Annotated in this window: 59 protein-coding genes, 1 other RNA gene and 1 pseudogene (1 of these 61 running past the window's edge); 33 read left to right on the top strand and 28 right to left on the bottom strand. The window is 48.3% G+C overall.

Going from position 1 to position 56,839, the window contains the following annotated elements; translation table 11 throughout:
• The 4 genes in view from R5268_RS02595 to R5268_RS02580 are tightly spaced (at most 28 nt apart) and all read left to right on the top strand, a layout consistent with a single transcriptional unit that may run on beyond the window.
• A protein-coding gene (locus tag R5268_RS02595; protein WP_410795816.1) for a fimbrial biogenesis usher protein crosses the window boundary here: on the top strand, positions 1-1,513 show its 3' portion. It extends 1,121 nt beyond the left edge of the window; 1,513 of the gene's 2,634 nt are visible here — the last part of the coding sequence; the start codon falls outside the window, past its left edge; its stop codon occupies positions 1,511-1,513.
• Positions 1,514-1,541: 28 nt separating this feature from the next.
• Positions 1,542-2,540, top strand: coding sequence for a fimbrial protein (locus tag R5268_RS02590; RefSeq protein WP_107678279.1), 999 nt, complete (start codon positions 1,542-1,544; stop codon positions 2,538-2,540).
• A 17-nt stretch (positions 2,541-2,557) separates the two neighbouring features.
• Positions 2,558-3,118, top strand: coding sequence for a fimbrial protein (locus tag R5268_RS02585; RefSeq protein ID WP_230059144.1), 561 nt, complete (start codon positions 2,558-2,560; stop codon positions 3,116-3,118).
• Between the two features lie 25 nt (positions 3,119-3,143).
• Positions 3,144-3,920 (top strand): outer membrane protein, encoded by a 777-nt coding sequence (locus R5268_RS02580; RefSeq protein WP_317418734.1) that lies wholly within the window; start codon positions 3,144-3,146, stop codon positions 3,918-3,920.
• Between the two features lie 59 nt (positions 3,921-3,979).
• Here R5268_RS02580 and sfmF read toward each other — a convergent pair whose 3' ends face one another.
• The 6 genes from sfmF to R5268_RS02550 all read right to left on the bottom strand — a co-directional run bounded on the left by sfmF (position 3,980) and on the right by R5268_RS02550 (position 9,999).
• Complete coding sequence (sfmF, locus tag R5268_RS02575; RefSeq protein ID WP_218455309.1) at positions 3,980-4,513, bottom strand: fimbria assembly protein; 534 nt, start codon at positions 4,511-4,513, stop codon at positions 3,980-3,982.
• Positions 4,514-4,524: 11 nt separating this feature from the next.
• Positions 4,525-5,526, bottom strand: a complete 1,002-nt coding sequence (locus tag R5268_RS02570) for a fimbrial protein (RefSeq protein WP_317418735.1) — start codon at positions 5,524-5,526, stop codon at positions 4,525-4,527.
• A 7-nt stretch (positions 5,527-5,533) separates the two neighbouring features.
• Positions 5,534-8,122, bottom strand: a complete 2,589-nt coding sequence (gene fimD / locus R5268_RS02565) for an outer membrane usher protein FimD (RefSeq protein WP_317418736.1) — start codon at positions 8,120-8,122, stop codon at positions 5,534-5,536.
• 43 nt (positions 8,123-8,165) lie between these two features.
• The gene (locus R5268_RS02560; protein WP_317418783.1) at positions 8,166-8,813 is read right to left on the bottom strand and encodes a fimbria/pilus periplasmic chaperone; all 648 of its coding nucleotides are present in this window, start codon (positions 8,811-8,813) and stop codon (positions 8,166-8,168) included.
• A 254-nt stretch (positions 8,814-9,067) separates the two neighbouring features.
• Positions 9,068-9,616 (bottom strand): type 1 fimbrial major subunit FimA, encoded by a 549-nt coding sequence (fimA, locus tag R5268_RS02555; RefSeq protein ID WP_107678285.1) that lies wholly within the window; start codon positions 9,614-9,616, stop codon positions 9,068-9,070.
• A 146-nt stretch (positions 9,617-9,762) separates the two neighbouring features.
• Positions 9,763-9,999, bottom strand: a complete 237-nt coding sequence (locus tag R5268_RS02550) for a helix-turn-helix domain-containing protein (protein WP_052926134.1) — start codon at positions 9,997-9,999, stop codon at positions 9,763-9,765.
• Positions 10,000-11,035: 1,036 nt separating this feature from the next.
• Here R5268_RS02550 and R5268_RS02545 point away from each other — a divergent pair.
• Positions 11,036-11,353 (top strand): thioredoxin family protein, encoded by a 318-nt coding sequence (locus tag R5268_RS02545; protein WP_218455311.1) that lies wholly within the window; start codon positions 11,036-11,038, stop codon positions 11,351-11,353.
• Here R5268_RS02545 and R5268_RS02540 read toward each other — a convergent pair.
• A complete protein-coding gene (locus R5268_RS02540; RefSeq protein WP_317418738.1) occupies positions 11,348-12,262 on the bottom strand; it encodes an effector binding domain-containing protein in 915 nt (304 codons plus the stop codon). The two genes, R5268_RS02545 and R5268_RS02540, sit on opposite strands and share 6 nt — an antisense overlap.
• A gap of 345 nt (positions 12,263-12,607) precedes the next feature.
• On the opposite strand from R5268_RS02540, the gene R5268_RS02535 reads away from it, so the two are divergent.
• Entirely contained in the window at positions 12,608-14,167 is a 1,560-nt protein-coding gene (locus R5268_RS02535) for a methyl-accepting chemotaxis protein (protein WP_317418739.1), read from the top strand.
• Between the two features lie 6 nt (positions 14,168-14,173).
• On the opposite strand, the gene R5268_RS02530 is transcribed toward R5268_RS02535, so the two are convergent.
• Positions 14,174-14,542: a MerR family transcriptional regulator gene (locus R5268_RS02530; protein WP_218455313.1), complete on the bottom strand. Its 369-nt coding sequence runs from the start codon at positions 14,540-14,542 to the stop codon at positions 14,174-14,176.
• A 71-nt stretch (positions 14,543-14,613) separates the two neighbouring features.
• Between R5268_RS02530 and R5268_RS02525 the strand changes: the two genes are divergently transcribed.
• From R5268_RS02525 to R5268_RS02500, 6 genes are all read left to right on the top strand, one after another.
• Positions 14,614-15,402 carry an SDR family NAD(P)-dependent oxidoreductase gene (locus tag R5268_RS02525; RefSeq protein ID WP_317418740.1) on the top strand — a complete coding sequence of 263 codons (789 nt, stop codon included), beginning with the start codon at positions 14,614-14,616 and terminating at the stop codon, positions 15,400-15,402.
• Between the two features lie 87 nt (positions 15,403-15,489).
• Positions 15,490-16,023, top strand: a complete 534-nt coding sequence (locus R5268_RS02520) for a GNAT family N-acetyltransferase (protein WP_317418741.1) — start codon at positions 15,490-15,492, stop codon at positions 16,021-16,023.
• A gap of 114 nt (positions 16,024-16,137) precedes the next feature.
• Positions 16,138-18,312, top strand: a complete 2,175-nt coding sequence (gene speC / locus R5268_RS02515) for an ornithine decarboxylase (protein WP_317418742.1) — start codon at positions 16,138-16,140, stop codon at positions 18,310-18,312.
• Positions 18,309-18,869 carry a hypothetical protein gene (locus R5268_RS02510; protein ID WP_046892611.1) on the top strand — a complete coding sequence of 187 codons (561 nt, stop codon included), beginning with the start codon at positions 18,309-18,311 and terminating at the stop codon, positions 18,867-18,869. Before speC ends, R5268_RS02510 begins: the two co-directional genes overlap by 4 nt.
• Before the next feature lie 107 nt (positions 18,870-18,976).
• Positions 18,977-19,996 carry a nitrilase family protein gene (locus R5268_RS02505; protein ID WP_317418743.1) on the top strand — a complete coding sequence of 340 codons (1,020 nt, stop codon included), beginning with the start codon at positions 18,977-18,979 and terminating at the stop codon, positions 19,994-19,996.
• Positions 19,997-20,056: 60 nt separating this feature from the next.
• Positions 20,057-20,974, top strand: coding sequence for a LysR family transcriptional regulator (locus R5268_RS02500; RefSeq protein ID WP_317418744.1), 918 nt, complete (start codon positions 20,057-20,059; stop codon positions 20,972-20,974).
• A gap of 36 nt (positions 20,975-21,010) precedes the next feature.
• Here the strand turns inward: R5268_RS02500 and R5268_RS02495 are convergent, their stop codons facing one another.
• Complete coding sequence (locus R5268_RS02495; protein WP_317418746.1) at positions 21,011-21,913, bottom strand: LysR substrate-binding domain-containing protein; 903 nt, start codon at positions 21,911-21,913, stop codon at positions 21,011-21,013.
• Between the two features lie 98 nt (positions 21,914-22,011).
• Here R5268_RS02495 and R5268_RS02490 point away from each other — a divergent pair, with 98 nt between their 5' ends.
• Positions 22,012-22,926, top strand: a complete 915-nt coding sequence (locus tag R5268_RS02490; RefSeq protein WP_218455319.1) for a DMT family transporter — start codon at positions 22,012-22,014, stop codon at positions 22,924-22,926.
• A gap of 18 nt (positions 22,927-22,944) precedes the next feature.
• Here R5268_RS02490 and R5268_RS02485 read toward each other — a convergent pair whose 3' ends face one another.
• On the bottom strand, positions 22,945-23,481 hold the full coding sequence (locus R5268_RS02485) for a DMT family transporter (RefSeq protein ID WP_317418784.1): 537 nt from the start codon (positions 23,479-23,481) through the stop codon (positions 22,945-22,947).
• A gap of 91 nt (positions 23,482-23,572) precedes the next feature.
• Between R5268_RS02485 and R5268_RS02480 the strand changes: the two genes are divergently transcribed.
• Positions 23,573-24,469 carry a LysR family transcriptional regulator gene (locus tag R5268_RS02480; protein WP_235557045.1) on the top strand — a complete coding sequence of 299 codons (897 nt, stop codon included), beginning with the start codon at positions 23,573-23,575 and terminating at the stop codon, positions 24,467-24,469.
• A gap of 8 nt (positions 24,470-24,477) precedes the next feature.
• On the opposite strand, the gene R5268_RS02475 is transcribed toward R5268_RS02480, so the two are convergent.
• On the bottom strand, positions 24,478-24,921 hold the full coding sequence (locus R5268_RS02475) for a hypothetical protein (RefSeq protein ID WP_054423563.1): 444 nt from the start codon (positions 24,919-24,921) through the stop codon (positions 24,478-24,480).
• Positions 24,922-25,165: 244 nt separating this feature from the next.
• On the opposite strand from R5268_RS02475, the gene R5268_RS02470 reads away from it, so the two are divergent.
• On the top strand, positions 25,166-25,510 hold the full coding sequence (locus R5268_RS02470; RefSeq protein ID WP_107678299.1) for a DMT family protein: 345 nt from the start codon (positions 25,166-25,168) through the stop codon (positions 25,508-25,510).
• A 131-nt stretch (positions 25,511-25,641) separates the two neighbouring features.
• Complete coding sequence (locus R5268_RS02465) at positions 25,642-26,073, top strand: carboxymuconolactone decarboxylase family protein (protein WP_166707381.1); 432 nt, start codon at positions 25,642-25,644, stop codon at positions 26,071-26,073.
• 28 nt (positions 26,074-26,101) lie between these two features.
• On the opposite strand, the gene R5268_RS02460 is transcribed toward R5268_RS02465, so the two are convergent.
• Positions 26,102-26,548 carry a VOC family protein gene (locus tag R5268_RS02460; protein ID WP_230059128.1) on the bottom strand — a complete coding sequence of 149 codons (447 nt, stop codon included), beginning with the start codon at positions 26,546-26,548 and terminating at the stop codon, positions 26,102-26,104.
• Positions 26,549-26,583: 35 nt separating this feature from the next.
• Entirely contained in the window at positions 26,584-27,015 is a 432-nt protein-coding gene (locus R5268_RS02455; protein WP_317418747.1) for a VOC family protein, read from the bottom strand.
• A gap of 326 nt (positions 27,016-27,341) precedes the next feature.
• Here R5268_RS02455 and R5268_RS02450 point away from each other — a divergent pair, with 326 nt between their 5' ends.
• The 6 genes from R5268_RS02450 (at position 27,342) to R5268_RS02425 (ending at position 34,131) form a co-directional block, all read left to right on the top strand.
• A complete protein-coding gene (locus R5268_RS02450; RefSeq protein ID WP_052927245.1) occupies positions 27,342-28,499 on the top strand; it encodes a double-cubane-cluster-containing anaerobic reductase in 1,158 nt (385 codons plus the stop codon).
• Between the two features lie 9 nt (positions 28,500-28,508).
• The gene (locus R5268_RS02445) at positions 28,509-29,312 is read left to right on the top strand and encodes an acyl-CoA dehydratase activase (protein ID WP_046892603.1); all 804 of its coding nucleotides are present in this window, start codon (positions 28,509-28,511) and stop codon (positions 29,310-29,312) included.
• Positions 29,309-29,551: a putative Se/S carrier-like protein gene (locus R5268_RS02440; protein WP_218455322.1), complete on the top strand. Its 243-nt coding sequence runs from the start codon at positions 29,309-29,311 to the stop codon at positions 29,549-29,551. Before R5268_RS02445 ends, R5268_RS02440 begins: the two co-directional genes overlap by 4 nt.
• Before the next feature lie 119 nt (positions 29,552-29,670).
• Positions 29,671-33,225, top strand: a complete 3,555-nt coding sequence (nifJ, locus tag R5268_RS02435) for a pyruvate:ferredoxin (flavodoxin) oxidoreductase (protein ID WP_317418785.1) — start codon at positions 29,671-29,673, stop codon at positions 33,223-33,225.
• Between the two features lie 8 nt (positions 33,226-33,233).
• A complete protein-coding gene (locus R5268_RS02430) occupies positions 33,234-33,686 on the top strand; it encodes a GNAT family N-acetyltransferase (protein WP_317418748.1) in 453 nt (150 codons plus the stop codon).
• 154 nt (positions 33,687-33,840) lie between these two features.
• The gene (locus R5268_RS02425) at positions 33,841-34,131 is read left to right on the top strand and encodes a DUF5339 domain-containing protein (RefSeq protein ID WP_046892599.1); all 291 of its coding nucleotides are present in this window, start codon (positions 33,841-33,843) and stop codon (positions 34,129-34,131) included.
• Positions 34,132-34,181: 50 nt separating this feature from the next.
• Here R5268_RS02425 and R5268_RS02420 read toward each other — a convergent pair whose 3' ends face one another.
• Entirely contained in the window at positions 34,182-34,844 is a 663-nt protein-coding gene (locus R5268_RS02420; protein WP_054426224.1) for an HAD family hydrolase, read from the bottom strand.
• A 161-nt stretch (positions 34,845-35,005) separates the two neighbouring features.
• Here R5268_RS02420 and R5268_RS02415 point away from each other — a divergent pair, with 161 nt between their 5' ends.
• From R5268_RS02415 to R5268_RS02405, 3 genes are read left to right on the top strand one after another with little or no spacing between them, the layout of a single operon-like run.
• Positions 35,006-35,497, top strand: a complete 492-nt coding sequence (locus tag R5268_RS02415) for a DUF523 domain-containing protein (RefSeq protein ID WP_317418749.1) — start codon at positions 35,006-35,008, stop codon at positions 35,495-35,497.
• Positions 35,494-35,850, top strand: coding sequence for a glyoxalase/bleomycin resistance/dioxygenase family protein (locus R5268_RS02410; RefSeq protein ID WP_218410659.1), 357 nt, complete (start codon positions 35,494-35,496; stop codon positions 35,848-35,850). Before R5268_RS02415 ends, R5268_RS02410 begins: the two co-directional genes overlap by 4 nt.
• Before the next feature lie 23 nt (positions 35,851-35,873).
• The gene (locus R5268_RS02405) at positions 35,874-36,611 is read left to right on the top strand and encodes a phosphatase (RefSeq protein WP_218455596.1); all 738 of its coding nucleotides are present in this window, start codon (positions 35,874-35,876) and stop codon (positions 36,609-36,611) included.
• 208 nt (positions 36,612-36,819) lie between these two features.
• Here the strand turns inward: R5268_RS02405 and R5268_RS02400 are convergent, their stop codons facing one another.
• The 6 genes from R5268_RS02400 to R5268_RS02375 form a co-directional block, all read right to left on the bottom strand.
• The gene (locus R5268_RS02400) at positions 36,820-37,599 is read right to left on the bottom strand and encodes a creatininase family protein (RefSeq protein WP_052927252.1); all 780 of its coding nucleotides are present in this window, start codon (positions 37,597-37,599) and stop codon (positions 36,820-36,822) included.
• Positions 37,599-39,005 carry a purine-cytosine permease family protein gene (locus R5268_RS02395; protein WP_046892595.1) on the bottom strand — a complete coding sequence of 469 codons (1,407 nt, stop codon included), beginning with the start codon at positions 39,003-39,005 and terminating at the stop codon, positions 37,599-37,601. The genes R5268_RS02400 and R5268_RS02395 overlap by 1 nt, the downstream gene beginning before the upstream one ends.
• A gap of 278 nt (positions 39,006-39,283) precedes the next feature.
• Entirely contained in the window at positions 39,284-40,096 is an 813-nt protein-coding gene (locus tag R5268_RS02390) for a DUF2145 domain-containing protein (RefSeq protein WP_317418750.1), read from the bottom strand.
• Position 40,097: 1 nt separating this feature from the next.
• The gene (locus tag R5268_RS02385; protein ID WP_317418751.1) at positions 40,098-40,538 is read right to left on the bottom strand and encodes an STM0539 family protein; all 441 of its coding nucleotides are present in this window, start codon (positions 40,536-40,538) and stop codon (positions 40,098-40,100) included.
• 15 nt (positions 40,539-40,553) lie between these two features.
• A complete protein-coding gene (locus R5268_RS02380; RefSeq protein ID WP_107678307.1) occupies positions 40,554-41,063 on the bottom strand; it encodes a DUF2569 domain-containing protein in 510 nt (169 codons plus the stop codon).
• A gap of 36 nt (positions 41,064-41,099) precedes the next feature.
• Positions 41,100-41,603, bottom strand: coding sequence for a GNAT family N-acetyltransferase (locus R5268_RS02375; protein ID WP_107678450.1), 504 nt, complete (start codon positions 41,601-41,603; stop codon positions 41,100-41,102).
• Positions 41,604-41,960: 357 nt separating this feature from the next.
• Between R5268_RS02375 and R5268_RS02370 the strand changes: the two genes are divergently transcribed.
• From R5268_RS02370 to R5268_RS02350, 5 genes are all read left to right on the top strand, one after another.
• On the top strand, positions 41,961-42,488 hold the full coding sequence (locus R5268_RS02370) for a histidine phosphatase family protein (protein ID WP_317418752.1): 528 nt from the start codon (positions 41,961-41,963) through the stop codon (positions 42,486-42,488).
• Between the two features lie 866 nt (positions 42,489-43,354).
• The gene (locus R5268_RS02365; RefSeq protein WP_107678309.1) at positions 43,355-43,873 is read left to right on the top strand and encodes a fimbrial protein; all 519 of its coding nucleotides are present in this window, start codon (positions 43,355-43,357) and stop codon (positions 43,871-43,873) included.
• A 59-nt stretch (positions 43,874-43,932) separates the two neighbouring features.
• On the top strand, positions 43,933-44,607 hold the full coding sequence (locus R5268_RS02360; protein WP_218455326.1) for a molecular chaperone: 675 nt from the start codon (positions 43,933-43,935) through the stop codon (positions 44,605-44,607).
• A 51-nt stretch (positions 44,608-44,658) separates the two neighbouring features.
• A complete protein-coding gene (locus tag R5268_RS02355) occupies positions 44,659-47,223 on the top strand; it encodes a fimbria/pilus outer membrane usher protein (RefSeq protein ID WP_317418753.1) in 2,565 nt (854 codons plus the stop codon).
• A 102-nt stretch (positions 47,224-47,325) separates the two neighbouring features.
• Positions 47,326-48,225, top strand: a complete 900-nt coding sequence (locus tag R5268_RS02350) for a fimbrial protein (RefSeq protein ID WP_317418754.1) — start codon at positions 47,326-47,328, stop codon at positions 48,223-48,225.
• A 59-nt stretch (positions 48,226-48,284) separates the two neighbouring features.
• Here the strand turns inward: R5268_RS02350 and R5268_RS02345 are convergent, their stop codons facing one another.
• A complete protein-coding gene (locus R5268_RS02345) occupies positions 48,285-48,584 on the bottom strand; it encodes an RnfH family protein (RefSeq protein WP_054426206.1) in 300 nt (99 codons plus the stop codon).
• Positions 48,577-49,011 carry a type II toxin-antitoxin system RatA family toxin gene (locus R5268_RS02340; protein ID WP_166707396.1) on the bottom strand — a complete coding sequence of 145 codons (435 nt, stop codon included), beginning with the start codon at positions 49,009-49,011 and terminating at the stop codon, positions 48,577-48,579. Before R5268_RS02340 ends, R5268_RS02345 begins: the two co-directional genes overlap by 8 nt.
• Positions 49,012-49,311: 300 nt before the next feature.
• Here R5268_RS02340 and smpB point away from each other — a divergent pair, with 300 nt between their 5' ends.
• The 3 genes from smpB to cbrC all read left to right on the top strand — a co-directional run bounded on the left by smpB (position 49,312) and on the right by cbrC (position 51,001).
• Positions 49,312-49,794, top strand: coding sequence for an SsrA-binding protein SmpB (smpB, locus tag R5268_RS02335; RefSeq protein WP_025153347.1), 483 nt, complete (start codon positions 49,312-49,314; stop codon positions 49,792-49,794).
• Positions 49,795-49,842: 48 nt separating this feature from the next.
• Positions 49,843-50,206: a transfer-messenger RNA gene (ssrA, locus tag R5268_RS02330) on the top strand.
• Between the two features lie 207 nt (positions 50,207-50,413).
• A complete protein-coding gene (cbrC, locus tag R5268_RS02325) occupies positions 50,414-51,001 on the top strand; it encodes a PF03691 family colicin E2 tolerance protein CbrC (protein ID WP_317418755.1) in 588 nt (195 codons plus the stop codon).
• Positions 51,002-51,235: 234 nt separating this feature from the next.
• Here cbrC and R5268_RS02320 read toward each other — a convergent pair whose 3' ends face one another.
• The 6 genes and pseudogenes from R5268_RS02320 to R5268_RS02300 all read right to left on the bottom strand — a co-directional run bounded on the left by R5268_RS02320 (position 51,236) and on the right by R5268_RS02300 (position 56,595).
• A complete protein-coding gene (locus tag R5268_RS02320) occupies positions 51,236-51,589 on the bottom strand; it encodes a nucleotide pyrophosphohydrolase (RefSeq protein ID WP_317418756.1) in 354 nt (117 codons plus the stop codon).
• Positions 51,570-52,424, bottom strand: coding sequence for an HNH endonuclease (locus tag R5268_RS02315; protein ID WP_247715656.1), 855 nt, complete (start codon positions 52,422-52,424; stop codon positions 51,570-51,572). Before R5268_RS02315 ends, R5268_RS02320 begins: the two co-directional genes overlap by 20 nt.
• A 235-nt stretch (positions 52,425-52,659) precedes the next feature.
• Entirely contained in the window at positions 52,660-53,658 is a 999-nt protein-coding gene (locus tag R5268_RS02310) for a DUF6896 domain-containing protein (RefSeq protein WP_317418757.1), read from the bottom strand.
• A gap of 70 nt (positions 53,659-53,728) precedes the next feature.
• Positions 53,729-54,847 (bottom strand): FtsK/SpoIIIE domain-containing protein, encoded by a 1,119-nt coding sequence (locus R5268_RS02305; protein WP_317418758.1) that lies wholly within the window; start codon positions 54,845-54,847, stop codon positions 53,729-53,731.
• Positions 54,848-54,850: 3 nt separating this feature from the next.
• Positions 54,851-55,093: pseudogene (locus R5268_RS19420) on the bottom strand (DNA translocase FtsK); the annotation flags it as partial.
• Positions 55,094-55,323: 230 nt separating this feature from the next.
• Complete coding sequence (locus tag R5268_RS02300; protein ID WP_182104964.1) at positions 55,324-56,595, bottom strand: MFS transporter; 1,272 nt, start codon at positions 56,593-56,595, stop codon at positions 55,324-55,326.
• Between the last annotated feature and the right edge of the window lie 244 nt (positions 56,596-56,839).

The following is a 56,839-nucleotide window of genomic DNA, read 5'->3' as shown; positions in this document are numbered from 1 at the left end:
TGAAGTAACTGCCGGGGAATTCCGTTCCGGTTCATCAATGCAAAACAGTCCGGATTTCTGGCAGGGAACGATCAGCCACGGTTTATCCGAAGGTGTGACCGTTTATGGCGGAACACAGTTATCTGATAATTACCGGGCTTTCTCTGCGGGTGCCGGGAAAAACCTGGGGGAATGGGGGGCAATTTCAGCGGATATTACCCAGGCAAACAGCCGGTTACCGAATGGTGAGCATAAACAGGGACAGTCCGTCCGCTTTTTATATGCCAAATCGCTGAACGAATTGGGAACAAACTTTCAGCTGATGGGGTACCGTTATTCTACCAAAGGTTATTATACATTAAGTGAAACCAGCTACAGGCAGATGAGCGGATATAATATCAGAACCCAGGATGGTGCTGAATATAAAGATGCTGAGATTATTGATTATCATAATCTCTATTATACCAAACAGGGGCAGTATCAGGTTAATATCAGTCAGCAGTTTGACGGTTACGGATCAGTTTATATTACCGGCAGCCACCAGACATACTGGGGAACAAATGAAACGGATCAGTCACTTCAGTTTGGTTATAACGGTAACTGGGAAGATATAACCTATGGTGTTAACTGGTCACAAAATAAATCTGCCGGGTTATCGGATAAAGATAAACGGATAGCATTTAATGTTTCAGTGCCATTAAGCCGCTGGTTTGGCAGCGGGGATGCTGCAGATATTACCGGTTCCCGGAATAATGTCTATTCCACCTATACGCTGACAAGAGATGATAATAACAAAGTCTCTCAGCAGCTGGGTATTTCAGGCACATTACTTGAGGACAATAATCTTAATTATAACATTCAGCAGGGATATGCGAATAAAGGTGAGAGCGCATCCGGCAGTGCGTCTGTAAATTATCAGGGCGGCTATGGTGAGGCGGGAGCCGGTTATAACTACGGAAAGAACTGGCAGCAGGTGACTTATACCGTTCGTGGTGGTGTTCTGGCACATCAGAATGGTATTACCTTAAGTCAGCCGCTCGGACAGACCAATATATTAGTTGAAGCACCGGGTGTTAAGGATACGTCTGTTGAAAATGAAACCGGTGTTTTCACCGACTGGCGCGGCTATGCCGTTATTCCGAATGCCACCGCTTACCGGAATAACCGTGTTGCACTGGATATCACCACATTGCCGGATAATGCAGAACTGGATAATGCTGTTGATTATGTGGTTCCGGTTCAGGGCGCTATTGTGAAAGCGAATTTCAAATCCCGTATTGGTCTGAAAGCCATGGTGACGTTGTTGCAGAAAAACGGAAAAGCTGTGCCGTTCGGGGCGATTGTTACTGATGAGTATACCGGTAAAGCCAATATTGTCGGTGACGATGGTGTCGCATTTATGTCAGGTCTGCCGGAAACAGGAAAACTGAATATTGTCTGGGGAAATGGTGCAGATTCACAATGTACGGCTGAATATCGTTTAGCGGCCGGAAGTAATACCCCGATCAGCAATATCAGTGCCCGCTGTTTATAACATTAATCTGGTAAAGTGAGTTTTAATTATGCGTAAAATAATGTTATCAGGTTTACTTCTGTTTTGTGCAAACAGCTATGCGGTAACCTGTACTTCAGGATGTAATGATGTCTATCTTAAAATAGAACAAAATCTGGCATCAGGTGACAATAATGCCGGTGCTCAGATAAACAGTAATGCCATAACCACACCGGCATTAGGAATGAAAGCAATGCATAATGGTAATATTATGCAATGGGCTAAATTTAATGGTGATCCGATTCCGGTACCTCCGTTTTATTCCGCCAACTGGCAGTTTAAAAAGGTGGATGATTATATTTCGGTAGCATTATCCCGTGACAGTCCCTGTATCGGTAATACCGGTACAATTTATGTACCGTTTAATGCCAGAGCCTATGGTCCGGGTTGTGTCCCTATAGTTCAGCAGACTGGCGAGACGATGTCACTCAATCCCCGTGACTGGCAGAGCAGGCTTCGCATAGACAGAAAAATTGTCAGTGGTACCTATTCAAAAAATATCCTGATTGGCCAGTTTGGCTTTTGTCAGCCGGATAACTGTGCCTCGGCACAGGTAGTACAGAATGTCTATTTATCGCTGAATATTACCGTTCCGCAGACATGCTCAATTAATGCCGGACAAACCGTAATGGTGGATTTTGGTAATGTGTCAACCGGCGCATTTAAAGCGGCGGGTGCAAGGGCTCAGGGTGTAAATCCGAAAGAAAGTACCTTATCGGTGACCTGCGATAATATTGCTGCCGGAACAAACCTGAATATGCGTTTGCAGGCTAATAACGTCGCCGGAAATATTGTGATTTCCAACAACAGTGATGTCGGGTTTATTGTTACTGACAGCAGTGATAAAGAACTGACACCAAATAATCTGTCGAGTTTTATTCCCTTTTATCTTGACGGAAATACACGGGCGAATGCACGTATCCGGGTGTATCCGGCCAGTGTTACAGGTGTCAGACCTGATGAAGGCCCGGTAACATCACAGGCTTATTTGCGGATTGATTTCCCGTAATTCTCCGGAGGATACTGATGATGAAAAGTACAAATAATAATTTTTCCGGAGCCGGGCGCAGAAAAGGAATTCTCGCTGTTTTACTGGCGGCCATATTCAGTCCTGCCGCTGTTTCGGATATCGGCAGTATTAACTTAATTATGAAAGCCAATCTGGTTTCCAATGCCTGCACCATTACGCCGGGCACAATGAATCAGACAGTTGACCTGGGAACGTGGGCAGTAAAGCAATTTCAGGAAACGCCGCGGGGCGTGCCGCCAAAGCGGTTTACGATAAACCTGATTGATTGCGGGCCTTTGGCAGCAGGGGTAAAAGTGACATTTTCAGGTACGGCGGATTCTGTAAATAATACGCTGTTTAAACTTGATGCCGGCAGTACAGCCACAAATCTCGGGATTTCTATTCTTGACAGAAATAAGAATACTGTAAAACCCAATACAGAAACCATTGTGTATCCGCTTTATCCGGATGCAACAAATATTCCGCTGGAATTTTATGCGCAATATGTTGCCACCGGTAACCCGGTCGGTGCAGGCACTGCAAATTCTCAGGCAACCTTTACGCTGGAATATCTCTGATATTTAATTTTCAGGAATAATATAAATGATAAAGAGTAAATTACTGACAGGCGGTCTGCTGGTTCTGGCTTCCGCACACGCATTTTCCGCATCACAGCCGGGTTTTTATATTTCAGCCAAAGCCGGGGCCGGGTTATTAAAAACAACGGATAATTCATTACAGGGTTCCGGTATGACGGCGGGGGCTCTGTCCTATAATATTGAAAAAGAAAATCTGAAAAATATAACGGAGACGGTTTTTTCTCCGGGGATCGCGGCAGGGTATCAGTTCACCGGTGATACTTATCAGCCTGTCCGTGTTGAACTCGCATTTCAGCATTACGGGAAGCAGGATGATAATATGTCTTTTTCACCGTCTGTTTCCGGCTACTGGCATAATCAGAAAAATAATACCTTTCCGCTGCCGTCAGAGTCTTCGCTGTATATGAAAACGAAAGCGGATACGCTGATGGTGAATGTGTATTATGACATTCCGGTCAATAATGAGATCAGTGCTTATCTGATGGCCGGTGCCGGTGCGGCATTTATCCGCAATGAGGTTTCCTGGGATACTAATGTGGCAGGGCAGGCACTCAGTGCCGGGGCATCAAAAAGTGTGACTAATCTGGCCTGGTCTGCGGGGGCGGGAATTTCGTGGAATATTAATGACAATATTTCACTGGATACCGGTTATTCATATACGGATGCAGGATCGGCGGAAAACAGAATTACGGCACATAACGGTCTTAATACCGCAACAGGGTATACCAATACAGATGTGAAATTACATTTGTTGTACGCCGGTATCCGGTATCATTTTTAATCCGTTGTCCGTCTCTGCGGTTGTTTTGCAGAGACGGAACCCCGGGGAATATATTCTGATTAGTCGTAGGTAATCATAAAAGTGGCATCCGCATCGGCAATACCGGGTGTCGGGCGGTCAGCGGTGGCGATATAATTGGCATAAAATTGCGCCTGACCGTTACCGTTAATATCCATGGCGATTTTCGGACTTTTGGTCTCCATGGGAAGCCGCTTTTTCTGACTGTCGAGGATTTCCACCGCCACAGATCCCGCCGCACTTGCACCTTCATTTATGGCCAGCAATGAGCTGTCCGTTTTATCTTTCTTACCGCTGAAAACAAAAGTGACAGCAGAAGAGGGCGGGCAGTTCTGCAACTGAAAACTGAACGGCATTGATTGTGTTTTATCTCCGGCGGCACGGAAATTCTTCAGTGCCCAGCGCCCCAGCTCAACTTTTTTATTTGCCTGAGAGACTTCAACCCCGCAGCTGTAAGCCACAATTTCACCGGACAGCTCAATATTCACCCGGCCAAGTTCATAGGCAGCGGCGGAATGGATCAGCAGCCAGCCGGACAGCAGGGGAAACAGAGCCTGTGTTATTCTTTTTTTCATTGCCGTGCCTGTTATTCGTAGTCTACGCGTAAATATCCGCGGGATTGGAAAACACCTTCTTTCGGTTTATTTCCTGTCACACTGACAGGCCAGGCGGTAATTGCGGTACGGGCCGATCCGGCGCCATCGAGTTGGAACGGAATAACACTGCCGATATTATTCGGCGTTAATGCGTTGCCGTCTTTATCACCAACCATAAAACCGACATCCGGGTTATCAGAGACAATCATATTGCCGCTGACTTTTTCGGCTTCGATACGCAGTGTCAGATAAGCTTTGGCTTCTACGTTGGTACACTGTATTGCGATATTTTCGAGTTTTTTATTCACCGTGGCAGGTTTATTACCGGCGCCGGCCTGGCTGAATAACTGTGAGCCGATTTTACCGAAGTTAATGACCACAATATCATTAACGCCGACTTTGCATTGCTGCGGCACATTAATCACGCCGCTGTAGCTGATGGTATAAACCGGTGTGCTTAACGGGTCGTTATTCGCCGTGGTGACATATACGGTAAACAGCGTCTTTTTCGGGATCACCACCTGGTCAACAAAACGCCGGGTAACTTTCAGACGGAACGTAAAATTACTGTCCATGATGCCGAACGGCTTGCCCTTGGTAACGTTAGGGTGTGTTCCCATCAGAACATAGTCCTGAGGCGGATAAAAAGTACCGGCGGAGCTGTCAATAATACTCATCGCTCCGCGCAGGTAATCATTCAGCTGGAGGTATTTATAAGCTCCTTCCGTCTCCACTACCGGCATATTGGCGACATAGCTTCGCATTGTCCGGTTATTACCGGAGTGAACAGGGCAGATCCCTTCAACCCGTTCACTGAAGTTTTTGGTTAATACTTTTACCTGACCCACCTGGTTATTGGCGGACGTAAAGCTGTCCGTCAGATCATAATACACTTCACTGATCCCGCCGGAGGCATTACTGCACACCACTGCCAGCGCCGGAAGAGGTAAAAATGCCATTAATAACGGGATTGCATATCTCTTTTTCATCATTAACTCTCTATTTACATTCAAGCGCGGTCCGCAGTAACGGTCCTTTGATTTCCTGACGGGTAAAATCGTAGCCGGTTGTACACTGGTCACCCGGCTGATTTCCCCATTGCACCAGTAATTTTCCGGTCAGCGGCAGGCCGGTTAAATACACCCGCCCGTCATCATCAGCGATACTGCTGATCTGCGAGCCGGTTTCCTGCACCATACTGCCGAAGCGGATCGGTTTACCGTTGTGTGTCAGGGTGAGCAGCGCCCGGATACCGATACTGGTATCAAACGTGGCGCGGGCGACCGCACCGCTGATCGGCACTACGTTCTGTACGTTATTTTTTATTTCCGTATTGTCATTAAATGAGTCCGGATTCAGTGCGATACGGTTGTTCCGGTAGGCGGAGGCATAAGGAATAATGGCGTAACCGCGCCAGTCCGTTTTCACACCGGTATAGTTTTCCACCGCCACACCGGCGGCACCCGGTGCTTTGACCAGCACGGTGGTGTCATTGATTGACTGGCCGAATGTCAATCCGTTTTCATGCAGCAGCACCGCCCCGGAAGCCCGGTAGTTCAGCTGATTCTGATCCGGGTCGTAGTTATAACTGATCCCGAAATCACCGTAAGTCCCCTGATAATCCAGCCCAGCGGAGCCGTTATAGCCCTGCTGGCTGACATGCCCCTGGGATACGGAATAGCTCAGGTTTCTGTCTTCCAGCAATGTGCCGTTCACACCCACGCGGTAAGCATCCCGGCCGCCGGAGTTACTGGTGGCGGAGAACGTGGCATACGCGTTATTAAAGGCATCATTACTGCGCGCGTTACGCGATGAGAATGATGAGAACGGCACGGACACATTCACCGACAGCATGTTATCGCGCTCTTTGAGTTCCAGAGCCTTGGTGGTGCTCAGGGAAACGGAATAGTTTATCCCGTTCCGGCTGTTGGAATACCCGGCCTGATACCATTCATCCTTACCGCTGCGGTTCCAGTAAGACTGCTGGTTGCCGGATAAATAGAGCGAACCGTACTGATCAAATGACTGCGAAATATTGACCTGGAAACGCCCTTTTTTGTTATAGAGCAGATTGTGATAATTAATAATGATCGGTTTGCTGCTATCACCATCTTCGCCGTCCGGGGCATATTCATACCCGGACATCTGCTTGTAGGCGACATCATTTAAGGTATAGAAGCCTTTGGTGGAATAACGGTAACCTAATAACTGGAACGTGGTTCCGGTGGTGTTCAGGGATTTCGCATACAGGAAACGGAATGACTGCCCGCTGTGGTTTGAGCCGTCCGCCAGTTCACTGTTTGCATGGGTGATATCGAAGGAGAACGCACCAAAACGGCCGATATTCTGGCCGACACCCACCAGTACAGATTTATATTTGTCCGCCAGCTGAGTCCCGGTATAAACAGAGATATCCCGCGTCAGACCGGCGAGCAGCGTCGCCTGGACAAACTTTGGTTTATCCTGGTTGCTGTTACCGCTGCGGAATTCCCCGGCCATCACATCATATTTCACGCGGCCCTCACGCTGGAGTACCGGCAGTGTGGAGTAGGGCACAACATACTGCTGCTGAGTGCTGTCTTTCTCCTCGATGGTAACCTGTAAGTCACCACTGGAAGTGGCCGGGTTTAAGTCATTAATGACAAACGGGCCCGGCGGGACATACACCTGATAAATGACATAGCCGTTCTGGCGGATAACCACTTTGGCATCGGTTTTCGCCATACCGCGTACGGTCGGGGCATAACCCTGCTGGCTGTCCGGATACATATTATCGACAGAAAACAGCCGCACACCACGGAACCCGGCAGAGTCAAACACGCTGCCGTCCGAGTTGCCGTCACCGATAACCAGCTGACTTTTCAGGGCAATGATCGGCCGCTGAACATAGTTCATCAGGCTGCGCCACTGGCTGTTGCTGGAATTTTTACTTTTGTTGTAATTCCAGGAGCTGGACTGACGGAACTGCCATGCACCGAGGTTAAACCCTGAGTTCATGCTCACGTAGTAGCTGCTGGTATTATCCGAGTTATTATTCCCTGACGCGAAATAGTTCATAAACAGCGCCGGGATACCGGATTCCCATCTGTCCGGCGGAATATAACCGCGGGCCTGCCCGGAAAGGCTGGCCTGCGGGAAGCTGAGCATCAGCCGCTGTTTCTGAAAATCAAAGTGATATTCGGAACCGGGAATTTTTTCGGTAAACGGGAAGCACTGTTTATCCTGCGCGGTTAATTCTTCAGGCCGGGCGATATTCACCCCGAAACCCATAATAGTTTCCGCACTGAAGCAGGGGAATAAATAAGGCTCACCCTCTTTATTTTTCAGTTCGGTAAAGGTGATTTCAGAAGAGGAGACAAAATCATTATTAACGGACAGTTCAACCAGGTAATTACCGGGCGGCTGATAACCGCCCGATTCAAAGCGGGATAAATCAGAGACATCCGCATCAGACAGGTCGTCGGTTAAAAACGCGGCGTTAAAGGAAGGTTTCGCACCGGCGGTTCCCGCAGGCAAAAAACACGTCACGGCCGCAAGTACAGCAAAATAAACCGGCGTATGTGTGAAAACCTTTTTGATGTTACTCATTTCACCCTGTTCCCTGCATGACAACAATAAAATAATGAATGCCTTAATTCAGATTCACTTCGCGCTGTTTGCGCAGTCCGCCGTAATCATTAATTGTCTGATAGGTCAGTTTACGGCCGCTTTTACCGGCAATCTGATGGGTGCTGAATGGTGCAACCATGACATTATCAAGCGGACGCCCGTCTAAAATGAGATTGACGAAAGTGGTGTAATACGGTGTCGGGTTATCAATCGTAATCGCGCCGTTTTTCTGCGTGATGATAATTTTTTCGGCCGCATCTTCTGTCTGGATCGGTAAATTCACCGGTCTGACAAATAATTTAATCCGCGAAAGGATCGCCAGCTGGAGAACGTTTTTTCCTTCCAGCGAGTTTTTATCCACAGACGGAATGGCTTTTACGTTCAGCCAGAAAATGGATTCTCTGTCTTTCGGTAAATCCTGAGCCAGGTTAACAATCCGCAGAATATTTTCGCTGGCAGGCTCCATTACAAATAACGGTGGCGTGATAACAAAATCTTTCTCTTTGCCATTTTCGTTATCAACCCATGAGTTGATAAGAAAACGTTCTTTCGGGCTGTGGTTAATCACAGACAGTGAGGTTTGTTTGGCATCCTGAGGATAAATAATCCGGGTGGCACCCAGAGCTATTCCTGAGTTTTGATTTGATGCTGAATAAGCAAACCCTGACATCAGTGTGAAAAACAATATCAATGCACTATTTTTAAAATAATCAGAAATCACAAAAGTACCTCTTAATATTCTCTGTCAGAAATAACGCATAGAGTATGGTATTTCATTTTCCGTGGTGGCTTATAATACAGGTAGTGATATATAAAACTTTCTCTGCTCCCTGTTACAGGCACAATCCATCGTCAGAATTAAGAGAAAATAATTCTGTGCAGAGAAAGTTTTTATTTATTTAATTAATTACGTTCAGTAATTGATTATTCGTATTTAACAACGAAAGTGGCATCAGCATTTGCCTGACCCGGCGTGGTTGCACCTTTGGCAACATAACGGGCAGAGAAATCTAATACGTTAGTACCTTCATTCAGTGTTTTGGCTGCTGAGAATTTGCTGCCGTTTGGTGACAAAATCGCAGAGGTGCTGTCAGAAATCTGAATACCGACGTTCTCTGCAGCCGGTGCGTTTGTACCTGAATTTACAGCTAATAAGGTTGCATCACCATCCATGCTCTGACCGGCGAAAGCAACAGCTGCAGTTGCGGATACAGCCGGGTCACAGTCAACCAGTTTGATTTTGAACGGAACCGGAGTTGTCATGTCGCCTGAAGCGGCTAATTTAGCCGTACGGTACTGACCTAATTCCACAGTCTGATTACTGCTTTCGGTGCTGACTGCACATGCTGCGTTAACCAGTTCCCCGGTAAAATGAACATTACCACCGTTTACAATAACCGGATCTGCAGCAGAAGCAGCAGCGGAGAATAATAAAGCGGATACAACAGATGCACCAATGATATTTAATTTCATAATACTGAATTCCTAAAAAATAAACGCCATCTTCAAATTTTACTATCTTAAAAAAATAGTAAACCACTACATCTGAAGAATGTAATCTTCAGATACAATTTAAGTGTTGTGTGTATCAGAAATGAAAAAATGAAAAAATAATAAAATTAATATATGTAATCCCGGTTTTTATCCAGATCACCGAATAGCTTTACAAAAGGAACTTCCAGAACCTGTGAAATAGTAAACAGCATATCAAGCGGAATGTTGCATTCCCCGCGCTCATAGCGCGAAACTTGTTGCTGACTTAATTTTAATTTATCACCTAATTCTGAACCGGATAATCCCTGTTCTTTTCTGCGTGCTCTGATTTGTTCTCCAACAATTTTATTTATATTCATCATGAGTCGTACTCAAAAATTACCGGGTTTCTTATGGGAATAATATGCAAGGTATTCTGAATAACTAATCAGATAATACAGACACAGATTCTGTCGTTATAAAATATGACAGAAAGGTGTGGTTGCATTTCGCGATTAAGTATTAGCGCTTACAGATTTTAAGTAAAGTTAGTTATAACGATCAAAGGTCGATTATTGAAAGGCAAAGACTATCAATAACGATTTTTTGATCGTTGTAATCTTTTTAAAATATTAACAATTTTTATGATATTTAAAAACATATATCTTTATTTTGGGGGTGGTTTTTAATCCATTGATAATTAAAGATATTAAATCTATCTTTCACTTTTACTTGTTTAATAAGTATAAGTTACCATGTTGTATTCTTTAATACTATCTATTTATCATTAAATTATATTTAACATGTTGATACTTAATGATTAAAAAATCAATTCAATATTTAATCAAAAATGTCTCATTGTAAAAAAATAACGCAAACCATGATGAATTAAAATTAATAAACTAATATATTGTAAATATATAGATTTAAATTCTATTTTAATGGTTGGTGTTTTAACAAAAATGAAGTGTTTACATAAAAAATGAGTTGTAATGGTTAAAACTATAGGTTTGTGTATGTTTGTAAACATAAAATAAACACAATAAAAACATGTATTTCATAATGTAAAATTAAAAAAATCATTATATTTCATTGTGTTATAATGATTTAAATGCGAAGAACCTGAAATATTACAAATTATTACTACAATATGCCTGTTCACAAGTTTAAAGTGTAAATGCAAATTAACACACATTATGAGTAAATTCAGGCTGAATAGTAATTTATCCGATAAAAAAAATACAATGTATCGCTATAGATAAAAATATCATGTTAATCATGGTGTTGTCTGGCGTGATACAATGGCAGTAAAGGTTATTATCGGCTGTTATCCGGAGGACTTTAGTTTTTTCGGTGGTTACGTTATAAAAACAGGCTCTGATGAGAGCCATCATTTTCATTCTGACAGGGGAAAAATGAATGATAACGGACTATACAGAAAGCAATTTTGCCGGTATTGAACACGGCAGCGGTGTTGCGGTGATCCGTTTTCATGCACCGTGGTGTGAACCGTGCCGCCGGAGTGAGAATCAGTTTGATGAGGCTGCAACACATTTTCCCGCCGCAGTCCGGGCCGGAAAAATCAATGTAATGCAGGCTCCGGTACTGGCGGCCAAATACGCGGTATGGGGGTTACCGGTTGTTCTGATCTTTAAGGATGGTCAGGAATTTGCCCGTATTTCCGGGCCGCAGCCGGCTTCCGTATTCGGGGAAGCCGTACATAATGCATTGTTATAGCATGACCGGGATGTAGTAATTAATCTCTTCCACATACTGCATGCCATTGGCAATAAAATCGTCATGGCGGTCTGCGGACAGCAGTTTATAGTGCTCAATATCCGGGCCGCGTCTGCGGAGCAGGTTCATTTCGGCCAGTGTGCCGGAATAGGCGGCATGAATGATGTTGTGGTAATCAGCGGGCAGCTCTTTCAGTGTGGCCGGGTCAATGGTGATTCGCAGATAAGACCCGCCCGGTAAGGTCACCGGGGTCAGTGAAGCCCTGCGGAGCCCTTCAGGGGATAACACTGACGGAATAACTGCGGTCGTATAGGCATAACTGATATCGTCTGCGGTGGATTCATACGGTGCATGTACAGCATATAAATCTGCCGGGATAACATCCACTTCCTTAAAAAACAGCGTCCAGAATTCACGCCGGAACTGCCGGTTTTCTGTCTGCCAGTCTGACAGGTTTTTCCGGTGATAATGGTGTGAGCCTGCTAATTGTATTTCCGGTAATTCGGTCAGTTCAGCCTGAAAAGCAATCCGGTTTTCAGCCTGTAACGGGAAGCAAAACCCGCTGCTGTCCCAGCCCGTTTTTTTGCGGTAGGCGGATGGCGTGGTATTAAACTGTGATTTAAAGGCGCGGCAGAATGTCTGTTGTGAGTCAAAACGGTATTTCACGGAAATATCAAGAATACTGCTGCTGGTGATCCGCAATGCTTTTGCCGCACAGGATAAACGGCGGGCACGGATATATTTGCCGATAACCACCCCGGTATGCTCTTTAAATAAACGCTGTAAATGCCATTTGGAATAACCCGCCCGTGCAGCAATGATATCCAGCGATAAATCAGATTCCAGATTTTGCTCAATCCACAAAACCAGACTCTGGATAATGCTTCCGCGAAGCCCGTCTATGTTCATTCTTCTTATTACCGGTCAGGAGTGATATCGCTCAGCTCTCGGGCGATACAAAAGTTAACTTCATAATATTAAATGAATTTACCTTTTATATCCGCAAGGAGTGTAAATATCTGTATGTTTCGTGCGGTGGTTTGTATTTTTTTATCAGCAATTGTCTTTTTTTATGTGATTTTGAGACATGCAAACAGAAAAATATCTTGAAACGGCAAAAATCGCATAGCTATTAACCTGAAAAACAACAAAATTTTAAAAAATAACAAAAAATTATAACTTTTTGTTTTTTTGCCGATAACTGTAATCGTATGGCTTCGTCATACCATTTTGTCGCCCCTTAAAGGAAACTGTATGCAGTTACTTCGAAACTTATCCATCCGGTTCGTCATGCTGTCGATACTCGGTATTTTGTGTCTGACACTCGGATGTGTCAGTTTTTACAGTGACTGGTCACTGTCGAGAGTATCTGACGGCAATACGACCGATCGTCAGTTAGTCCGGCAGCTGACAGTACTGAATCAGGGAAATGACCAGTATTTTCGTTTTATCTCCCGGCTGAACCGTGAGATGCAGAAAAAAGCGGAAGGTGAAGTACCGGATTTCAAACCGTCTGCGGAAGCGATGGAGAACATGGGGCTGCATCTGGCGGAGATGAAACGTATTTCTCCGGGACCGATGGATGTGCAGATGTCAGAAAGGGTGATCGCCCGCTGGCAGGCGCTCTATGATGAGGGAGTCAAAATTCAGATGCAGCTGGCAGAGCAGGGGGATCAGGCGGGTTACCGTAAACAGTCCCACGATGTCACACCGCAGCTGAGCAAAGAGTTCGGTACTGTCAGTGTGGCGTTCACGCAGGTGGCGGAAGCGCAGATTGAACAGACCCGTACGCTGGTGGACGGCCTGATGACGACCACACGGATCGTGATTATCAGCGGCGCACTGTTTGGCCTGCTGATCCTGATTTTTGCGGATCGCTATCTGGTGACCATGATGCAGCGCCCGCTGAACAATGTCCGTCAGCATTTCCGCCGTATTGCCGGAGGTGATCTGAGTCAGCCGGTGGAAAATGATGCCGCCGGGCGTAACTGTGTCGGCAAATTATTCCCGTTACTCAGTGAAATGCAGGGCAGCCTGCGGGATGCGGTCAGTTCCATCCGTGAAGGCAGTGATACCCTGCGTGCCAGTGCCTCGGAGATTGCGCGCGGTAATACGGATCTCTCTTCCCGTACTGAGCAGCAGGCTGCCGCGCTGGAAGAAACTGCCGCCAGTATGGAAGAGATCACTGCGACGGTGAAACTGAATGCGGATCATGCGCATCATGCCAGCGAACTGGCGGAAGTGACTTCCTCAACCGCACATCAGGGGCATGAGATGATCGCCTCTGTTATCCGCACAATGGACGAAATCTCCGAGAGCTCACGGAAAATCGCGGAGATCACCAATGTGATCAACAGCATTGCATTCCAGACTAATATTCTGGCGCTGAATGCATCGATTGAAGCGGCACGGGCCGGTGTTCACGGACGCGGCTTTATGGTGGTGGCCGGTGAGGTGCGGACACTGGCCAGCAACAGTGCGGATGCGGCCAAAGAGATTGAACGGCTGATAGCCAATGCGGTCTCCCGCGTCGATCAGGGCATTAAACAGGTGGCCGGCGGCGGGGAAACGATGGAGGAGATTGTCCGCGCTTCCGGTGAAGTGACCGCTATTATGAAAGAAATTGCCATCGCGTCAGAAGAGCAGACCAAAGGTATCTTACAGGTCGGTACGGCGATTACTCAGATGGATACGGTTACCCAGCAGAATGCCTCACTGGTCAGCAGTGTTTCTGAAACCGCCGCCGGACTGGAGTTACAGACACAAGGACTGCAACGCTCAGTGCAAAAATTCCGGCTGAGTGCCGCAGACTGATATCACTCAGATGACTGCCGTGGTGAGTAAATCACGGTAGTAATCTATTTTTTTCTCCAGGTGCTGAAAATGATCATTCAGCACCGCTATTTGCTGCTGTAACACCCCGCTGTGCGCCAGCAGTAAGTCCATACGTGCCTGCGCCGTCTCCTCTCCCTGAGCCCGTAAATCCGCGTAATGCTTTATCGATTTCAGCGGCATTCCGGTTTCTTTCAGTCGTGTGATAAAGGCGACCCACTCCGCATCGCGGGCGGAGTAACTGCGGTGATTATTTGCCCGGCGCTGCGGGATCAGAATGCCTTCTTTTTCATAAAACCGCAGGGTATGGATACTGAAACCGGTTAAGGCAGAAAACGCACTGATGGAATAATGCATACAAGAAACCTCTTGACCTGGAGTGAACTCTATCTTTTACGCTCCGCAGACTAATGTCAAAGGAGGTTTGTATGAACAGTCAGAATTATGTGGTGATCACCGGGGCCAGTTCCGGAATCGGACGGGCTATTGCGGCTGCGTTTGCACGCCGGGGTAACAATGTGGTGCTGGTGGCCAGACGTGAAACGGTATTGCTGGCACTGAAAGCGGAGCTGATGCAACTGAACCCGGATATCACCGCAGAAATCCGTGTGTGTGATCTGTCAGTGCCCGGCAATGCGGCGGCACTGTATCACTCGTTGTCTGCACTGAATATTATTACATGGATTAATAATGCCGGTTTTGGCTATTACGGTCCGGTGGCAGATCAGCCGGTGGCGGAAGCGGAGAAAATGCTGGCTCTGAATGTGAATGCCCTGATGGTGTTATCCGCCCTGTATGTGCAGGATTATCAGCATACGGAAGGCGCGCAGCTGATCAATATCAGTTCGGCGGGCGGCTATACGATTGTTCCCTCGGCGGTAACCTACTGCGCGACGAAGTTTTTTGTCAGTGCCTACACGGAAGGACTGGCGCGTGAACTTATCCGCAGCGGGGCAAAATTGCGGGCAAAAGTGCTGGCACCGGCGGCCACACAGACTGAATTTGGTCAGGTGGCGAATAATACGGATTCTTATGATTATGATCGCGCTTTTGCGCGTTATCACACCAGTGAGGAAATGGCGGAATTCGCACTTGCGCTGTATGACGCTGACAGCATCACCGGCATGATTGATCGCGATGACTTCCGCTTTCAGCTGGCAGATACCCGGTTTCCGCATGCGGAAAACAGCCGGTCAAATCAGAACATTACGCCATAGAATCAGTGGTGTGCCGGGATGATTGCTGTCCCCCTGTTTTGCTGATAGTGTGAGGTAACTCTTATTTTTCAGGCTGGATACCTTTTTATGCTGCAATTACTTCCGGTTACCTCACCGGCTGACCCGGTTCGTGATGATATTCGTCCGCTGTATGAATCCGCTTTTCCGCTGCATGAACAACGCACGCGGGCAGGGCGGGATAAACTGTTTTCGCAGCCCGGATATCATCTGTATCAGATAAGGGATAATGACCGCTTTGCCGGATTTACCGGATGCTGGCAGATTGGCACGCTGTTTTATATTGAGCATATTGCCATTGCACCGGATTTGCGCGGCAGTGGTGTCGGGCAGCGTGCGCTGTCACTTTTTTGCCAGGAGAAACAGCGGGTTGTTCTGGAGATCGACCCCCTGACGGATGAGGTGGCCCGCCGTCGTCTGCGTTTTTATCAGCACTGTGGTTTTGCCGTTAATGATTACGTTCACCATCATCCGGCTTACCGCCCGGAATTCCCGCCGCACGAACTGGTGATCCTGAGTTATCCGCAGGTTATTAATCCGGAAGAATATCAGCAATTTAACGACTTTCTTATCCGCCGGATTATGCCGGAAAATCTGTTGTAGCGCCTGACTCCCCGCATGTTATGATGGCCGCTTTTCCGGCGCTCTGTCCGCCGGTCTCCGGACTGTACTCCGCTGGCAGCGATTGTCTGCGGGGACTGACTTTGCAGGGTTGTCATGAACAAGAAAAAATGTGCTGTCAGCGCGCCGCTCTGCGGTATGCCTGATCTCCCGTTTGAAACAGTTCTTCTCAGTGAATGTGATTTCACCACGGTGTCTGTGTGTCTGGTGACACCGGCGGATGCCGGCAACGGACAGCTGGCACGGATCCGGCAGCAGGGGTTCGGTCAGCCGGTTTTTATGGTGATCCGCGACGGTGAAACTGCCGTGGTACCTGACGGTATCAGCGGGGTTATCGATCTCAGCCGTGATGACAGCCGCACAGTCTGTGACACACTTCTGCGCGCAGTGCAGGCTTATGAAGAGAGCCTGCTGCCGCCGTTTTTCGGGCGCTTAAAACAGTATACTGAACAGCAGAACATCTCCTTCGCCTGTCCCGGGCACCAGGGCGGTGAGTTTTTCCGCCGTCATCCGGCCGGACAGCAGTTTACGGATTATTTCGGTGATGCCCTGTTCCGGGCTGATCTCTGCAATGCGGACACCGCACTGGGGGATCTCCTGATCCACGAGGGAGCCGCACTGGCCGCACAGCAGCACGCTGCAAAAATTTTTCATGCCGACAAAACCTGGTTTGTTCTCAACGGCACATCCTCATCCAACAAAGTGGTACTGAATGCGCTGCTGACACCGGGAGATCTGGTGTTATTCGATCGCAATAATCACAAATCCAACCACCACGGTGCACTGATTCAGGCCGGTGCCACGCCGGTTTACCTGGAAGCGGCGCGTAACCCGTTCGGGTTTATCGGCGGCATCGATGCACACTGTTTTGATGAGGATTACCTGCGGGCACTGGCGGCAGAAGCTGCACCGGAGAAAGCAGGGGATAAACGCCCGTTCCGGCTGGCGGTGATCCAGCTGGGAACGTATGACGGCACTGTGTATAACGCCCGTCAGGTGGTGGACAGTATCGGCCCGCTGTGTGATTACATTTTGTTTGATTCCGCCTGGGTCGGCTACGAGCAGTTTATTCCGGTGATGCAGATGTGCTCGCCGATGCTGCTTGAACTGAATGAAAACGATCCCGGCATTCTGGTGACGCAGTCAGTTCACAAACAGATGGCCGGTTTCTCTCAGGCTTCTCAGATCCATAAAAAAGATAAACATATCAAAGGGCAGGATCGCTATATTTCCTTCCGGCAGATGAATAATGCTTTTATGATGCATGCCTCCACCAGCCCGTTTTATCCGCTGTTTGCCGCACTGGATGTGAATGCAAAAATGCATGAGGGCGAATCCGGGAGGCGTCTGTGGGCTGAATGTGTCAGAACCGGGATTGACGCCCGTAAACTGCTGCTGAAAACCTGTCAGCATATCCGGCCCTTTATCCCGGATACCGTGGACGGCCGTCCGTGGGCAGAAGCGGAAACGGAGGTGATCGCTTCAGACCGGCGCTTTTTCAACTTTGTGCCGGGAGAGCGCTGGCACGGTTTTGAGGGCTATGCGGACGATCAGTATTTTGTCGATCCCTGCAAATTATTGCTGACCACACCGGGGGTGGATGTCAGCAGCGGGGAATATGAGGATTTCGGTGTTCCGGCAACGATCCTGGCGTATTACCTGCGGGAGAACCGGATTGTCGCGGAAAAATGCGATCTGAACTCGATCCTGTTTTTACTGACGCCGGCAGAAACGCCGGAAAAAATGCAGCGGCTGATCCGGCAGATTGCCCGGTTTGAGCAACTGCTGGACAGCGACGCAGCACTGGAAACCGTTTTACCGTCATTGTGCCGCACGTATCCGGCACGTTATGCAGGATATACACTGCGGCAGTTGTGTCAGGAGATGCATGACCTGTTTGTAAAACACAATGTCAAACAGCGTCAGAAAGAGATGTTCCGCCGCCGCTGTTTCCCGGCGGTGCGGATGTCACCGAAAGCGGCACATACCGAATTTGTCCGCGGCAATACGGAACGGGTCGCGGTGTCGGAGATTGCCGGACGTATCGCGGCGGAAGGGGCACTGCCGTATCCGCCGGGCGTATTGTGTGTGGTACCGGGTGAAGTCTGGGAAGCCCCGGTTCAGCGCTATTTTCTCGCGCTGGAAGAGACCGCCGATCGCTTTCCGGGCTTCGCGCCGGAATTGCAGGGGGCGTATATTGAACAGGATGACAGCGGACATCAGCGTGTGTATGCCTGCGTTATCCGCCATCAGCAGGGAGAAGGACAATGACAGCAGAACAGTTTCATCAGCGTATATGGGAAATTCTGGAAGATCTCAACAGCGACTATTTTCAGGTGGTTGCCGCCCCGGCACCGGAACCGCAGGCTATCGCAGCAGCAGAGACACTGACCGGCGTGCCGGTACCGGAGTATTACTCTGCATTCTGTCAGCGCACCAACGGTCTGTGCGTGATGGCACGGGAAGAGTTCTGGCCGGAAGCGGAACTCTATTCTGTGGGACCCGCATGGACGTTCTGGCGCGGCGTGGTATTGCTCGGATTCGATACCCCCGATCTGCCGGAGTGGGCATCCGTCACGGCGGCCTGTGAGCGGCTGGCGGATTACGAAGTCACCGGTGTGCTGCCGCTGATGAAAGTGGCCGGTGACGGTAATATTATCTGGGGTCTGGATAAATCCGGCACCCCGGTTGAGGTGGCGGAAGGTGAAATTACCCGGCTGCCTGCGGACTTTACCGCATGCTATGAGGAACAAATCCGTGGTCTGGCAGAACGTCAGGCGGAGATGATGGAGCGGATTGCCGAGCAGAAACGCCCGGCAGCTGAATAAATCCTCACTTTCCATTCCTGTTGGTTATCGGACGAATCAGATAACTCATTATACGGACTCTCTGTGCTGTGGTGTGATAGGGGCAGAGAGTTCAATCTGATGAGGATATGATGATGCCTGTTAACACGCCTTCCGCACTGCGGGTCGCCACTGTGCAGTTCCAGCACCGCCCCGGCGACAAAGAATACAACCTTGCCTGTATCGATCAGTTTATTGAGCGCGCCCGCACGGAACAGGTACAGATTCTGGTGCTGCCGGAAATGTGCATCACCGGCTACTGGCATGTGACAAAACTGCCGGATGAGGATGTCCGTGCACTCAGCGAGCCGCTGGCGGACAGTCCGTCACTGCGGTATCTCTGCACCCGCGCCCGGGAAACCGGTATGATTATCGGGGCGGGGCTGATTGAAGACGGTGGTGACGGCTATTGCTATAACACCTATGTGGCCTGTATGCCGGATGGCACTTATCATGCGCACCGCAAACTGCATGCCTTTGAACATCAGGTTATCCGCAGCGGTAATCAATACACCGTATTTGATACACCGTGGGGTGTCAAAGCCGCCATTCTTATCTGCTGGGACAATAATCTGACAGAAAACCCGCGTGCCTGCGCACTGATGGGGGCTGATATTATTCTGGCTCCGCACCAGACCGGCGGCACCTGTTCACGCAGCCCGTACGGAATGAAACCGGTTCCGCTGACATTGTGGGAAGAACGGGATAAACATCCGGAAGCGTTACGTGCGGCTTTTCAGGGAGAGCACGGGCGCGGCTGGCTGATGCGCTGGCTGCCGGCAAGGGCGCATGATAACGGGGTATTTTATCTGTTCAGTAACGGCGTGGGACAGGATGATGATGAAGTCCGCACCGGTAATGCCATGGTGATTGACCCTTACGGACGGATTGTGGCGGAAAGTCAGGCTATTGAGGATGATATGGTGGTGGCTGATCTCGACCTGACTCTGCTGCCGTTATCCACCGGGCGGCGCTGGATAACCGGCCGCCGTCCGGAGCTGTATCAGATCCTGACACAGCGTCAGGGTTATGAACGGGATGCGCGGACAGTCCGGTTTTCGGAAGACGCTGTGGCGGTCGTACCGCCGGAACCCCGGCCGAAAGGATGATTGCCCGCTGATGCCGGTCAGGTTATGCTCATGACCGGCATCTCAGACAGGATAATCAGCATGGATCTGCGTTTACTGCGGGCATTTGTGACTCTGGCCGGTTGCGGACATTATCATGAGGCGGCATCTGTCCTTTGTATTACCCAGCCCGCACTGACCAAACAGATAAAACTGCTGGAGAACAGACTCGGGCTGATACTGTTTGTGCGCGGACGACAAGGAGCTCAACTGACGGCGGAGGGCGCTGAATTATTGCCTGCGGCCACGGCACTGGTGCTACAGAGCCGGGAGTTTATGCATCATGCGGCCCGGCTGAGCAGTCAGTTACCGGCGCGGCTGAATACCGGGTTCGGTATTTCGGCATTCAAAGAAGCGGCTGAATTTGTCAGCCGGCTGAAGAAAACACTGCCGGATGTGCAGGTATCTCTGGATGATTTCCCCTCTCAGATAATGACTGAAAAATTACTTTCCGGTGAACTGGATATCGCCTTTATGCGTCTGCCGCTGCCGGAAAATATGGCTCACCGCACGGAAGCCGTTGCCTTTAAGCAGGAAACATTATCACTTGCGGTACCGGCCGGAACAGTAGTGCAGCCCGGTCAGGAATTGTCACTGATTACGCGCAATCCGCTGCTGACATTGCATGAAAACCGGGGGGCGGGGCTGTATCACCAGATAACGGCATTTCTGGATGCTAATCATGTTACCCCGCAGGCCGTGCACTACAGCAGCGATATCCGGACTCTGATTGCCCTGATCGCGGCCGGTGCCGGTATTGCACTGCTGCCCGGCGGAGCCGGTGATCCGGGGCATCCGGATGTCTCGTTTTACCCGCTGACCGGCTTTGCACAAGCCTCCTGGGAAATGGGTATGATCTGGCGGCGTGAGTTACCGCTTCTCTGGCAGCAGCAGTGGCGCGAGTGGCTGACAGTAAAAGATCACCCGTTCGGTTCCGGTAACCCCGGGCGCCCGGTGTAGCAACTGCGGCGCGGTGTTATCCGGTGAGGTATCTCACTATTTATTCTCCGCAGTGTGAGAAAATGCATGGCAAAACCAGTCACTGACGGCGCTGATCATCGCCTGATCAGCGCTGTGGCGGTTATGCAGCAGATAAAATCCTTTCCCCGAATGCAGTGTCAGTGCCGGGAACAGCGGGATAAGCGTCTGCTGTGCCAGCTCGTGTTCCAGCAGAAAATCATTGGCAATCAGAATACCCTGCTGATGTACCGCCGCATCAATCGCCAGTAAAAACTGATCAAAATGCAACCCGGCGGCGGGCAGTGTGCTGCCGGGCGCTATCCCCGCATACTGTTCCAGCCAGGCATCCCAGTAAGGATAGAGTGTGGTGTGCAGCAGCACGGCGTTTTTCAGATCCGCCGGGTGGTGAAGTGACAGCCGCTCAGCATAAGCGGGGTGACAGAACAGACGGCAGGGAGCATCGGATAACAGTACCCGGGACGGTTGCGCACGGGACAAATCCGTATAGCGGACGGCCAGATCCACATTATCTTTTTCCAGCGAGATCAGTGCCGCCGTGGCATTCAGGTGGAGATCCAGCCCCGGAAAGGTGCGGACAAAGTCACTCATTCTGGGGGAAAACCATTTGGACGCCAGCCCGGGCGGCATGGAAAGGGTCAGCGTATGGTGTGCCGCATAGCGGATCGCCTCACCGGCAGCCCGGATTTGTGCCAGCGCAGGCTGAATTAAGCGATAGTATTTCTGTCCTGTCTCTGTCACCGTCAGTTTGCGGATCTCCCGCAAAAACAGCATCACCCCCAATTCCTCCTCCAGCTTTTTTATCTGCTGACTGACCGCACCCGGCGTAACATGCAGAGACTCTGCGGCTTTGATAAAGCTTCCCAGCCGGACACTGGCTTCAAAGGCCAGAAGGGCTTTCATCGGCGGATAACGGTCCATGAAATAGTTTTTCTCTTTCATAAGGAAATTTAAATCGGTTGTAGCACAGCCCCGGATTCAGAACAATAGCCCCATCAGAAAAAAGGGGTATCAATAGTATGAACAGTAAAACGGCAGCAGCGTTTGCGTTCCTCGGGATTATCTGGGGAACCAATTTTATCTTTATGCGTCAGGCGAGTGAGTGGATCTCACCGGTGCAGATTGTCTTTTTGCGGGTGTTATGCGGTTTTGTGCCGATCGCGGTGATGGCGTGGATGCAGAAAGCCGTGCGCCGCGAACACCTGAAATATACCGGGCATTTTCTGGTCATGGCGCTGCTGGCCACGGTGATTTATTACTGGGCGTTTGCTTCCGGCACCTCACTGCTGCTCTCCGGCGTGTCCGGTGTGCTCAGCGGCGCGATTCCGCTGTTCTCGTTTATTGTTGCGGCAATTTTTCTGCGGCAGGAAAAAATCACGGTGGTGCGTCTGTGCGGACTGATGCTCGGTTTCGCCGGTGTGATTCTGATCGCCAAACCCTGGCAGGTCAGCGGGGAGAGTATCAGCCTCGCCGGGGTGGGTTATATGATCATGGGATCACTGAGTGTGGGGATTTCATTTGTGTATGCCAAAAAATTCCTGGCGGATAAACAGATAGCCCCGCTGGCACTGACGACTTATCAGATTGGTCTTGCGCTGCTGATCCTGGCCTGTATCACGCCGTTTACCGGGATTACCGCGATTGCGCAGGACAGCACAGCCAGTCTCGGGCTGATCATCGGGCTGGGATTGCTCGGCACCGGGGTGGCCTATCTGACATATTACTACCTGATCCTGAACCTGGGGGCAGTGGTGGCATCCTCTGTAACCTATATTCCGCCGGTAGTGGCGCTGATTGTCGGATTCCTCGCAGCCAATGAGCAGCTTGGCGTGACTGAGATTCTGTCGATGGTGCTGATTATGAGCGGGGTGTTCTTATTACAGCGACCTTCGCGCCGCCCGGAAGCGGAGAAGGAAGCTGACGCTGTGCAGTAATATTCCGGGATACCAAACCTATCTTTTTATTGTCTGTTCGATTTGAGTTGCATTTCCTGCCCCGCCGTCACTGTCGCGGGGCTTTTTTTCACCCGCAAACTGCATCACCAGTACACCCGCGACCACCAGACCGATACCGGCGAGTTTTGCTATCTGAACCGGCTGCTTTGGCATTCCGAACAGGCCGAAGTGTTCAATCAGTGCGGAGATGACCAGCTGACCGGCAATCACCATAACGAAAAAAGTAATACTGCCGATTTTCGGTACTAGGATCAGGGCCGACGTCAGATACAGCATCCCGGCAATACCACCGAGCCAAATCCAGAGCGGCTGATGAAGCAAATCGGCACTCAGCACCGGCTTAGGAACTTTAAAAATAAATAATAACGGTGCTAAAACAATAATACTGATTAATAATGATACAAGACTGGCCCATAACGGATGACCCAGATGGCGTGCTAATACCGCATTGCTGACCGCCTGTACCGGCACAATAGCACCGGCAAAAAAAGCACAAACAATCAATGAAATAGCAGATAATGATAAGGTTGACATAGTGATCTCTCTGGTTAACGTTTTATTAACATCAATCATAGGTGATTTCCGGAAGAACAGGAAATGAACAATTTTATAGAGCACTATTCGTATGATGAATAATATAAAGAAACTGGATTTAAATCAGCTGGTTACTCTGCATGCGTTGCTGCGTGAACGCCATGTCAGCCGGGCGGCGACGGCGCTGCACCGCAGTCAGCCCGCGGTCAGCCATACGCTGAATCAGTTGCGGGATTTATTTCAGGATCCGCTGCTTATCCGCAGGCAGGGGCGCTATCACCTGTCCGGCAAAGCGGAAGCGCTGTATGCGCCGCTGACACAGGCGCTGGGCCAGCTTGATGACCTGATAGCACAACAGGATTTCCGGCCGGAAAACTGCAACCGGCGTTTTAATATTGCGATGTCCGATTACGGAGCAGCGATTTTCAGTGCAAAATTAATCCGTTATCTGCGCAATGCGGCTCCGCAGGTTGATCTGCAAATCTGGCAGGGCAGCCGCGAGGAGATGCAGGGAAAATTACAGGAAGGCAGTCTTGACCTGGCGTTCGGGGTGTTTAATGCCACGGATTACACTCTGCGGACGAAGACTGTATTTACGGATACCATGGTCAGTGTTGCGGACAAACAATACTGCACCAACGGCACGATGCCGATGGCGGACTGGCTCTCACACCCTCATATTCTGGCGAGTATGAAACCGTATGAAGCCAATGAGATTGACCGGCAGTTACAGTTACTGAATTACCGGCGGCGTATCGCGGTTTCTGTGCCTTACTGGCAGATAGCCTCACAACTGCCGGAGGGAACTGACCTGATCCTGACAGTGGCACAACGGGCACTGCCGGAAATACTCAGCCCGTCATTACAGGTGTTTGAACCGCCGCTGACTATCGCACCGCTCAGTTTTCAGATGTTATGGCACCAGCGCAGTGAAGGTGACGCGGCATTAGGCTGGCTGCGGGAAGCGGTAATGCAGGTGTGTGACTGACAGGCGGCTCAGTGTGCTGTCCGGCGGCAGTTTTGCAGTTCCAGCAGAAAAGAACCGTTATTGCCGCCGCCGCGTTTGTTCAGTCCGAAGACAAAGCGCTGTTTTGACGGGGTGAAATAGGCCAGCCCGTTACTGATCCCGGCATAAACCAGTGTATCTTCGCCGATCTCCTGCAAATCCTGCTTTGACATGGTGGCAAACTGCGTAATCGGTGTCAGCGCCGGAGAGTGGTAAGGAGCCGGTTTCGTATCAAGCACCGTAAAACGGTCATCGTGAAACAAAACGACAGCCTTGCGCTGTTTATCCGGAAAATAAAAATCACGCATTGCGCCCTGTTTTCGCTGATAACTGGCGGATGGAATATCACAATTGTAATAGCCGTTCAGTGATCCTCCGGCGGCGTAGCCGGATAAACAGAACGATGATGATAATAAGAAAGTTAATAAACGCATAAACACGATAATGGTTTCTACAAATATTAAGTGTAAACGGATGCAGTTATCCGCACAATCAGTTCAGTTCAATCTTCCGGAAATCAGCGGAAAGAATAAAGGGCTGAATACGCGTAAAATGCAAATTTTATAAGCAGATGACGAGAAATTCAGTTTCTGAAACTATTATCCGGATCATATATCCGTTTATCGGATACAGGCGTAAAATAGCGGCCGATATCATTTTCTTACTGACGGACACCCCATGCTGGCGAAGTTTCTCCCGATTTTTCTGCTTGTTATCTCGAATGTTTTTATGATGTTTGCCTGGTACGGACACCTGAAATTTACCGGTAAACCGCTTATTGCGGTTATTTTTTTCAGCTGGCTGATTGCTCTGGCGGAATATTGTCTGGCGGTACCGGCTAACCGGCTGGGACATCAGTATTACAGTGCGGCTGAGCTGAAAACGATGCAGGAAGTGATCACTCTGTGTGTTTTTATGGTGTTCTCAGTGGCTTACCTCGGTGAGAGTATCACGCTGAATCACCTTATCGGTTTCGGGTTTATTGCTGCCGGCGCGTTCTTTATTTTTAAGGGACCGTTTTAACCGGCATCACACAATGTCGATAACGATACTGTAAATTTATCCATAACATAACGGCATGACTGGTTATATCACCAGGTATTATTCCCGGTGTCCGGGAGACACTTTTCAATTCTGACAAAGGCAGGTCCGTTATGTCATTACTTCGTTTATCTTATCCGAAACTCAGTCCGGCGGCATATGCGGGACTGATTGCCTGTAAAAATGCATTGGAAACCAGTTCATTATCATCTGAACTGGTTGAGCTGGTGTATCTGAGAACATCACAGATTAACGGTTGTGCATTTTGTCTGGAAATGCACTCGGCGGCGCTGCGTAAGCGGGGGACGGCTCAGGAAAAACTCGACGCGCTGGCCGGCTGGCGTGTGAGTGAGCGCTTCAGCGATCGTGAACGTGCGGCACTGGAGTGGACAGAGTCTGTCACGCTGTTATCTGCACAAAATACGGATGATGCCGTCTGGCAGCGCGTGAAGGCACATTTTTCCGATGAGGAAATGAGTGACCTGACTATCGCTGCCGGTCTGATGAATGCGTTTAACCGGGTTGCTGTCAGCCTGCGTCAGTAGCGGATAACGGCAACCCCGGCACCGGCGGTTATTCGCCGGTGTTATCCCGCAGCCACGGCGTGATAGTCAGCCCGACAAGTAAACCCTCCGGGCTGAGCAGACGGGTGACGGATTGTCCCCACGGCTCGGTTCTGTTTGCCACCAGCAGCGGATAGCCCTGTGACTGTAAAAATTCCGTGGCCGCTGCCAGGTCGTTCACTTCAAATTCGACCCACGCCTGCGGCACCGGATGTGACGGCGGCCAGGTGTCCTGCCCGAAACAGGAGACTGCGGCCTGGCTGAGCGGCCAGAGTGCGAAGTGTTTCACACCGTGCAGGCTGTGATCAGCTGTCAGGTAATCGGGCGCGCCTTCAGATTCAGTGAGCGGCAGGCCGACAGTATCCGCAAAAAAGTGTTTGCTGCGGGCGGGCTCGCGGGTCACCGGACCAAAACCGGCGACAAACAGCACACCGGGAACGGCAGGATAATCAGACATAGCAGTGTCTCCGTAAGATAAGGTTTTATCCCATCTTACACATTAATCTGTCCGGGTGCCGGAAATATCATCTCTTCATACGGCGCTTCGCGGCAGGCATTCAGCCGCTGCGTTATCCCGCCGGAATGTGCTTCCAGCTGGTGGCCGTCCGGGTCGAGAAAATAGACGGAATCTCCTTCACTGCGGTTATGTTTCCAGAGCGTTATCTGATGAGAAGCCAGAAGTGCGCGAAAGGCCGGGAACTGTTCGGGAGGAAGGGTAAAAGCGTAGTGGGTATAACCCTGATGAATAGGCCGGTGAATGATTTCCGGGTCTGCCGATAAACAGATCCACAGTTCCCCGCAGGTCAGGTACGCCCCGTATTTCCAGCGGGTATGCAGCGTCATTTTCAGAATGTCATGGTAAAAATGCAGGCTGCGATCCAAATCGGTGACCGCCAGGGTCAGATGATTCATTCCTGTTAACATATATCCTCCGTCAGCATCCGGCAGTTATAAACAGCACGTCAGAGTCAGGTGAAAGGAAGCCGTATCGGTGGTTGTACGGTGGGCGGTTATCATCATCGGGAAGCTCTCAGGGTAAAATATCAGTCAGGTTTATGATTACCCTGAAGCTTACTGACTGACAACGCAGGGTGCCAGATAATTCCGTTGCCGGGCGTTGTGATTTAAGATCACGTTAATTTAGTTCCGTCAGGGATATTCACCCTGAATATGATTTACCTCAATTATCCTTATTATTAATAGGTCTACTCTGGCGCCACACTTTAATAATGATAATGGTAGGTCTACTTATGTCATTAGTCACAGAACTTCCGTCGATCTTTTCTGATTTCTCCGATGCCCGCCAACAGGGCTTTCTCACTGTTATGGAACTGAAAGAGCAGGGTGTCCCGCTGGTGGGAACCTATTGCACCTTTATGCCGCAGGAAATTGCCATGGCCGCCGGTGCCGCGGTTGTCTCCCTTTGTTCAACCAGCGATGAAACCATTGAAGAAGCGGAGAAAACCTTACCCCGCAACTTATGTCCGCTGATCAAAAGCAGCTACGGATTCGGTAAAACCGATAAATGCCCCTACTTCTATTTTTCTGACATCGTGGTCGGTGAAACCACCTGCGACGGCAAAAAGAAAATGTATGAATACATGGCGGAATTCAAACCTGTCCATGTGATGCAGTTGCCGAATAACAGTGAAAGTGCGGAATCTGTCGCGCTCTGGCGCTCGGAAATTATCCGTTTTCAGAAACGGCTGGAAGAACAGTTCGGCTGTGAAATCACGGAGCAGGGGATACGCGATGCTATCGATCTGCGTAACCGCGAACGCAGGGCATTAACGGAATTCTACCGCCTCGGGCAGCTCAATCCGCCTGCGATGACCGGCCGTGAAATTCTGAGCGTGGTGTATGGTGCTACCTTCAAATTTGATAAACGCGCGCTGATTGGCGAACTGGAAACGCTGACCGCCAAAGTACGGGCGGAATATGCCGCCGGTAAACGGCTTGACCCGCGTCCGCGTATTTTGATCACCGGCTGTCCGATTGGCGGTGCGGCGGAAAAAGTGGTGCGGATTATCGAAGAAAACGGCGGCTGGGTTGTCGGTTATGAAAACTGCACCGGTGCGAAAGCGACCGAACAGTGTGTGGATGAAAACCCGCAGGCCGATGTTTATGACGCCCTGACCGAAAAATACCTTGCTATCGGCTGTTCCTGTATTTCACCGAACACACAGCGCCTGAATATGCTCAGTGAGATGGTGCAGGACTATCAGGTGGACGGGGTGATTGATGTGATCCTCCAGGCCTGTCACACCTATGCGGTGGAATCGCTGCTGATAAACCGGCACATCCGTGAAAAACACGATATTCCGTATATGGCTATTGAGACAGATTATTCCACGTCTGACACCGGTCAGCTTGCGACCCGCATTGCCGCCTTTATTGAGATGTTATAAGGAGGCGTCATGCTGAGTATTGGTATTGACTCCGGCTCGACTGCCACCAAAGGGGTTTTATTCAGTGATGAAGACGGCGGCGTGATCCTGCGCCGCTTTCTGATCCCGACACCATTCCGGCCGCAATCGGCGATTCTGGAAGCCTGGGAAACCCTCTGCGGTGAATGTGACACCAAACCGTATCTGACTCTCACCGGTTATGGCCGCAAACTGGCGGATTTTGCTGACAAACAGGTCACGGAAATCTCCTGTCACGGTATCGGGGCGCGCTGGCTGCATCCGCAGACCCGCACGGTCATTGATATCGGCGGCCAGGACAGTAAGGTGATCCGGCTCGATGAGCAGGGGCATCTCACGGATTTTCTGATGAACGACAAATGTGCCGCCGGAACCGGTCGTTTTCTGGATGTGATCAGCCGGACACTCGGCACCGACATCACCGCGGTGGATAACACCATCCGCGGGATTGAGCCGCATGCTATCTCCAGCATGTGTACGGTCTTTGCCGAATCTGAAGTGATCAGCCTGCGTTCCGCCGGGGTAGAGCCTGAGTCAATTCTGTCGGGAATTGTTAATTCCATGGCACAACGTACTGCCGGTTTTGCCAAGCGGCTGAGCACTGTACCGTCAGTGCTGTTCAGCGGCGGAGTCAGCCGCAGTCAGGTATTCTGTGAGCGGTTGTCGCAGCATCTGGGAACTGAGGTGATCACGCATCCGGACGGGCAGTTTGCCGGTGCTATCGGCGCGGCCATTTACGGTATCCGCCAGTTACAGAAACAGGCAGCCGTGACCTCCGGGGATCTCCGTTCATGAATGACTATCTGATTTTATTTGAAAATATGCTCGGTGTGGTGGCGATGCGCAAACATCTCACGGCAGCCGGGCAGCCTTTCATCGTGACGGATATCCCGCCGTCACTCGGTAAAGCCTGTGGTCTGGGGATACGGCTCAGTGTCAGTGATGATCGCCTTCCGGCACTGCGGGGATGTCCGCAGGTCAGTGAAATATACCGCTGTGAGGCGGAAGACTATGTGCTGACAGCGGCGCGGTAAACGCGCCTTACACACGTATAACAAACCACAATCACGATAATCCGGCATTTTTTATTCTGCTATGTTGTAAAAAATAATAAAAAATGCAGGGTCTTATTGTGAGCAAAAAAATACATAGCATGATCACCACTGATGCGAATCAGGCGGTGGCCCGGATGGCGTATCAGCTGAATGAAGTGATCGCCATCTATCCTATTACCCCGAGCTCCGGCATGGCTGAATATGCCGATCACTGGTCCGCAACCGGGGAACCGAATTTGTGGGGCGACGTGCCGCGCATGATGGAAATGCAGTCGGAGGGCGGGGCCATCGCCACTGTCCACGGTGCACTTCAGACCGGCGCACTGTCGACCACGTTCACATCGTCCCAGGGATTGCTGCTGATGATCCCGTCGCTGTATAAAATCGCCGGACAGCTGATCCCGTTTGTCCTGCATGTGGCGGCGCGGACAGTCGCGACCCACGCGCTCTCTATTTTCGGTGATCACTCGGATGTGATGGCGGTGCGTCAGACCGGCTGTGCACTGCTGTGCGCCAACAGCGTCCAGCAGGCTCAGGACTTTGCTGTGATTTCACAGATAGCCACGCTGAACAGCCGCGTGCCGTTTATTCATTTCTTTGATGGTTTCCGTACTTCCCATGAGATGAACAAGATCATCGCGGTCAGCCGTGCCGAACTGAGTAAACTGATCCCAGCGGAGGCGATCCGCGCACACCGCGACAGAGCACTGTCGCCGGAACATCCGGTGATACGCGGCACATCCGCAAATCCGGACACCTATTTCCAGGCCCGCGAAGCTACGAATCCTTGGTATGACGCTGTTTATCAGCATGTCACTGATGCTATGGCGGCATTCGGTGATGTTACCGGCCGTTATTATCAGCCATTTACGTATTACGGACATCCGCAGGCAGAGCGCCTGGTTATCCTGATGGGATCGGCCGCTGGCCCGGCGGAGGAAGTGGCGGACAAACTGATTGCGCAGGGCGAAAAAGTCGGCGTGCTGGAAGTGCATCTCTACCGGCCGTTCTCCGCACAGCATTTCCTGGATGTCATTCCGGAAAGCGTGCAGCACATTGCCGTGCTTGACCGCACCAAAGAAGCAGGTGCGCAGGCGGAGCCGCTGTATCTGGACGTGATGACTGCCTTTGCCGAAGCGTATCAGAACGGTGAGCGGGCACAACTGCCGCGCATTATCGGCGGACGCTACGGGCTGTCATCCAAAGAATTCGATCCGGATTGTGTGATGGCAATTTTCCGTGAACTGACACTAACATCGCCGAAACGGCGCTTTACTGCCGGGATTATTGACGATGTTACCGGGCTGTCCCTGACACCGGTCCCGGCGGAACTGCCGGTCACACATCGCCTCACTGCACTGTTTTACGGGCTGGGCAGTGACGGTACCGTTTCTGCGGCCAAAAATGCTATTCAGATCCTCGGCAGTCATACGGATAACTATGCTCAGGGCTTTTTTGTTTATGACTCGAAAAAAGCGGGCGGTCTGACCGTTTCTCATCTGCGCATCAGCGAACAGCCGATCCGTGCCACGTATCTGATCGGGCAGGCGGATTTTATTGCCTGTCATCAGTGGCAGTTCCTCGATAAATATGAAATGGCGGAAAAACTGGCGCCGGGCGGGATTTTCCTGCTGAACAGCCCGTATCCGGCGGATGAGGTCTGGCACCATATTCCGCAGGATGTTCAGGCGATTCTGGCAGAGAAACAGGCTCAGTTGTATGTCATCAACGCGTACCGTATTGCCCGTGAATGCCGCCTCGGTGCGCGGATTAACACGGTGATGCAGATGGCCTTTTTCCATCTGACGGCACTGCTGCCGGCCGCTGAAATTCAGTCTTATTTACAGCAGGCGATTATCCGCAGCTACAGTAAAAAAGGGGAAAGTGTCGTTCAGGATAACCTGATGGCGATAGCCCGTACCCCGGAAGCCCTGCATCGCGTGCCGTTACAGGCGGTCGATCCGCAAAGCCTGCCGCGTCCGCCGGTTGTACCGGATAACGCGCCGGACTTTGTTAAAACCGTCACTGCCATGATGCTGGCCGGACGCGGCGATGCTCTGCCGGTATCGGCATTCCCGCCGGACGGCACCTGGCCCTCCGGCACCACCCGCTGGGAAAAACGTAATATCGCGGAGATGATCCCCGTCTGGAAACCGTCTCTCTGTACACAATGTAATTACTGTGTCGCGGCCTGTCCGCACGCGGCTATCCGTGCCAAAGTGGCCGATCCCGCAGATTTCAGCGGCGCGCCGGACACATTGCAGCGCCTGCCGGTCAAAGCCCGCGATATGAAAGGGATGGATTATGTCCTTCAGGTCGCCCCGGAGGATTGTACCGGCTGTAATCTCTGTTATGAGGTCTGTCCGGCGAAAGACCGGGAAGACCCGGCTGTCCGTGCGATAAATATGCAGCCGCGGCTGGCACATCTGGCAGAGGAAAAAGCCAACTTTGATTTCTTCCTGCAACTGCCGGATCTCCCGGCATCGCAGCTTGAGCGCATTGATATCCGGACATCACAACTTATCACTCCGCTGTTTGAATTCTCCGGCGCCTGTGCGGGCTGCGGTGAAACACCGTATATCAAACTGCTGACCCAGCTGTACGGTGAGCAGTTACTGATCGCCAATGCCACCGGTTGTTCTTCTATATACGGCGGTAACCTGCCGACCACGCCGTACACCACCACCAAAGAGGGACGCGGCCCGGCCTGGGCTAACTCGCTGTTCGAGGATAATGCTGAATTCGGTCTGGGATTCCGTCTGACGGCAGATCAGCATAAAAAACGGGTACAGCGGCTGCTGATGACGTTTGCCACTCAGTTGCCGGATGAATTACAGCAACGACTGGCGGATGAGGCGCTGTCCGCGGATGAGAAACGTGCAGCCATCACTGAATTGCGGGCGTTACTGGCGGATAATCCTGACCCGCGTGCGCGTGAGCTGTCAGAGGACGCACATTATCTGCTGCCGAAATCAGTCTGGCTGATTGGCGGTGACGGCTGGGCTTATGATATCGGCTTCGGCGGGCTGGATCATGTACTGAGCAGCGGTGAGAATGTGAATGTACTGGTGCTCGATACCCAGTGCTACTCCAACACCGGCGGCCAGCAGTCAAAAGCCACGCCGATGGGGGCGGTCACCAAATTCGGTGAGGAGGGGAAAGGCAAATCCCGCAAGGATCTGGGCGTATCCATGATGATGTACGGTAACGTGTATGTGGCACAAATAGCGATTGGTGCGCAGATGAACCAGACGGTAAAAGCGATTCAGGAAGCAGAATCCTATCCCGGGCCGTCCCTGATTATTGCCTACAGCCCGTGTGAGGAGCATGGTTATGACCTTGCATTCAGCTATGACCAGATGAAAGCCCTGACCGCCAGCGGATTCTGGCCGTTGTACCGGTTTGATCCGCGCAGGGAAGGAACCGGCAAAGCACCGCTGGTACTGGATTCCCGTCCGCCGTCACAATCACTGGCAGAAGTGATGCATCAGGAACAACGGTTTAACCGGCTGAACAGCAGTGACCCTGCGAGAGCTGCCATTCTGGCAGAAAAAGCAGAACTGCGGACGGTAAAACAGTATGCGCTGCTGGAACTGCTGGCCTCACAAAAGCAGGAACCGGCAAAAACAGATACCGCTGCGGAGAACAGCTGAAAATCATCATGACACATAACAGAACGGCCGGGGCGTTCGTCCCGGCAACAGAACAGGATCTTGCGCAGCTGATCGCCCTTGACACTATTGCAGCACAGGAGCCGCAGCGTCGTGAGGCGATCGGCGGCTGGATTGAACAGAACGTTTGTTTTGTGACACGGTATGAAGGGAAAATTGCCGGTTATGGCGTGCTGCATTATCACTTTTTCGGCTGCGGATTTATTGAGTTACTGATGGTCGCTCCCGCACTGCGCGGGCAGGGGATCGGCAGCTCATTACTGGCGGCATTGCAGCAGCAGTGCCGGACAGAAAAACTGTTTACCTCGGTGAATGCCTCGAATACCGGCATGCAGGCGCTGTTGTTGCGTCAGGGCTTTGTGCTCAGCGGTCAGGTGGATAATCTTGATGACGATGATCCGGAATTATTTTATTTCCGCAGGCTGAACAGAGAAAATAAATAATCATCAATAATATTAATTGTTACTGATGTGTAAACTATTTCTCCGTATATATTATCCTCTTTATGGTAATGCTAATTAAGAGAAAACTGATAGTCCGTAAAATTGTTAATGATTACATTACAGTCTCAATAACAATGGATTAAAGGGATTTTTAATGAAAAAGTTAATTATGGCTGCCGGGTTATTATCACTTTCTTCAGTTGCATTTTCTGCCCAGTTATCTTCTGCCTGTGAAGATTACTTTAAACAGGTTGATGAGTATGTTGACCTGTTATCCAAAAATGATGCAATGAAAGGCCAGATTGATACCATGAAACAGCAGTATGCTGATTCTAAAAAACAGTTTATGCAATTACCTGCGGATGCTCAGGATACAGCCTGTAAGCAGGGTCTTGATGCGTTAGCGCAGGCTAAGACAATGATGGAACAGCAAATGGCAAAATAACAGCCGCTGTTATTTTTGACGGGCTGTATGATACAGCCCGTTTTTGCTTTTCAGCGGGATGAAAACTGTTTGCGGCGTTTTTCATATTTCGCCGGATTGCGGTGAAAATGACGCCAGTGAGGCTCTCCGGCGGCATACAGCAATTCATAATCCCCGCGTGAATCCCCCCAGGCCCGCATATGGTAGGCGGATAAATCACCGTAAACCTGTTGCAGCCGGGCAATTTTCTGTCCGCAACGGCAGTTATTGCCGTTGATTTTCCCGGTCAGAATACCGTCTTTCTCTTCCAGCTGAGTACCGATAAGTTTGATCCCCAGCCGCTCAGTAAACGGCCGCAGCACCAGCTCAGGTGATGCGGAACAAAGAGTGACTTCCGCACCCGATGCAATCTCTGCCGCCACCGCCTGCAAACCTTCCGGACGCATCATCTTATGCCAGTAACGCTCACAAAATTCCTGTGCTTTCTTTTCCACCCAGCGGGCATCAGTACCGGTCAGAAAGGTGGTGATCAGCACTTCTTTCAGTTCATCACGGGTCAGTTTGCGTGAAAAGCAACGCAGCGTCGGCAGCACCAGACGCAGCATCCGCAGGGAAAACACACGTTTCCCGAACGCAAAACGCAGGAAGGGAACAAAGCTGTCCCGGCGGGTCAGTGTGCCGTCAAAATCAAAAACGGATAAGACCGGTTTTTCTGACGGGGATGGTGCGTGCATAACGGGGTATACTCCGGTTAAATAGGTGATCGTGCAGAGTTTAGCATTTTTTCAGGCAAAAGGAGATATCTGCCCGGCTTGTTCCGTTTTCATAAATTATTTACTATCAGGTGATTGATTATCACTATCTGAATTATACCGGTAACCTCTGAGAGAGCGCGATGATTGCAATCAGTGCCTGCCTGGCAGGCGAAGCCGTCCGTTACGATGGCAGCCATAAATTATATGCCCCGCTGAAAGCCTTGCAGAACAGCGGCATGGCCGTTCCGGTATGTCCGGAAATCCTCGGCGGCCTGCCGGTACCCCGCGCTCCGGCGGAAATCACCGGCGGTGAGGGTTGTGATGTCTGGGCGGGTACCGCCCGGGTCACCGGCAGAGACGGCGAAGATGTCACTGATGCCTTTAAGCAGGGCGCACTGCGGGCGCTTGAGTATCTGAAACAGCGGAATATCACGCATGTGATTCTGAAAGCTGACAGCCCGTCCTGCGGCAGCGGCCGAATCTACAGTGGTGGATTTGACGACTCACTGAAATCCGGTAACGGTGTGGCAACCGCACTGTTTGAGGCAAACGGAATCACTGTCTGGCATGAAGACCATCCGGCGCTGTCCGGACTGATCGGACAACTGCTTCAGAACGGTAATAACGGATGATAACCCTGACGCCCGCCAGCGTGTTAATCCACGTTCCGGATGTGGCCGCAGGGCTGGCCTGGTATCAGCGGGCTTTTCCTCAGGCAGAGGTGCGTTACCTGCCGGAATTTGATTTTACCCTGTTATGCCTGCCCGGTTTTAACCTCGAGATTGTACAGGCCGATGACAAAGTCAGTAACGGGAAGCGGGGCACAGTACTGTACTGGCAGACAGACAGCCTCACACAGGCTCTGTCGCATTTTGAATCCCTTGGTGCCCGGTTATATCGGGGGCCGTTAAGCATTGAGAGCGGATTACGGATGTGTCAGGTTGAAGATCCGTTTCAGAATCTGATAGGGTTAAGAGGCGTTTAGCCGCAGAAAAGGAGAGCAGAGTGATATATCCGGTTGATTTACATGCCCATACAGTTGCCAGTACTCATGCTTACAGTACCGTGCGTGAATATTTTACGGAAGCCGCGGAAAAAGGCATAACCCTGTTTGCGATCACCGATCACGGCCCTGACATGGCTGACGGGCCGCATCCGTGGCATTTTTCCAATATGCCGGTTCTGCCGCGTATGATTAACGGCGCGGGGCTGCTGTACGGTATTGAGGCTAATATTAAAAATCAGGCCGGAGAGACTGACTGCACAGATAAAATGGCGCAGCAGCTGGATATTATTCTCGCCGGTTTTCACGAACCGGTGTTGCCGCCGCAGGGGCAGGCAGCCAATACTGAAGCGATGATCGCCACTATCCGCAGCGGAAAAGTGCAGATTATCACCCACCCCGGAAACCCGAAATACCCGCTGGATATTCAGGCAGTAGTACAGACAGCGAAAGAGTCTAATGTGGCACTGGAGATGAATAACTCCTCATTTCTGCACTCACGGGCGGGCAGTGAGAAAAATTGCCGCGCGATTGCCGAAGCAGTGCGTGACCACGGCGGCTGGATTTCTCTGGGATCGGATTCCCACTACGCCGGGTATCTGGGTAACTTTGAGCGGGTGGTGACTATGCTGCGGGAAATTGAGTTTCCGGAAGCGCGTATCCTGAATGTCACACCGCGCCGGGTGCTGGATTTCCTGGAATCACACGGACGTCCGCCGATCCCGGAATTTGCCGGGCTCTGAAAAACGCTCCGCATTGCGGGGCGCCGGGCCGTTGACAAACCCGCAGGGATTGGCGACGACCGACAGAGTTTGTAAAAATAAACCAGGAAAATCAATTTATTGATTTTCGGCTGATAACACTTTCGTCTGATAACACAAAGCAGGAAAAACCACGTTTTATCCTGCTTTGTCAGCAATCTCACGCCCCGCATTACGGGGCTCTTACGCTTTACTTAGCGCGTAAATCGTAATTCCAGTTGGTTTTTTCCAGCGCTTCAATGCTTTCCACGACCAGGTCGGTCAGTGCATCCAGCATTTTTTCACCTTTCTCAATACTGGCGTAAGTCGGGTCGCCGGTGGCACCGGTGACAGAAACCTCCGTAATATCCCACATAATCTGCACATTATCACCGTGGCGGATACTGTCTTCCGGCATCTGGCGCACGGCTTTGCTCAGGTCACACAGGTCAGGACACACGGCGGCGGTAATCGAGGATTCGCCCTCGCCACCGTGTCCCAGGCCGTTCCATTCACGGAAGAAATTCTCCCCGAGACGGCTGCCGAGCACTGACCACCAGGCCGGCAGGAACGCAAAGACCACATCTTTATGACGCGCTTTGACATTCCGCTGCGCGATATCCAGTGACGGAATGTTTCCGTCATGACCATTGAAGACAAAAATATGTTTAATGCCGTACTGAATCAGACTTTCAAACATATCTTCCGCAATGGCAATCACCGTTTCAAAGCGGATATTAATCGCCATCGGCGTGCCGTTATAGTGTGCAGAGGTGCCGAACGGCACACCCGGCACCACAATAGTGCGTGACAGACGCTGTGCCGCCCGGCGGGCAACGGCTTCCGGCACAAACAGATCCGGTCCGAGCGGCAGGTGCGGTCCGTGGCTCTCGCAGCTGCCGAAAATCGTAATGGCGCTGTCAATCCCGCCCTTATCAAACAGATTTTTCAGCTCTTCGGTAGTGAATTCATTCAGATAGACTTTTTTCATTATGATCTCCCTGTTGCCGGTGAGGTGGCTTTTGCCGCCAGCAGCGGATGCAATATCAGATAAATAATAACGGTAAGAACTAATGCCAGCAGACCGGTCGGCCAGTCAGACAGAATATTATTCAGTGCCATGATCAGACCGGACGCCATCCCGGCCAGCGCACTGATCACCCCGGCATAGTTGTATTTCGGCTGGTGGTTGATCTGCGTGATATCGTAGCGGCATCTGCGGGTGATGTAGTAATCCGCCAGTAACGGCCCGGCCAGCGGTGGCGCCATAATGCCGAGATAGTTAATAAAATCAGCAAAGAAGATCTGATAGAAACCGATAGCGCCGAGAATGGTACCGATAATCCCGGTGGTCAGAATCAGAACGTTTTTATTGACCTTTATACCCGCGGAATCCAGCACCGGTCCGGTATAGAGTGAGTTACAGTAGAGTTCCGCATCATTGGTGGTCCACAGTGACAGTGTCCAGGTGATCACGCCGAGCAGGGCCAGCAGGAAACTTTTCTCAATCATCCAGGTAATATAGTTCGGCATTCCGACCGTCATGGTGCCGATATAACCGACCACGTTGAGCAGCGGATTGGTAAAGATAAAACAGGCGGCCGATCCCCAGAATACCGCAGAGATACTTTTATTAAAGCGGAACAGATCCACGCCCATCACCGCCCCGGCAATCCAGCTGCCGACGACCATGGTGATGGCGGTGGACAACATCAGCCCTTCATTACGGTTAGAGTTTTCGATAAAAACAGATAACCCGCCGCCCTCCTGCAACATGGCATAGCCGGTGATAACGGCGATGATCATAATAATCGGGGAAACCGGAATGGCGATAATTTCCAGCCCTTTCATGCCGTGCAGTGAGGTGTAAGTAAACAGCAGACCGGCGACGACACAGGAAAGAAAGACTTCCAGGGTGATCGGCACACCGTTATAGCCGTGTTCTGCCGGGTTAAATACGATGATCCCGCTGGGATTTCCCAGGAACGTTCCCCAGATATCCCCGACCATGCCGGTGATCGCGGCAAACCAGCCGAGCGTCAGCAGTCCCATCGCTATCATCGGCAGGTTCGCACCGAATCGGCCATAAGAAAACCGGCTGATCAGCGCCAGACTCAGCCCGGTGCGCTGCGCCATAATGCCGAGCAGCGAGGTGAGGATAAACAGCAATCCCATACCAATGGCGATAGCCAGCAGTGCCATCGGGAATGACATCCCCGGCCCGCCGTTGGCTCCGGCCAGTGCGCCGCCGATAAATAATCCTGTTGCCACATAACCGAAGCCTATCCAGACAAGTACCTGTTTCCAGGTCTCGCGGCGGTGTGTCATCGGTATGGGCGTAAACATAAAATCATGGTCATGCGCCGGTGGCGCGGATGACGTTTCGTGTTTGCTCATGGTATTTCCCCTGTCTTGCGTGGTGTTGGCAGTTGCCGCTGAATGTATTATTAAAATAAAAGGCCATGCTCTTGTTATGATTTATTATTAGCCTGATAAAGTAATTGTTGGCAACTAAATTAATGAAAATAAAAGGAAAAGAAATTTTAATATAACGGACAGGTTGACGGTAAAAACGGGGAAGAAAATCATATAAACGGGAGGGGGAACAAAAAAACGACGAAAAATGCTGTCACCGGAAGTGATGACAGCAGGATATAAAATAAGCGGTGTGCTAATTATTCCGGCAGCGGCACCATACAAACGGCACTGCCGAAGCTGCCGTGACTGCACTCGACACGAAATTTCCCGTAACGGCTGAGAAACCCGAGCAGGCTGTCGCCGGAGTTAAACGTGACAATCCCGGTCACCGGCTGCCCGTCAGTGGACATGTGCGGCATCAGACTGTCCGCCAGTGCCCGTTTGACCAGGCCGGCCTCGGCGGAAGAGCCGATATAGAATTCTGATTTCAGCCAGTTCACTCCGGCAGAAACCGAATTCACGCCCGGGGAGCGGGCGGCGGCAAACACCATCAGCACCCAGCCGTTGGAGTTCTGGCTGTCGGTTGCAAACGGATGTGCCACCATATTGTAATCCGGATTATGCAGGGCTTTGCGCAGGTCCGGATCACGCAGAACTCTCAGCAACTGCGATTGCAAGGCTGGCGGAAAATGCAGGGTGGCGATGGTATTTCCGGCAAGATCATCATCAATAAACTGATAAAGCCCCTGGATCCACAGTTCAGACTGTGCGGTACCGCAGGTGTTGAGATTGTGATACACCCGCCAGGTGCCGTTTCTTTCCCGTACGGCATAACCGGCATGGGAAAAACTCAGCCCGTAGTCACTCAGCGCCTGACCCTGACGAACCAGCAGGACGACCCGGTCGCCCTGTTTCTCCAGCCAGTCATTCAGCACTTTGGCTTGTGCGGTACGCTGTGCGGCTTCCTGCGGCGAGGGCGGGGATTTATCCGCACAGTTCTGACTGCCGCTGTATGCAAGGCCGGACGCAGTAAGCAGGGCAGCTGCAAAAACGGTTTTCAGCAGTCGCATATTAAGGCATCTTCTCCTGATGGGTTAATTCACGATCGTCCTGTGTCACCATATGGGAAATAATTTTTCCGTCCTTTTTCAGATAAGCCCCCGGGCCTTTTTCCGCCGGTTCCAGAGTCAGCTTATCACCCGGATTCACCGGATTTTTCTCCAGTTTTTCGGTGGCGACCAGCAGGGCGACATCTTCATTTTTATCAGTTTTACCGGTGATTGTGGTGACTTTTTCTTTCTTATTATTTTCCACAGACTCCGCACTCAGCTGAGCCGGTAAAATGATCGGTGATAAAATGGCACCGCTTATCATCACCGAACTGTAGACACTGCCCGCACTACTGAGTACCGCAGTCGATAAATAAGGATTATCCGGCAATTTGCCTGCATTGGCAGGCAGTGTAACCAGCGTGGCGGCACATAATACGGCCGGAAAAATAAACTTATTCATGCTGTTTCCCTTAATTTAATGAATAAAGGTTCTTTTGACCCGCTCAGATACCAGGAAATACGAGATCCAGATGATAGCGTAAATGACCAATCTTATCAGCGGATAATAGAGAGTGAAGTCCACATTAACATCCAGCAGATTAACCAGCACTATTTCCTGAATGGCTTCCGAGGCGATAGCAAAAAGAATAAAGGCAATAAACAGCTTCGGCAGATAACGGGAGAGCCTGAAGAAATAATACAGCGTTGTCAGTATCAGCAGCATGGTCAGTATGGTAAAAGCAATATTAATATACATGACCTGCAATACGCGGTCAGGAATAAACCCCGCATTTTGCTGATATAAATCATACCACTCACTCAGCGAGTAACCACCTGCACCCAGTGATAAAAAGAGGGTAATTAACGGCAGCCACAGCCAGCCGCCGATCCGCGACATCCGTTTTTCCGCGCACTCATCACAATATTCCGCGTACTGCGGTATCTCTTTTTCCCCGCACTGAATACAAACCCATTTTTGTTCCATAACGTATTTCCGTTTTAATTTTTCCGGGTTACCCGGTTATTTGGGCTGATTGTTTATCCTGCTCATCAGGACCGCATCCACATAACGTCCGTCGCGGAATGCATAATCACGGGCAATGCCTTCGCGCTGAAAACCGAATTTTTCATACAAAGACAGACCGTCAGGATTATTGGCAAATACCTCTAATTCAATACGGCGGATACCCAGCCAGTTATCGCAATAATCAATCATCGCCTGCATTAATGCACTGCCGACTCCCTGGCGCCGGTAGCTTTTATCTACCGTAATACCAAAACTCACCACATGGCGGCGGCGGGGATTGCTGTTCTGATTAATGACCAGCAGCCCGGCTACGGCACTGTCAATAACCGCCACCAAACGGGTCGCGGACTGATCACTCTGACTCATTCGTTGTTCCCAGAATTTCCGTGAGGTATACGGCATCTGTAAGGTATTGGCATACGCTGTAAAATCCTGATGCATATCAAACAGTACTGCGGCATCCGACGGCTCGGCTAAACGGATGGTGATTTGACGCATAAATAATATCCCTTGTGTAATACGATTGTATTTCCTTATTAATGGCACCGATACAGTGTATCCGTCAACGTGATAAAAAGCCTGAGCGGGAAAGCGAAAATGAAGTCACCGTGTTTTTCCCTGTTATTTTCTTTTTCACGGATCAAACTGACTGAGAATGAAAGACGGCGGTAAAACAGGCGGGGTAACATACTGACATAAGACGGAAAGTACGGTTTCTCTGAAAAGTAAAAATTTACGCAAAAAAGTAGGCTAACCGCCGGCGGGCGATTACACTGAATCTTTCCGGAAACAAAAGGGATTGTCATGGACAATCGGTTTCTTAAATCTGTGTTCCGCAAATCAGGTATCAGCCGGATGACTCATTCAGTACAGACACTGGTTTTTCTGCGTCACGGCGAAAAACCGGATAATGACAGCGGCCAGTTAACCGGCAAAGGATTAAACCGCGCACTGGCTCTGGCGGATCTTCTTATTTCCCGTTACGGCAGGGCAGATGCGCTGTACGCCGCGGCACCGAAACAAAGTAAGCTTGGTAACTCTCTGCGTTCTCTTCAGACCATCACACCGGTGGCCATCCGTTTATCTCTGCCGGTTCATCTGGAATTTCACGCCAAAGAAACCAAAGCACTGCGCGATGCATTGCTGGATAAAACACATCACCGGCATACGGTGTTTGTGGTCTGGGAACATGACAATCTGGTGAAGGTGGTAAGGGATATTCTGAAGCAAACCGGCGGAGATTATTCATACATGCCTGTCTGGGCCCGCGATGATTTTGACAGCCTGTGGGTTCTGACAATTACCAGAGAGGAACAGGATATCAGTATTGCATTCTCTCAGGAAAAACAGGGACTGAACAATCTGAAAGATTATTATTCCTGAGTAGAGTGGGTTCTCTGCTATTTATTGATATAAATATGAATAAAATTATTTTCATTCTTTAAAATAAAAAAGGATGAAAAATAACAGTAAGGCCGTGCCACAGTGTAAAATTACTTATTTATTACGTAATTCGGGTGCGGTTTTGATTCCTTTTACAGATGAGAAAAATCTCAATAATAGAGATGGTTGGTCAGTATTTTATAATATTCCTGTCTGAATTCCTCACGTATAAAAAATCCTGTGCAGTTATTATGCGGATAAAGTAAAATTAAATGAAGTCAATTTAATTTAACTCTGGGTTACTCTTCCTGATTATTATTTCAATATTATGCATTTATGCTGTTTGTCAATTTTCGTCTAAAGATATTTACTTGGTTTTCGTTATTTGTCGGTATTTTGTTTTCATTTTAAATCAATGGGTTATTGTTTGATTGCTCATCAGATAAGAGTATTTTATTAGTAGTATCATTAATGTAAGGATTAAGCATGATATTTATCAATAATTGGGTTTTTAGTTATTAAAACATACATTCATTAAATTTATTTAATATTAATGCAATTGTGAAGTATGAATACGATACGCATTAAATTATTCTGGACTGACGAAAAATATAAATTATAGTGTTTGCGCAGTGTGCAGAGTTTGTTAAAAAATATATTCTTTCTGCATGCGAAGATTTATAGCAGGAATCTTAATTAAGAACGAAATACGTAAAAATAATAGGTTTTAATTTAATTTTTTCAGATGGAAAATTTGGAGTGCCAATATTTTAGTATACACAGTTAATGATTAGTTTACGGCTGATAGCCGAAATTAAAAATGGAGTTGTAAATTATTACTGTTAATTTCTATAAAAGGAAATATTATGAAAATTAAGTATGCTGTTTTACCAACTGCTATTGCCCTGTTATTCAGTGCTTCATCATTTGCTGACAATACCGGTAAAATTTTCTTTACCGGCTCAGTGAAGGCGCCTACATGTACAGTTAATAATGGCGCCAAGAATATTTATATTGACATGGGTGTTCACGAAACCGGTGAATTCCCTGCTATGTATACAATGGTTAAAAGTGATGAAAAAGTAATTCTTTCACTGACAGAATGTGATGGTAATACAGCAAATCTGGCGTTGACAGCGAATGAACGTGACGGTAACGATATAATTAAATTAAAAGACACGGCAAACAGTGCCAAAGGTCTGGGTATCGTGTTAGTTGATTCAGATACCAATACCTATCGTCAGGTAGATGGTACAGTTACCGGTAAAGCAATTGCCAACCGTGAAGCCACTTTTGAGTTTCAGCCGTACCTGGTCAGTCTTGCAGATGTAGTGACAGCAGGTCGCATTAATGCAACGGTAGATTATACTATTACCTATAACTAACAGATATATCTATTGCAGGGCAGATAATTCTGCCCTGTTAATTATCTTTAGGCGGAGTTATGATTAAATCAATTAAAATAGTTATACTTATCTTTTCATGTATATTTATTAATAACAGTTTTGCTGATATATCTCTGGGTTCGACGCGTATAGTTATCAGCGACGGAAAAAATGAAGGTAGTGTAAGTGCCCATAACAGAGATAAAATAAACTATCTTATTCAAAGCTGGGTTTTGGATGAAAATGATAAAGAAACTGATAAGTTTGCAATAACACCGCCATTATTTAAACTGGAAAGTAATACATCGAGCAGCCTCCGGGTTGTGATGGTTGGTGATTTGCCGGAAGATCGGGAATCGCTGTATTGGCTGAATGTAAAATTTATTCCTTCAACGGATAAAGATATAGATACAAATAAATTGACATTTGCCGTTAATAATAGAATTAAAGTTATTTACAGACCGAAATCATTATCTTTCTCTGAACCAGTGGAAGTGTTTAAAAGAGTTTCCGTCCGGTATGTTGATGGTAATATAGAATTTAAAAATCCGACAAAATACTTCATTAATATTAGTGAAGTCAAAGTTAATGATGTGATTTTAAAACCACCAAGTTATATAGAGCCTGAGTCTTCAGTGTTGGTTTCTGTAGGGAATAAAAAGAAGCCATCCAGGGTAGGGTATACATTAATTGATGATTTGGGAAAATTAAATCTGTTTCAGGCTGAATTGTGATTTTTAAATAAATTTTCTTTTCATGATAGGGATTTTCATGGAGATATTATTATGAAATCATCAGAAAGAACGTTGTCTTACAGTTCAATTCTGATTGTTGTGTTGTTTGGTGTTAACATTGCAAAAGCTGACGACTACTTTGATCCGGATTTCCTGACCAGCCCGTCGGGTGAGGCGCTTAATGTCGATTTATCTGCATTTGAAAAATCATCTTTTATACCCGGAACTTACCGGGTTGATGTCTATTTGAATGAAAAATATGTCAATACGCAGGAAATTCTGCTAAATCTTGATAAAAATACAAATAAACTACAGCCTTGCTTTTCAGATGTTCAATTAGCCGACTACGGAATAAAACCGGAATATTATTCATTATTAGACAAGTCCGGGGATTGTGTTAATTTGAGCGGGATTCCGGGAGCTGATGCTGAATTTAAAGGGAATATTGGCCGTTTATATCTCAGTATGCCACAGGTGGCTTTTGATCAGAAAGCGCTGGATATCAGGCAGGAGTTACTATGGAATGACGGCATTCCTTCAGTTTTCACTGATTACAGTTTTTCCGGTCTGCATATGGAGGATAGTAAAAACCACAGTTCAGATGATTCTCTTTATCTGAGTTTGCGTTCCGGAATAAATATCGGCAGCTGGCGCTACCGTAACAACAGTACCTGGAATAAAAATACAAATGGCTATCAAAAATGGGAAAGTCAGCTGAATTATATTGAACGTCCATTGCGAGCAATAAAAAGTAACGTTCTGGTTGGTGATAATTTTTCTGATTCAGATATTTTTAATAACGTAGCATTCCGTGGAATAAAACTATGGTCTGATGATCAGATGTATCCGCAATATGCCAGTATATATTCACCGACTATCACCGGTGTGGCAACAATAGATTCCACGATTGAAGTATATCAGAACGGGTATGTTATTTACCGGACTAATGTTCCCGCAGGGCCTTATGAGTTAACAGATGTTATTCCGCTGAACAGCGGAGAGAATTTGTATGTTGTCCGTAAAGGTGTTGATGGCAGTGAGTTCCGTTCCGTTGTTCCTTTTTCATCTCTGAATTTCATGCAGCGTAAAAGTCGCTATAAATACAGTATCACTGCTGGTGAGTACAGAATGAATCATTACAGGAATTCGGAGGGGACGGGTGATAAAACAAAATTCATGCAGACAGATGTATTTTACGGATTAACCGACAATACTACGGTTTTCGGTGGTGTGCAGACAGCATCCCGTTATCAGGCCTATGATGCCGGTCTTGGGATGAATATTCCGGTTATTGGTGCGGTAGCTGCGGATATTATGTTCACCAGAGCACGTCCGGATTTTATTGACAATATGGATGGCAGAGCATTTCGTTTTCGCTATTCAAAATCATTGGAAAGCACAGGCACAAATATTAGTTTCGCCGGATATCGTTATATGAGTGGTGATTATCTCACCATGACAGATATGTTTGATTATTACAGCGGTCAGGCCGATACGTCGGCATATCTGATGCGTAAAGGACAATTTGAACTGACAGTGACTCAGGATTTACCGGATGATTTTGGTACACTGAATGCGACAGTATCCCATCAGACCTATAATACATATTATAATAATGAAGAAAAAAGTACGGAATCCTATAATGTTGGTTATTCGAATATATTTGATGATATATCTCTGAATGTTAACTACGCATATTATAAGAATTCACTCAACAGAAAACGTTATGCAACAGATATATTTGAAACAGAACGTAATAATGACCATGTTATTTCTGTAAATATCAGTATTCCATTGCATGGCCGCTTTAAAGACCAGTGGGTAACTTATGGAGCATCGTATAACAAAGACGGGAACTTTGATAATTACGCAGGAATCGGCGGTGTCATTCTGGATGAAAAAAATCTCTCATGGAACGTTCAGCAGGGGTATGGGAATAAAGGGAACGGTAATTACGGCAGCGTGCACAGTAGGTATAAAGGGCGTTATGGCGATGTGAATGCCGGTTATTCTTATAAGAAAGACAATCAGCAGGTTTCTTATGGCCTGAGCGGCTCTCTTATTATGAGCGGGTACGGCGTCGTATTATCACGGCCGCTGGGTAATACTAACGGATTAATATATACACCGGGTGCAGAAGGTGTCCATATTATTAACAGTCCCGGTGTAGCAACAGACAGCTCGGGCCTGGCTGTCGTCTCTAATCTTATTCCCTACCGTAATAACATTATCCGTCTTGATAACCTGACCTTGCCGGAAAATGCTGAAATTGAAGCAACAATAAAAGAAATATATCCGACCCGTGGCGCAATTGTTTTAATTGATTATAAAACGACACTCGGAACAAAAATTCTGGTCACACTGCGGGACGAAGATGGTCAGCTGATTCCGTTTGGTGCTTATTCAGAAAATGAAAATGAAAATGAAAATGAAAATGACAATGAGCGCAGTTATGTCAGTAACTATGGACGGCTTTATCTCACTGGTGCAAAAGATAAAAATGATATCCGGGTTACCTGGGGAGATAAGAATCAGTATCAATGCAGTTTTTCTTATGATATTGACGGAAAACGAAAAGTAAATGGATTTTATATTTTCGATACAGTTTGCCGCTGACCGGAATATGACAATACCGGCAGATACTGCCGGTAAATAGCATTAAGTGAGGTTATGATGATAGGGAATAATCAAAATAGATGGCTGATGCTGGTATTACTTATGCTTTCAATACCGGCTTCAGCAGATTGCGGTAACACCACTGCCGTATTCAAAACAGCAGAATCACACCTGCTGGCGCGTATCGAAGGCAAAATCAGCGCAGGTGCATTGCTGGCTACTGATACATTACAGGTAGATAATATTTCCACCTGCAATAACAGCGCGTATGAGGAATTACGGCTGGTGGCAACTCAGCTGAACAGTGATTCACTACCTGAGTTTTTCAGAATGATCAACGGTGTACCTGCATATTATCTTAATAAGGACTATGCCTATTCTGTCCGTCTTGACGGCGTTCAGCCTTATTCATCACAGGGTGTGGCTTTTTCTGCGGAAAACCGGAACGGTATTATGTACATTCCCCGTGCCACCATTTCCATCTATGCGGCAACAGATAATCCTGAACCACTGAGATTATCTTCATCACAAGTCGGGTTGATAAAAAATAGCGGGCATGAAACGATAGCGAGACTGAAATTATCCGCCAATATCGATACCGTTGAAACATGTGTTATTGATACTCCGCAGATAGCCTATGATTTCCGTGACCTGGAGATTTCTGATTTTCCGGCAGAACCAGGCAGAACAGGTATCCGCTCTGATAATACGCTTTCAGTCAGTTGCAGTAATGAAAAAACAGCCAAAAGTGTTTCGATTATATTAAGTGAGACAACCCGTTTTGCACAGGCAGATAAATCAGTTATCGCCTCAACGAATCCGGCTATCGGGTTTGTACTTTATTATGGTGAGGAACAAATTACTGCGAAAAACAGGGCGTATCTCGGCGATATGCAAAAACAGTTAAATGCGTCAGTCACGGCCTATATTTATAAGCTGAAAGATCGGGTTGAGCCGGGGCCGTTCTCAGGAACTGCGGAATATATTATCCGTTTTGACTGATATAGGGGCAGCGGGTATTTGTATTGCCTCCCGGCGTGATTTACCCGGGAGGTATGCAATCAGCCTTCTTTCTTTTTGCGGCTGGCGTCTTCTGCCCGTTTGCGGCGCATTTCTTTCGGGTCAGCGATCAGCGGACGGTATATTTCCACGCGATCACCATCACTGACAATATCGGTCAGTTTCGCCGGGCGGCTGAAAATCCCGACTTTATTCTTTGTTAAATCCACATCATCCCGTAACGACAAAATACCGGAGGCAAGAATAACGGCCTCCACGGTGGCACCTTCATGTATTTTTACCGGGATCAGAAATTGTTTATCCGGCAGGGCATAACAGACTTCAGCGGAAATATCAGACACGGTAAACCTCTTTTGCCCGTTTGGTAAATGCCATCACCATATTACCGGCCAGCTCTTTAAATATACGGCCGAAAGCCAGTTCAACCAGTTTATTGGTGAATTCAAAATCCAGATTCAGCTCAACTTTGCATGCATCCCGGCTCAGCGGAATAAACGACCAGCCGCCCATCAGTTTACGGAACGGACCTTCCACTAACTGCATACGGATATGCTCATTACTGGTCAGCTGATTACGGGTCACAAAGGTTTTACTGATACCGGCTTTGGACACATCCACGGACGCGGTCATTTCATCCTGATCGTGGCTGATAATACGGCTTCCCACGCAACCGGGTAAAAACTCCGGATACGCACGGACATCATTCACGAGGTTGTACATCTGTTCCACACTGAACGGAACCAGTGCGGAGCGGCTAATTTGCGGCATAACATATCCTGCGGTCAAAAATCACGAAACGGCGGAAATTATCGCCGCCTGTCAAATCCTATTATACTGTGCTCCGGCGCGGAGATAAATGCACAATACGGCGTGTGCTGATGACAGAATGTATCTTAATGACAACAAAGATGTTTGTCACAAAAAGCACTTGCCAAATCCCGCTGACATGTTAAAAACAGCGTACAGGGACAGAAAACCCGTAACGGCGCTTAAAATATCAGCATTTACTGTGCGACGGATAAATAAGCAATTTATTTCGGGTGTGCATAACGTATAATAGTGAACATTATGACAAAGAAAAAAGCTCACAAACCAGGCTCTGCCACCATCGCGCTGAACAAACGCGCCCGCCACGACTACTTTATCGAAGAAGAGATAGAGGCCGGTCTGGCGCTGCAGGGCTGGGAAGTCAAATCATTACGCGCAGGTAAAGCCAACCTGGGGGACAGCTACGTCATCCTCCGTGACGGTGAAGCTTTCCTGTTTGGTGCCAACTTCACACCGCTCAGCGTGGCATCATCCCACGTTGTCTGCGACCCGACCCGGACACGCAAGCTGCTGCTCAACCAGCGTGAACTGGACAGTCTGTACGGCAAAATTAACCGTGACGGACACACCGTGGTTGCACTGTCGCTGTACTGGAAAAACGCCTGGTGTAAAGTCAAAATCGGCATTGCCAAAGGTAAGAAAGAACACGACAAACGCGATGATATCCGCGAACGTGAGTGGAAATTAGACAAAGCAAGAATTATGAAGCACGCAGGGCGTTAAGTACTGGTATTCCGTACTGATTTTCTGATATACTGCTTCTCACAACTTGGGGCTGATTCTGGATTCGACGGGATTTGCGAAACCCAAGGTGCATGCCGTGGGGCGGTTGGCCACGATAAAAGCCGCAAAAAAATAGTCGCAAACGACGAAAACTACGCTTTAGCAGCTTAATAACCTGCTCAGAGCCCTCTCTCCCTAGCCTCCGCTCTTAGGACGGGGATCAAGAGAGGTCAAACCCAAAAGAGATCGTGTGGACTTCCTGCCCGGGGAGAAAGCATTAAAACGAATCGGGCTAGTTTGTTAGTGGCGTGTCTGTCCGCAGCTGGCAAGCGAATGTAAAGACCAGACTAAGCATGTAGTACCGAAGGTGTAGAAATTTCGGACGCGGGTTCAACTCCCGCCAGCTCCACCAAATAAAACAAGGGGTTACGCGAAAGCGTAGCCCCTTTGTCTTTTCTGATGTCCACTTATCGTCCACTACATATTATTTGGTCACTTTATTCTTTAGCTTGCTGTGTTGGTTCTGATCAGGGCTGTTTCAGATAAGGGGAAGTGGACAATGGCGGATGGCCTCCGGAATGATTACAATGGTTTCATTTCCTTCTGAACAGGATTCCCCATGACACCAAATAACCGAAAATTACCTGTTTTTAAATATCATCCCGATCCGCTTGGAACCGGTGCTTTTTCAGAAGATAAAACAGTTAAGTGTGATTGCTGTCAGCAAGCTACTGATATTTATTATGAAAGCCCGTTTTATTCTGTCGCTGATATTGATGCTTTGTGCCCGTGGTGTATTGCGGATGGTTCTGCCAGCCTGAAATTTGAGGGTGAATTCCAGGATAGCGCCAGCGTGGAAGGAATTGACTGTGAATATGATGACGATGGTGAATTTTCACATACCATCAACCCGTATCCGGATGAAATGCTGGATGAATTGGTTAAGCGTACACCCGGTTACCGCGGATGGCAGCAGGAAGTGTGGTTGGCACACTGTAATGAACCCTGCGAATTTATCGGGTATGTTTGCTGGGATGATATAAAAGACCGGCTGGATGAATTTGTTTCTCTGGAAGATGATATTCAGGAATATGGTTTTTCTGTTGAAGAGTTATCCGGGCTGTTACATAAGGATAGCGATGCTCAGGGATATTTATTCCGCTGTTTGCATTGTAAAAAATTGCGCCTGCATTTTGATTTTAGTTAAAGGCTGCAAAGCGGAGCAATTTAGCTCCGCTTCCAATAAAAAACGCCGTGAATGAAGTGACCCCTGATAGCCGGTAACCGGTTATCGGGAGTTTTAGTGTCAAAATACAGCTGTACCTTAAAAATTATCATCGCTAAGCGATTTTTGTCAGGGGAATAGCCCCGGCACTTTCAGAAGAATATTCAATACCAGCCAGCACCACAGTTGCGTTGTGCTGAAGCCCGGTTTCAGGTGCTAAAGTTTAGTGTACTTCTTTGCAGAACCAAAACAGGCTTCAGCAGGGTATTTTTTATCGTTAGCTTCGAGTTTTTTATAAGCAGCTTCGAGGATGTTGATGTTTAATTTATCCGAAAGTTGCAGGAGGTATAACAAAACATCAGCTACTTCTTGTTCGGTCTCTGTTAACTGTTCAGAGTTGAGATTCTTACTCTCTTCCTCAGTCAGCCACTGGAATATTTCGAGTAATTCGCTGGCTTCAACAGATAAAGCTATTGAAAGATTCTTTGGTGAATGGAATTGATCCCAGTTTCTGGCCCCGGCAAAGTCAGCCAGTCTCTTTTGCAGGTCTTCAAGACTTTTGATTTTCATAAATTGCCTTCAGATCATCAAGTGTCAGCCATGGACGTTTTCTGTGAAGCATCCGATGGCAATTCGGACAGACAATTGCCAGATCACAAAGATCTGTTTCTTCGTTTTTGTCCCGAAGAGCCAGGGGGCTTTTGTGATGACATTCAGCAAAACCGTGGCCGAGGATTCCGTATGTTTCTTCAAAATCCATTGAGCAGATTTCACACTTAAGTTTACCTGTTTCCTTAAGTACTTGTTCTTTCTTCTGCTTAATGATTTTGGGATCTCTTTCCCGTGACTGGTGTAACCTCATGATGGGCTTACCTTCATAACCGGAGACGACAGCAGATGACGTTTCATCAGCTTGCTCATCCACATCACGGTTAATGTCTGCCAATAGTGTTATCGTGTCAGCCTGAGTAACCGAACCCTGTGTACAGGCAGAATAACGTACAGCTTCAACGAATGCTTCATTGAAAAACTCTGTACCAAAGTAGATATCTTCACCATAATCCTGAATAATTTTGAAGTCGAAGCGATGCGGATAAATCTCATCGTCAGGCCAAACTTTCGTAAAAGCAGTATAATAGGCTCTTGTTACCTGACCAATTATGATTTTTTTCACCAATCCGCGGAAATTTTGCAGCTGTTCTTTACCCACACGGGAGAAGCCTGAAGGGGCGGCTCCCTCTGCTTTTAGCCAGGAAATAGAGTAGACAAAGGCAACCAGATCATTTTTTTTTATATTCTGAACAGTACCTTTCTTTACCTCCTTTACTCCCCAAACGCCTTGATTCATACCAATCGGAAAATTAATTTTCGAATGAGGTTTATCTGATATATATACTGTCCACATCACGTTATAACCTTACGATACAATAATTTTTATTTATCTTATCTCTATATGGCTTTAGAAGATACACCAAAAATGGTATCTGACAGGTACTTAGTAAAACAGCTATCACTGAACAGTCATTTATTGCCGGAGAAAAAATACTATAATGTGTGTACATATAATGGAATTTTGATTAAAACGAAAGGAGAATAAGGTTTAAGGTAAAGTAAATAGTGTAATTCATTGGTATAAACTGTCAATTTTCAGAGGTGTTTTTTTTACGGCGCATTGCTTTTTTCTTTATCAAATCGCTTTCACCTTTTCGCCCATTAAATACATAATGTACTTCACAACAGACTCTGTACTGAGAGAAAAATTTTGTAAGCAGAAAATGTAACTCACATGCCCATGAAAGACGTTCAACTTCCGGATTAAAAAAATGGTAAGCAAATTTAGTATCTTCCCTGAGATGGAAAATATTATTTCTGAATATACGGAGTGGATCCGAGTTTTCTTTCATCAACTTTCCGATGCTATCCGAAATTGGTAATAAATTTTTAAAGCTGGAAGGGCGATTATTATCAAGTAAGACTCGTATATTTAATTTTCGAAACCCCTCGCAGACTACACCTAAAAAACCTAACCATGCAGAAAGATAAATTCTTGTATCAGATTTTTCCTGCTGGCTCAGATGGACCTTTTTTTTCATTTTCTGATTGAGTTTATTGTAATTTTTAAACATGAGTTCAGCTGTTTCGAAGTAATGAACCTGAAGTGTGAGTATGCGGTCGTGATTACGGCATGGAAGCATATCCCCCGGCTCTCTGCAGTCTATGTCTGTAGCGTAGGTATATGGAACGTTAGCAATATAGCAAAGATCATGATCCGGGCAAATCAGTTCTCCGTCACTTAACGCTTTGTTCAGATGCTCAGCAATATCATCATAATTTATGAAACCGTAAGCTGCTATATTTTTTCCCGCAAAGCAGGTTAACCACCAGGAATTAAAACCGCCTGCTTCTCCCCGCTCCCCAAAATCAAAATCTATATGCCCTGAATTTAGTTTTACGAGGCATCCGGCGCCATGTTTATAATATTTAATGCCACCATCTAACTCACCAGAATCAGGTATACTATATTGAATCCATTCACAGCGACTTGACGGCATTTTAATGCCTGACCGATACATGAGCTTTAAAGCAGCCCGGACATTATTTTGAAACTCAACAATCAAGTGATAAAGATTTTTATTCATATCACAAGCTCACATTATCCTGTTTGAAAAATGATATAATCACAAAATCCCCGGAACTAAAACCTCTCGCCTATCCATTTGAAAATGGTTCGCTGAGGATTCCCGACTCTTCCATTTCCTCAACGATTCTGGCTGCACGATTGTAACCAATGCGGAATTCCCGCTGAATGGCAGATATCGAAATCTGTTGTTTTTCCGCGACAAACTGAACAGCGAGGTCAAACAGGGGATCTAAATCATCATCGCCCGGTACAACTGTCCTTCCGGTATTAATATAACTGACATTCCCCCATTTTTTGCAGTAATCAACGGCATTATGTATATCACTGTCGCTGATATGCGCTCCCTGAATGCGCTGAGGCTCTGCGGAATCAGCGGTGATAAGCAACATATCACCATTTCCGGATAATATTTCAGCGCCATATTGCCCGATAATAAAATGAGAGTCTGCTTTGGAAGTCACTGTCATTGCAATGCGGGCAGGGATATAAAATTTAAGTTGCTGGTTTATTTTTGTCGGCAGCGGACTGCGTGTTGTGAGCAATAAATGAATACCGGTCATTCCTCCCTGTTGCAGCAGAGGCAATATTAAATCTTCAATATTGCTGTGATCATTAATCAACTGAACGGCATTTTCGATACAAATCACAATGGCGGGTTTATGGCCCAAACAGGGATGTTCAGTCGTATAGTCTTCCGGCCGCGCAAATGGATCCGGAATGGGTCTTCCGAATGATTCTGCCAGTGCGACTTTTTCATTATAACGCCGGAGGTCAGGGGCATTTATTGCAGAGAAGTGTTTGCGTCGTATTTCTGCTTCTGTGGTCAGAAAATGCAGAGCTTCGGTTATTTTAGTGCTGTCAGACAGAACAGGAAAAAGTAAATGCGGTGTATCATGGTAAAGACTGAGTTCAGGGTGGTGAGCATCACAGAGTACCAGCCGGACATTCGCAGGAGATGTCCGGTACAGCAGACTCAGTATCAGGGAATGCATCAGCATGGATTTGCCCGAACCGGTTGTTCCGGCGATCAACAGGTGCGGTAATTGTGTTAAATCCAGACTGACAGGCTCTCCGGTTATATTTTCTCCCGCCATCACCGAAAGTTGCGGCAGCGATATATTTTCTTTCCATTTATTGAAACAGTGGCTGAAGGAGACGATTTTCCGGAACTTATTTTTTACAAGCAATCCTATATACGGTGTTCCGGGGATAAAATCAATCAACCGGATTTCGGTTACATTCAGAGAGCGGCATAATTCAGGAATGAGGGCGGAAATTTGTGAACTGCGTATCCCGGGGGAAGGTGCAAGCTGAAAGAGTGTAAACATCGATCCTTCTGAATAATCTACTACTGCCGATTTAAGACGATATTTTAATAAGCAGGATGCGATTAGCGCTGCGGTATTTTCTGCAACAGCCGGTGATTGTGTCACTGTTTATCCTTAATCAGAGAGAATATTCACTTACAGTTATCGTTCCATTCTTTTTGGGGAAAGGCAAGACACTATATCTGAGAGAATAATTAAGATGAAAAGTGGTACTACAGGGGATGGGTATATCGTTACATTTCAGAATTTGACGGTAAAACGATATGCAGAGATATAAAAAAACGGGGAAGATTCCCCGTATTTTTATTGCTGCATTTTGTTATCAGATATAGCTGTCAGACATAAAACTTCATGGATTTTCTGCCGAGGCAGAAACTGATGAACAGTCCGAGGGCGCAGAGGAACAGAATATAATAAGCGATAAACATCGGGTTAACGTGTTCGGCGATGACCGGGACGGTGAAGGTGGTCAGTCCGGCGAACAGGGCATTACCGATGTTATAAGAGAACCCGATGCCGCTTAAGCGGATATTGGCCGGGAACAGCTTGATAATAATAATCGGTACACAGGCAACCAGACCCAGGAACAGGGCGGCCAGGGAATATAAGAAGCCGATAGTGGTGTGGTCACCGCTGCCCAGGGAATTAAAGAAGGCGTAGCTGGTGGCGGCGAGCAGGATGCTGTATATCACCACGGTTTTGCGGATGCCGAGTTTGTCGGACACAATCCCTGCGATAATACTGCCGACCATATTCATCACGGTGGCGAGGATCGCGATTTTACTGACAAATTCCGGGTCGATTTTAAAGATATCGGATTTCATCAGGTTCGGCGCCAGAACGACCAGAACCACACCGGTGGTCAGCAGCCACGTGGCAAGAATGGAGATCATGGTTGCCGGTTTATAGCTTTTCAGCACCTCTTTGATTGGCATATCAATCAGTTCTTTACGCTTTTTCATTTCCAGGAATACCGGCGTTTCGCGCAGGTAACGCCGTAAATACACGGCAATCAGACCTAAAACACCACCGCAGATAAACGGATAGCGCCATGCGAAACTTAAGATCTGATCATGGCTGAAGTTGGTGTAAATCAGGTAGGCCGCGAAGTGGCCGATCACCACACCGAATGTCAGACCGCTGGCAATCATACTGTTCGCCAGACCGAGACGGTTTTGCGGGACATGCTCGGTGACAAAGACGTGGGCGCTGGGAACTTCCCCGCCTAATGCGATCCCCTGCAACAGACGCATAATCAGCAGTAATACCGGTGCGGCATAGCCAATCTGCTCATAGGTCGGCAGCAGGCCGATCAGCAGAGTCGGGATAGCCATCAGGAATAGGGAGAGCATAAACATTTTTTTGCGGCCGATCAGGTCGCCGAAGTGAGCCATTACCACGCCGCTGAGCGGGCGGACAAAATAAGCGACCGCGTAGGTCAGATAGGTCATGATGCTCGAAAGCAGCGGTGAGTCACTCGGAAAGAAAAGTGTCTGCAAAAAGGGAGCGAAGGTGAGAAATACGATAAAGTCGTAAAATTCCAGCGCACCACCCAAAGATGCAAGAGTCAGCGTTTTTCCGTCCTGTAGCTTTAAGCGATTAGACATGCCATTAACCTTACTTATTAAACATGCGTGAAAATGAAATAATCGTGAATACTAGCACGATACTATCGGTCAGTGAGATATTTCTGAAAAGTTAATTATACTAATGATTTATATCCATTTTTTTAATGTGGCTATCCTGAATGACACGCTATTTGCCGCTAATTTACGGAAATATAAGCAAAGTAATGTTTGAGTATCATTATAAATATCAGGGTCGGATACGGATAATTGCGGAGAGTGATAA

The organism is Morganella sp. BCCO 40_0007, from assembly GCF_032989665.1.
In the GTDB taxonomy this organism is placed as follows: Bacteria; Pseudomonadota; Gammaproteobacteria; order Enterobacterales; family Enterobacteriaceae; genus Morganella; species Morganella sibonii.
The sequence above is the reverse complement of the archived record's forward strand: the minus strand, read 5'-3'. Positions and strand labels throughout refer to the sequence as shown.

Excerpts from the sequence above, each read along its gene's own strand:
- R5268_RS02590 (WP_107678279.1), top strand. The coding sequence starts at position 1,542 with ATGCGTAAAATAATGTTATCAGGTTTACTTCTGTTTTGTGCAAACAGC.
- R5268_RS02585 (WP_230059144.1), top strand. The coding sequence starts at position 2,558 with ATGATGAAAAGTACAAATAATAATTTTTCCGGAGCCGGGCGCAGAAAA.
- R5268_RS02580 (WP_317418734.1), top strand. The coding sequence starts at position 3,144 with ATGATAAAGAGTAAATTACTGACAGGCGGTCTGCTGGTTCTGGCTTCC.
- sfmF (WP_218455309.1), bottom strand. The coding sequence starts at position 4,513 with ATGAAAAAAAGAATAACACAGGCTCTGTTTCCCCTGCTGTCCGGCTGG.
- R5268_RS02570 (WP_317418735.1), bottom strand. The coding sequence starts at position 5,526 with ATGATGAAAAAGAGATATGCAATCCCGTTATTAATGGCATTTTTACCT.
- fimD (WP_317418736.1), bottom strand. The coding sequence starts at position 8,122 with ATGAGTAACATCAAAAAGGTTTTCACACATACGCCGGTTTATTTTGCT.
- R5268_RS02560 (WP_317418783.1), bottom strand. The coding sequence starts at position 8,813 with ATGTCAGGGTTTGCTTATTCAGCATCAAATCAAAACTCAGGAATAGCT.
- fimA (WP_107678285.1), bottom strand. The coding sequence starts at position 9,616 with ATGAAATTAAATATCATTGGTGCATCTGTTGTATCCGCTTTATTATTC.
- R5268_RS02550 (WP_052926134.1), bottom strand. The coding sequence starts at position 9,999 with ATGATGAATATAAATAAAATTGTTGGAGAACAAATCAGAGCACGCAGA.
- R5268_RS02545 (WP_218455311.1), top strand. The coding sequence starts at position 11,036 with ATGATAACGGACTATACAGAAAGCAATTTTGCCGGTATTGAACACGGC.
- R5268_RS02540 (WP_317418738.1), bottom strand. The coding sequence starts at position 12,262 with ATGAACATAGACGGGCTTCGCGGAAGCATTATCCAGAGTCTGGTTTTG.
- R5268_RS02535 (WP_317418739.1), top strand. The coding sequence starts at position 12,608 with ATGCAGTTACTTCGAAACTTATCCATCCGGTTCGTCATGCTGTCGATA.
- R5268_RS02530 (WP_218455313.1), bottom strand. The coding sequence starts at position 14,542 with ATGCATTATTCCATCAGTGCGTTTTCTGCCTTAACCGGTTTCAGTATC.
- R5268_RS02525 (WP_317418740.1), top strand. The coding sequence starts at position 14,614 with ATGAACAGTCAGAATTATGTGGTGATCACCGGGGCCAGTTCCGGAATC.
- R5268_RS02520 (WP_317418741.1), top strand. The coding sequence starts at position 15,490 with ATGCTGCAATTACTTCCGGTTACCTCACCGGCTGACCCGGTTCGTGAT.
- speC (WP_317418742.1), top strand. The coding sequence starts at position 16,138 with ATGAACAAGAAAAAATGTGCTGTCAGCGCGCCGCTCTGCGGTATGCCT.
- R5268_RS02510 (WP_046892611.1), top strand. The coding sequence starts at position 18,309 with ATGACAGCAGAACAGTTTCATCAGCGTATATGGGAAATTCTGGAAGAT.
- R5268_RS02505 (WP_317418743.1), top strand. The coding sequence starts at position 18,977 with ATGATGATGCCTGTTAACACGCCTTCCGCACTGCGGGTCGCCACTGTG.
- R5268_RS02500 (WP_317418744.1), top strand. The coding sequence starts at position 20,057 with ATGGATCTGCGTTTACTGCGGGCATTTGTGACTCTGGCCGGTTGCGGA.
- R5268_RS02495 (WP_317418746.1), bottom strand. The coding sequence starts at position 21,913 with ATGGACCGTTATCCGCCGATGAAAGCCCTTCTGGCCTTTGAAGCCAGT.
- R5268_RS02490 (WP_218455319.1), top strand. The coding sequence starts at position 22,012 with ATGAACAGTAAAACGGCAGCAGCGTTTGCGTTCCTCGGGATTATCTGG.
- R5268_RS02485 (WP_317418784.1), bottom strand. The coding sequence starts at position 23,481 with ATGTCAACCTTATCATTATCTGCTATTTCATTGATTGTTTGTGCTTTT.
- R5268_RS02480 (WP_235557045.1), top strand. The coding sequence starts at position 23,573 with ATGATGAATAATATAAAGAAACTGGATTTAAATCAGCTGGTTACTCTG.
- R5268_RS02475 (WP_054423563.1), bottom strand. The coding sequence starts at position 24,921 with ATGCGTTTATTAACTTTCTTATTATCATCATCGTTCTGTTTATCCGGC.
- R5268_RS02470 (WP_107678299.1), top strand. The coding sequence starts at position 25,166 with ATGCTGGCGAAGTTTCTCCCGATTTTTCTGCTTGTTATCTCGAATGTT.
- R5268_RS02465 (WP_166707381.1), top strand. The coding sequence starts at position 25,642 with ATGTCATTACTTCGTTTATCTTATCCGAAACTCAGTCCGGCGGCATAT.
- R5268_RS02460 (WP_230059128.1), bottom strand. The coding sequence starts at position 26,548 with ATGTCTGATTATCCTGCCGTTCCCGGTGTGCTGTTTGTCGCCGGTTTT.
- R5268_RS02455 (WP_317418747.1), bottom strand. The coding sequence starts at position 27,015 with ATGTTAACAGGAATGAATCATCTGACCCTGGCGGTCACCGATTTGGAT.
- R5268_RS02450 (WP_052927245.1), top strand. The coding sequence starts at position 27,342 with ATGTCATTAGTCACAGAACTTCCGTCGATCTTTTCTGATTTCTCCGAT.
- R5268_RS02445 (WP_046892603.1), top strand. The coding sequence starts at position 28,509 with ATGCTGAGTATTGGTATTGACTCCGGCTCGACTGCCACCAAAGGGGTT.
- R5268_RS02440 (WP_218455322.1), top strand. The coding sequence starts at position 29,309 with ATGAATGACTATCTGATTTTATTTGAAAATATGCTCGGTGTGGTGGCG.
- nifJ (WP_317418785.1), top strand. The coding sequence starts at position 29,671 with ATGATCACCACTGATGCGAATCAGGCGGTGGCCCGGATGGCGTATCAG.
- R5268_RS02430 (WP_317418748.1), top strand. The coding sequence starts at position 33,234 with ATGACACATAACAGAACGGCCGGGGCGTTCGTCCCGGCAACAGAACAG.
- R5268_RS02425 (WP_046892599.1), top strand. The coding sequence starts at position 33,841 with ATGAAAAAGTTAATTATGGCTGCCGGGTTATTATCACTTTCTTCAGTT.
- R5268_RS02420 (WP_054426224.1), bottom strand. The coding sequence starts at position 34,844 with ATGCACGCACCATCCCCGTCAGAAAAACCGGTCTTATCCGTTTTTGAT.
- R5268_RS02415 (WP_317418749.1), top strand. The coding sequence starts at position 35,006 with ATGATTGCAATCAGTGCCTGCCTGGCAGGCGAAGCCGTCCGTTACGAT.
- R5268_RS02410 (WP_218410659.1), top strand. The coding sequence starts at position 35,494 with ATGATAACCCTGACGCCCGCCAGCGTGTTAATCCACGTTCCGGATGTG.
- R5268_RS02400 (WP_052927252.1), bottom strand. The coding sequence starts at position 37,599 with ATGAAAAAAGTCTATCTGAATGAATTCACTACCGAAGAGCTGAAAAAT.
- R5268_RS02395 (WP_046892595.1), bottom strand. The coding sequence starts at position 39,005 with ATGAGCAAACACGAAACGTCATCCGCGCCACCGGCGCATGACCATGAT.
- R5268_RS02390 (WP_317418750.1), bottom strand. The coding sequence starts at position 40,096 with ATGCGACTGCTGAAAACCGTTTTTGCAGCTGCCCTGCTTACTGCGTCC.
- R5268_RS02385 (WP_317418751.1), bottom strand. The coding sequence starts at position 40,538 with ATGAATAAGTTTATTTTTCCGGCCGTATTATGTGCCGCCACGCTGGTT.
- R5268_RS02380 (WP_107678307.1), bottom strand. The coding sequence starts at position 41,063 with ATGGAACAAAAATGGGTTTGTATTCAGTGCGGGGAAAAAGAGATACCG.
- R5268_RS02375 (WP_107678450.1), bottom strand. The coding sequence starts at position 41,603 with ATGCGTCAAATCACCATCCGTTTAGCCGAGCCGTCGGATGCCGCAGTA.
- R5268_RS02370 (WP_317418752.1), top strand. The coding sequence starts at position 41,961 with ATGACTCATTCAGTACAGACACTGGTTTTTCTGCGTCACGGCGAAAAA.
- R5268_RS02365 (WP_107678309.1), top strand. The coding sequence starts at position 43,355 with ATGAAAATTAAGTATGCTGTTTTACCAACTGCTATTGCCCTGTTATTC.
- R5268_RS02360 (WP_218455326.1), top strand. The coding sequence starts at position 43,933 with ATGATTAAATCAATTAAAATAGTTATACTTATCTTTTCATGTATATTT.
- R5268_RS02355 (WP_317418753.1), top strand. The coding sequence starts at position 44,659 with ATGAAATCATCAGAAAGAACGTTGTCTTACAGTTCAATTCTGATTGTT.
- R5268_RS02350 (WP_317418754.1), top strand. The coding sequence starts at position 47,326 with ATGCTTTCAATACCGGCTTCAGCAGATTGCGGTAACACCACTGCCGTA.
- R5268_RS02340 (WP_166707396.1), bottom strand. The coding sequence starts at position 49,011 with ATGCCGCAAATTAGCCGCTCCGCACTGGTTCCGTTCAGTGTGGAACAG.
- smpB (WP_025153347.1), top strand. The coding sequence starts at position 49,312 with ATGACAAAGAAAAAAGCTCACAAACCAGGCTCTGCCACCATCGCGCTG.
- cbrC (WP_317418755.1), top strand. The coding sequence starts at position 50,414 with ATGACACCAAATAACCGAAAATTACCTGTTTTTAAATATCATCCCGAT.
- R5268_RS02320 (WP_317418756.1), bottom strand. The coding sequence starts at position 51,589 with ATGAAAATCAAAAGTCTTGAAGACCTGCAAAAGAGACTGGCTGACTTT.
- R5268_RS02315 (WP_247715656.1), bottom strand. The coding sequence starts at position 52,424 with ATGTGGACAGTATATATATCAGATAAACCTCATTCGAAAATTAATTTT.
- R5268_RS02310 (WP_317418757.1), bottom strand. The coding sequence starts at position 53,658 with ATGAATAAAAATCTTTATCACTTGATTGTTGAGTTTCAAAATAATGTC.
- R5268_RS02300 (WP_182104964.1), bottom strand. The coding sequence starts at position 56,595 with ATGTCTAATCGCTTAAAGCTACAGGACGGAAAAACGCTGACTCTTGCA.